At 58.5% G+C, this 54,183-nt stretch carries 50 protein-coding genes; 24 read left to right on the top strand and 26 right to left on the bottom strand.

Translation table 11 applies throughout. The features are described from left to right. Positions 1-501 precede the first annotated feature (501 nt). A complete protein-coding gene (locus BGIM_RS0125570; protein WP_052640002.1) occupies positions 502-1,467 on the top strand; it encodes a DUF1559 domain-containing protein in 966 nt (321 codons plus the stop codon). Between the two features lie 29 nt (positions 1,468-1,496). After that, positions 1,497-1,943, top strand: a complete 447-nt coding sequence (locus tag BGIM_RS52370) for a hypothetical protein (protein ID WP_157369423.1) — start codon at positions 1,497-1,499, stop codon at positions 1,941-1,943. Positions 1,944-1,960: 17 nt separating this feature from the next. On the opposite strand, the gene BGIM_RS0125560 is transcribed toward BGIM_RS52370, so the two are convergent. Both BGIM_RS0125560 and BGIM_RS0125555 read right to left on the bottom strand, forming a co-directional pair. After that, positions 1,961-3,241: a hypothetical protein gene (locus BGIM_RS0125560; RefSeq protein WP_020472547.1), complete on the bottom strand. Its 1,281-nt coding sequence runs from the start codon at positions 3,239-3,241 to the stop codon at positions 1,961-1,963. Positions 3,242-3,300: 59 nt separating this feature from the next. After that, the gene (locus BGIM_RS0125555; RefSeq protein ID WP_020472546.1) at positions 3,301-3,531 is read right to left on the bottom strand and encodes a hypothetical protein; all 231 of its coding nucleotides are present in this window, start codon (positions 3,529-3,531) and stop codon (positions 3,301-3,303) included. A gap of 272 nt (positions 3,532-3,803) precedes the next feature. Between BGIM_RS0125555 and BGIM_RS52365 the strand changes: the two genes are divergently transcribed. Both BGIM_RS52365 and BGIM_RS0125545 read left to right on the top strand, forming a co-directional pair. Next, entirely contained in the window at positions 3,804-4,595 is a 792-nt protein-coding gene (locus BGIM_RS52365; protein WP_157369422.1) for a WecB/TagA/CpsF family glycosyltransferase, read from the top strand. A 134-nt stretch (positions 4,596-4,729) separates the two neighbouring features. Continuing rightward, complete coding sequence (locus tag BGIM_RS0125545) at positions 4,730-6,103, top strand: hypothetical protein (RefSeq protein WP_020472543.1); 1,374 nt, start codon at positions 4,730-4,732, stop codon at positions 6,101-6,103. A gap of 260 nt (positions 6,104-6,363) precedes the next feature. Here the strand turns inward: BGIM_RS0125545 and ftsH are convergent, their stop codons facing one another. From ftsH to BGIM_RS0125530, 3 genes are all read right to left on the bottom strand, one after another. Continuing rightward, on the bottom strand, positions 6,364-8,322 hold the full coding sequence (gene ftsH, locus BGIM_RS0125540) for an ATP-dependent zinc metalloprotease FtsH (RefSeq protein ID WP_020472542.1): 1,959 nt from the start codon (positions 8,320-8,322) through the stop codon (positions 6,364-6,366). 70 nt (positions 8,323-8,392) lie between these two features. Beyond that, positions 8,393-9,280, bottom strand: coding sequence for an RpnC/YadD family protein (locus BGIM_RS0125535; protein ID WP_020472541.1), 888 nt, complete (start codon positions 9,278-9,280; stop codon positions 8,393-8,395). A gap of 27 nt (positions 9,281-9,307) precedes the next feature. Beyond that, a complete protein-coding gene (locus BGIM_RS0125530) occupies positions 9,308-10,312 on the bottom strand; it encodes an aldose 1-epimerase (protein ID WP_020472540.1) in 1,005 nt (334 codons plus the stop codon). Between BGIM_RS0125530 and BGIM_RS0125525 the strand changes: the two genes are divergently transcribed. After that, positions 10,311-11,444, top strand: coding sequence for an Ldh family oxidoreductase (locus tag BGIM_RS0125525; protein ID WP_020472539.1), 1,134 nt, complete (start codon positions 10,311-10,313; stop codon positions 11,442-11,444). The genes BGIM_RS0125530 and BGIM_RS0125525 overlap by 2 nt on opposite strands. Then, the gene (purN, locus tag BGIM_RS0125520) at positions 11,441-12,061 is read left to right on the top strand and encodes a phosphoribosylglycinamide formyltransferase (RefSeq protein WP_020472538.1); all 621 of its coding nucleotides are present in this window, start codon (positions 11,441-11,443) and stop codon (positions 12,059-12,061) included. Before BGIM_RS0125525 ends, purN begins: the two co-directional genes overlap by 4 nt. A gap of 253 nt (positions 12,062-12,314) precedes the next feature. On the opposite strand, the gene BGIM_RS0125515 is transcribed toward purN, so the two are convergent. From BGIM_RS0125515 to BGIM_RS0125500, 4 genes are all read right to left on the bottom strand, one after another. Next, entirely contained in the window at positions 12,315-13,271 is a 957-nt protein-coding gene (locus BGIM_RS0125515; protein WP_020472537.1) for a hypothetical protein, read from the bottom strand. Positions 13,272-13,325: 54 nt separating this feature from the next. Next, positions 13,326-14,147: a hypothetical protein gene (locus BGIM_RS66555; RefSeq protein ID WP_020472536.1), complete on the bottom strand. Its 822-nt coding sequence runs from the start codon at positions 14,145-14,147 to the stop codon at positions 13,326-13,328. Positions 14,148-14,242: 95 nt separating this feature from the next. Next, positions 14,243-15,733 carry a pyridoxal phosphate-dependent decarboxylase family protein gene (locus BGIM_RS52360; RefSeq protein ID WP_084760068.1) on the bottom strand — a complete coding sequence of 497 codons (1,491 nt, stop codon included), beginning with the start codon at positions 15,731-15,733 and terminating at the stop codon, positions 14,243-14,245. Then, positions 15,690-16,115: a hypothetical protein gene (locus BGIM_RS0125500; RefSeq protein WP_020472534.1), complete on the bottom strand. Its 426-nt coding sequence runs from the start codon at positions 16,113-16,115 to the stop codon at positions 15,690-15,692. Before BGIM_RS0125500 ends, BGIM_RS52360 begins: the two co-directional genes overlap by 44 nt. 156 nt (positions 16,116-16,271) lie before the next feature. On the opposite strand from BGIM_RS0125500, the gene BGIM_RS0125495 reads away from it, so the two are divergent. The 4 genes from BGIM_RS0125495 to BGIM_RS0125475 all read left to right on the top strand — a co-directional run bounded on the left by BGIM_RS0125495 (position 16,272) and on the right by BGIM_RS0125475 (position 21,701). Continuing rightward, positions 16,272-17,246, top strand: coding sequence for an alpha/beta hydrolase (locus BGIM_RS0125495; RefSeq protein ID WP_020472533.1), 975 nt, complete (start codon positions 16,272-16,274; stop codon positions 17,244-17,246). 72 nt (positions 17,247-17,318) lie between these two features. Further along, a complete protein-coding gene (locus BGIM_RS0125490) occupies positions 17,319-18,782 on the top strand; it encodes a right-handed parallel beta-helix repeat-containing protein (protein WP_020472532.1) in 1,464 nt (487 codons plus the stop codon). A gap of 496 nt (positions 18,783-19,278) precedes the next feature. After that, on the top strand, positions 19,279-20,286 hold the full coding sequence (locus tag BGIM_RS0125480; protein WP_157369421.1) for a DUF1559 domain-containing protein: 1,008 nt from the start codon (positions 19,279-19,281) through the stop codon (positions 20,284-20,286). 425 nt (positions 20,287-20,711) lie between these two features. Beyond that, positions 20,712-21,701: a DUF1559 domain-containing protein gene (locus BGIM_RS0125475; RefSeq protein WP_238537719.1), complete on the top strand. Its 990-nt coding sequence runs from the start codon at positions 20,712-20,714 to the stop codon at positions 21,699-21,701. Here BGIM_RS0125475 and BGIM_RS58265 read toward each other — a convergent pair. Beyond that, positions 21,698-21,904 carry a hypothetical protein gene (locus BGIM_RS58265; protein ID WP_157369420.1) on the bottom strand — a complete coding sequence of 69 codons (207 nt, stop codon included), beginning with the start codon at positions 21,902-21,904 and terminating at the stop codon, positions 21,698-21,700. The genes BGIM_RS0125475 and BGIM_RS58265 overlap by 4 nt on opposite strands. Positions 21,905-21,944: 40 nt before the next feature. Between BGIM_RS58265 and BGIM_RS58260 the strand changes: the two genes are divergently transcribed. After that, entirely contained in the window at positions 21,945-22,286 is a 342-nt protein-coding gene (locus BGIM_RS58260) for a peptidase associated/transthyretin-like domain-containing protein (protein ID WP_020472528.1), read from the top strand. A 117-nt stretch (positions 22,287-22,403) separates the two neighbouring features. Here BGIM_RS58260 and BGIM_RS0125460 read toward each other — a convergent pair whose 3' ends face one another. Beyond that, on the bottom strand, positions 22,404-22,577 hold the full coding sequence (locus tag BGIM_RS0125460) for a hypothetical protein (RefSeq protein WP_020472527.1): 174 nt from the start codon (positions 22,575-22,577) through the stop codon (positions 22,404-22,406). A gap of 640 nt (positions 22,578-23,217) precedes the next feature. On the opposite strand from BGIM_RS0125460, the gene BGIM_RS58255 reads away from it, so the two are divergent. From BGIM_RS58255 to BGIM_RS0125445, 3 genes are all read left to right on the top strand, one after another. Beyond that, complete coding sequence (locus tag BGIM_RS58255; RefSeq protein WP_157369418.1) at positions 23,218-24,507, top strand: serine/threonine protein kinase; 1,290 nt, start codon at positions 23,218-23,220, stop codon at positions 24,505-24,507. A 90-nt stretch (positions 24,508-24,597) separates the two neighbouring features. Next, the gene (locus BGIM_RS0125450; RefSeq protein ID WP_020472526.1) at positions 24,598-24,822 is read left to right on the top strand and encodes an addiction module protein; all 225 of its coding nucleotides are present in this window, start codon (positions 24,598-24,600) and stop codon (positions 24,820-24,822) included. Beyond that, complete coding sequence (locus BGIM_RS0125445) at positions 24,819-25,124, top strand: type II toxin-antitoxin system RelE/ParE family toxin (protein ID WP_020472525.1); 306 nt, start codon at positions 24,819-24,821, stop codon at positions 25,122-25,124. The genes BGIM_RS0125450 and BGIM_RS0125445 overlap by 4 nt, the downstream gene beginning before the upstream one ends. 103 nt (positions 25,125-25,227) lie before the next feature. Here the strand turns inward: BGIM_RS0125445 and BGIM_RS0125440 are convergent, their stop codons facing one another. The 3 genes from BGIM_RS0125440 to BGIM_RS58250 are packed head-to-tail and all read right to left on the bottom strand — an operon-like array spanning position 25,228 to position 27,782. Beyond that, positions 25,228-25,731, bottom strand: a complete 504-nt coding sequence (locus BGIM_RS0125440; protein WP_020472524.1) for a hypothetical protein — start codon at positions 25,729-25,731, stop codon at positions 25,228-25,230. A gap of 36 nt (positions 25,732-25,767) precedes the next feature. Then, positions 25,768-26,199 (bottom strand): GNAT family N-acetyltransferase, encoded by a 432-nt coding sequence (locus tag BGIM_RS0125435; protein WP_020472523.1) that lies wholly within the window; start codon positions 26,197-26,199, stop codon positions 25,768-25,770. A gap of 14 nt (positions 26,200-26,213) precedes the next feature. Further along, entirely contained in the window at positions 26,214-27,782 is a 1,569-nt protein-coding gene (locus BGIM_RS58250; protein ID WP_020472522.1) for an ArnT family glycosyltransferase, read from the bottom strand. 137 nt (positions 27,783-27,919) lie between these two features. On the opposite strand from BGIM_RS58250, the gene BGIM_RS0125425 reads away from it, so the two are divergent. Continuing rightward, positions 27,920-28,774 (top strand): GNAT family N-acetyltransferase, encoded by an 855-nt coding sequence (locus BGIM_RS0125425; RefSeq protein WP_020472521.1) that lies wholly within the window; start codon positions 27,920-27,922, stop codon positions 28,772-28,774. A 223-nt stretch (positions 28,775-28,997) separates the two neighbouring features. Here the strand turns inward: BGIM_RS0125425 and BGIM_RS0125420 are convergent, their stop codons facing one another. The 3 genes from BGIM_RS0125420 to BGIM_RS0125410 all read right to left on the bottom strand — a co-directional run bounded on the left by BGIM_RS0125420 (position 28,998) and on the right by BGIM_RS0125410 (position 31,882). Next, positions 28,998-29,417, bottom strand: a complete 420-nt coding sequence (locus tag BGIM_RS0125420; protein ID WP_238537718.1) for a hypothetical protein — start codon at positions 29,415-29,417, stop codon at positions 28,998-29,000. Beyond that, positions 29,407-30,537, bottom strand: a complete 1,131-nt coding sequence (locus BGIM_RS0125415; protein ID WP_020472519.1) for a DUF1559 domain-containing protein — start codon at positions 30,535-30,537, stop codon at positions 29,407-29,409. The genes BGIM_RS0125420 and BGIM_RS0125415 overlap by 11 nt, the downstream gene beginning before the upstream one ends. A gap of 172 nt (positions 30,538-30,709) precedes the next feature. Next, positions 30,710-31,882 carry a prenyltransferase/squalene oxidase repeat-containing protein gene (locus BGIM_RS0125410; RefSeq protein WP_020472518.1) on the bottom strand — a complete coding sequence of 391 codons (1,173 nt, stop codon included), beginning with the start codon at positions 31,880-31,882 and terminating at the stop codon, positions 30,710-30,712. Positions 31,883-31,941: 59 nt separating this feature from the next. Here BGIM_RS0125410 and BGIM_RS58245 point away from each other — a divergent pair, with 59 nt between their 5' ends. After that, complete coding sequence (locus BGIM_RS58245) at positions 31,942-32,682, top strand: hypothetical protein (protein WP_157369416.1); 741 nt, start codon at positions 31,942-31,944, stop codon at positions 32,680-32,682. A gap of 131 nt (positions 32,683-32,813) precedes the next feature. Here BGIM_RS58245 and BGIM_RS0125395 read toward each other — a convergent pair whose 3' ends face one another. Then, on the bottom strand, positions 32,814-33,236 hold the full coding sequence (locus BGIM_RS0125395) for a very short patch repair endonuclease (protein WP_020472516.1): 423 nt from the start codon (positions 33,234-33,236) through the stop codon (positions 32,814-32,816). Between the two features lie 299 nt (positions 33,237-33,535). On the opposite strand from BGIM_RS0125395, the gene BGIM_RS0125390 reads away from it, so the two are divergent. From BGIM_RS0125390 to BGIM_RS0125375, 3 genes are all read left to right on the top strand, one after another. Next, on the top strand, positions 33,536-35,776 hold the full coding sequence (locus BGIM_RS0125390) for a M48 family metallopeptidase (RefSeq protein ID WP_020472515.1): 2,241 nt from the start codon (positions 33,536-33,538) through the stop codon (positions 35,774-35,776). Between the two features lie 138 nt (positions 35,777-35,914). Beyond that, entirely contained in the window at positions 35,915-37,174 is a 1,260-nt protein-coding gene (locus tag BGIM_RS0125385) for a Gfo/Idh/MocA family protein (RefSeq protein WP_020472514.1), read from the top strand. Positions 37,175-37,737: 563 nt separating this feature from the next. Further along, complete coding sequence (locus BGIM_RS0125375) at positions 37,738-38,928, top strand: hypothetical protein (protein WP_020472512.1); 1,191 nt, start codon at positions 37,738-37,740, stop codon at positions 38,926-38,928. 8 nt (positions 38,929-38,936) lie between these two features. On the opposite strand, the gene BGIM_RS0125370 is transcribed toward BGIM_RS0125375, so the two are convergent. Further along, complete coding sequence (locus BGIM_RS0125370; RefSeq protein WP_020472511.1) at positions 38,937-39,965, bottom strand: WD40 repeat domain-containing protein; 1,029 nt, start codon at positions 39,963-39,965, stop codon at positions 38,937-38,939. Positions 39,966-40,287: 322 nt separating this feature from the next. Here BGIM_RS0125370 and BGIM_RS58240 point away from each other — a divergent pair, with 322 nt between their 5' ends. The 5 genes from BGIM_RS58240 to BGIM_RS0125340 all read left to right on the top strand — a co-directional run bounded on the left by BGIM_RS58240 (position 40,288) and on the right by BGIM_RS0125340 (position 44,029). Continuing rightward, entirely contained in the window at positions 40,288-41,193 is a 906-nt protein-coding gene (locus BGIM_RS58240) for a DUF1559 family PulG-like putative transporter (protein WP_020472510.1), read from the top strand. A gap of 81 nt (positions 41,194-41,274) precedes the next feature. After that, a complete protein-coding gene (locus BGIM_RS63295; RefSeq protein ID WP_020472509.1) occupies positions 41,275-41,424 on the top strand; it encodes a hypothetical protein in 150 nt (49 codons plus the stop codon). A gap of 161 nt (positions 41,425-41,585) precedes the next feature. After that, positions 41,586-42,641, top strand: a complete 1,056-nt coding sequence (locus BGIM_RS0125350; protein WP_020472508.1) for a DUF1559 family PulG-like putative transporter — start codon at positions 41,586-41,588, stop codon at positions 42,639-42,641. A 20-nt stretch (positions 42,642-42,661) separates the two neighbouring features. Next, the gene (locus BGIM_RS0125345) at positions 42,662-43,120 is read left to right on the top strand and encodes a hypothetical protein (protein WP_020472507.1); all 459 of its coding nucleotides are present in this window, start codon (positions 42,662-42,664) and stop codon (positions 43,118-43,120) included. A gap of 111 nt (positions 43,121-43,231) precedes the next feature. Next, positions 43,232-44,029 (top strand): alpha/beta hydrolase family esterase, encoded by a 798-nt coding sequence (locus BGIM_RS0125340; RefSeq protein ID WP_020472506.1) that lies wholly within the window; start codon positions 43,232-43,234, stop codon positions 44,027-44,029. A 157-nt stretch (positions 44,030-44,186) separates the two neighbouring features. Here BGIM_RS0125340 and BGIM_RS0125335 read toward each other — a convergent pair whose 3' ends face one another. The 7 genes from BGIM_RS0125335 to ilvD all read right to left on the bottom strand — a co-directional run bounded on the left by BGIM_RS0125335 (position 44,187) and on the right by ilvD (position 53,733). Continuing rightward, complete coding sequence (locus tag BGIM_RS0125335; protein ID WP_020472505.1) at positions 44,187-49,289, bottom strand: DUF5724 domain-containing protein; 5,103 nt, start codon at positions 49,287-49,289, stop codon at positions 44,187-44,189. A gap of 3 nt (positions 49,290-49,292) precedes the next feature. Next, positions 49,293-49,715 (bottom strand): hypothetical protein, encoded by a 423-nt coding sequence (locus tag BGIM_RS0125330; protein ID WP_020472504.1) that lies wholly within the window; start codon positions 49,713-49,715, stop codon positions 49,293-49,295. 315 nt (positions 49,716-50,030) lie between these two features. Then, on the bottom strand, positions 50,031-50,261 hold the full coding sequence (locus BGIM_RS0125325; RefSeq protein WP_020472503.1) for an addiction module protein: 231 nt from the start codon (positions 50,259-50,261) through the stop codon (positions 50,031-50,033). A gap of 33 nt (positions 50,262-50,294) precedes the next feature. Further along, the gene (locus tag BGIM_RS0125320) at positions 50,295-50,492 is read right to left on the bottom strand and encodes a DUF433 domain-containing protein (RefSeq protein ID WP_020472502.1); all 198 of its coding nucleotides are present in this window, start codon (positions 50,490-50,492) and stop codon (positions 50,295-50,297) included. A 30-nt stretch (positions 50,493-50,522) separates the two neighbouring features. Next, entirely contained in the window at positions 50,523-51,206 is a 684-nt protein-coding gene (locus BGIM_RS52330; protein ID WP_020472501.1) for a TIGR02466 family protein, read from the bottom strand. A gap of 91 nt (positions 51,207-51,297) precedes the next feature. Further along, complete coding sequence (locus tag BGIM_RS58235; protein ID WP_020472500.1) at positions 51,298-51,939, bottom strand: putative 2OG-Fe(II) oxygenase; 642 nt, start codon at positions 51,937-51,939, stop codon at positions 51,298-51,300. 117 nt (positions 51,940-52,056) lie between these two features. Continuing rightward, on the bottom strand, positions 52,057-53,733 hold the full coding sequence (gene ilvD, locus BGIM_RS0125305; protein WP_020472499.1) for a dihydroxy-acid dehydratase: 1,677 nt from the start codon (positions 53,731-53,733) through the stop codon (positions 52,057-52,059). Positions 53,734-54,183 lie beyond the last annotated feature (450 nt).

Below are 54,183 nucleotides of genomic sequence, written 5' to 3'. Positions count from 1 at the left end.
TTCAATCCTTCGACGAAGCCTCATTTCTCGCCGCGTGAGGTATAAATACGTTAAAGTGGTTCCCGGACCTCAAACGAGGAATGGACAGGGGCCACCTTTCTTTGCAAGAACGCCTTGCCAGAACTTTGGTCGGCATTCGTGTGGAGATCATCAGGATTCATGCTCATCCTCTTGACACGACAACTAGGGGTTGCGAACTAAACGGACATTGGTTCATCACTAAATTGGAGGAGTATGGGGCCGTGAAGGCCGCCGATTCGATTCAATGACTCACCTTCCAAAACGGCCGTGACACTTTCCGGCCCGGCTCTCGAAAGGCACTCGCATTCGCCCGGAAACACATTGCCCACAATCAGAACAAATTTGTAATCAAGTTGCACGCAATTGTGCTTGCATTGACGCATTCGTCCCGGTTAAGCTACCTTTCACCAGCCTGCAATTCTCTCCCGATTCCAGCAAGCCTGAATCCTGCTTTCATTCATTTTTGGCAAAGGGAATTCCGTGTCACGACCCAAGACATTTTCCGTCACCCCAACGCGGGGCGGGTTTACGCTCATTGAATTACTGGTGGTGATTGCGATCATCGCCATCCTCATCGGATTGCTGCTGCCAGCCGTGCAGAAAATCCGCGAGGCCGCCAACCGCATGAAATGCTCGAACAATCTCAAGCAGGTTGGGCTGGCGTTCCACAACTACCACAACGACAACGGCTACTTCACTCCCGGCTACCTCTACGCGGGGAACTATTTTTCCGGCGGCTTCAACGCCACCAGCAATGAGTTCACTTGGATCACGCTCATTCTGCCGTATTTGGAGCAGGATAACCTGTACAAGTTGGTTGTGTTCAACTCCAACATGGGAGCGCTTCCCGACTCCACAACCAACACCACGGTCGGCAAGACGGTCATTCCGACTCTGATATGTCCCTCGGACCCCACCGCTCTTGATTTGTCTTTGGGCGCTTATGCGAGGGGAAACTACGCGGCGAACTTTGGCATCGGGCCTTTTGTGATGATCCACACGAACCCGTCCGCGACGAATTCGATCACCTCCCCCGGCCCGGTGGGGATGAATTCCCAATGGGGCTTTGCGGCCGTCACCGACGGCGCCAGCAACACCGCTTTGTCCAGTGAAATACTTCGGTCAACCGGAAACGACCTGCGATCCGTGTTGCACTATGTCGAGGGGCCGCTCTACATGCACAATTATTCGCCCAACGACATGACCCCCGACGCTGTCCGAAGCCTCTGTGTGTCGTCGCCCGCGAATCCTTGCACCGGGGTGTTCCCGGATTGGTCCACCCGCAACATCATCATGACGAGCCGCAGCCGCCACACGGGCGGGGTCAACACGGTGTTTTGCGATGGCAGTGTTCGCTTCATGAAATCGACGATGAATGTGGCGACGTGGCGGGCCTTGGGAACAATCCAACAGGCGGCCGGCGAAATTATCCCGACTAATTTTTGATTCCCGTCTTCGATCCAAGGAGTTTGATTGTGCTTGGCGGATATCGTTTGCAGATGGTCCGGCTGGGGATGTTTGGATTAATAGCCATCATTGCCGGTTGTGGTTCCAACGGGGCCACGGTTCGCGGGAAAGTCAGTTTGGACGGCACTCCCGTGGCCGATGGTTCGATTAGCTTTGAATCCGCCGATGGGAATGGTCCCTCGGTGGGAACCGGCATCAAAGATGGCCACTATGAGGTTCCCGCGGCCAGTCAGATGACGCCGGGCCGGAAGAAAGTGGTCATTCGCGGGGTTCTGAAAACCGGCCGGCAGATTCCGACCGGCCCGCCCGCTCCCCCCGGCACGATGGTTGACGAGGTCATCACCTATCCGGCCGTTGGCAGTGTTCCCGATGCGATTGATGCCGAGATCAAGCCGGGAGAGAACAACGATGTGAATTTCGAGGTGTTTCTGAAGGCCAAGCCGAAGAACAAGTGAGCATCGGCCGATGGGAGTCACATCCCAAAGAACGGCACCGGCAATAAGAAGGCGTGTTGTTCGTAAAGGCTCAGCACGCCGTTCCAGCTTGTGTATTGGCTGAAGAAGACGATCAGCACATAGAACCCGGCGGCGGGCAACAGCGGCAGTTTTCCGGTGATGCGGAAGAACCAGTGCCGGGGGCGTTGGCGTTTGCCCGCCCGGCCGACGGCCCAGCCCATCAGCAGGCGGGCCGGGAAGATGAACACCATGAACACAAGGGCGGGGAGCCATTCGGCTTCGCTCGGCACCACTTCAATCTTTAACAGATAAAGCGGCAACGCAAAGGCCAGCGAGATCACGAAGGCAAAGCTGATCGCCCAAGGGGCGCGGGCAAAAGTACGCCGGACGGCGCACCACTCGAACACGGCCGAGAAGCGTTTTTCGGTGGCGATGCGAAGTTGCAGCAGTGGCAGGTAAATCAGCACAAGGGCCAGCATCATCCCGCCCAGGAAGCCGACCAACGGGGCCGCCCCGAATTTGGCGTGGCCGAGGGCCAGCAGGCTCACCGGAATCGCCAGCCACATCAACGCGCCGATAAAGCCCCGGAAGCCGATCCAGAAGTAATAGGGCAGCCGGAGGGACATCACCAAATCCCATGTTGCATCGCGGGCCTCGGCATAGGCCCCGCCGCGAATCACCCGCAGCAGGACATTCACGAAGTTGAACGGCCAGAGGAAGTATCGCAGTTTGCCGCCACGGGCGACGGCCATGCTGATGTGGAAGGCCGTGACGGCGGCGAGGAGATACACGCCGAACCGCCACGTGGCGGCATTTTGGCCGTCCGGGTTGATGATCTCGGCCGTGCGGGCGAAATCGGCCGTCAGGCGGATGGGGAGAACCAGCAACCAACTGGCGGCCACGATGCCGCCAAGTCGGCCGACCAACCGGATGCCGATGAAACCATCCCGCAACCGGCCGGACTTGGCCACGCGGGCGGCCGCTTCCAGCATGTAGCCGAGGCTCAGGAATTGGAACACGGGAATGGCCGCCAGCACCGCGAGAAACACCATCAGGGAGGCGAGGCCGAACAGCCAGTTGACGGCCGAGAAACAGACACGAATCAAGTCAAAGAAACCGAAGGGTTTCTTTGGTTCGGACGTTTCCCAGACGGGCAGGGGGGGCGGTTCAACAGGCGGAGCCAGAACAAAGACGGGCAGGGGAGGCGGTTCGGGAAAATTGGCCTCGGGCAACGGCGGCAGGTTGTCCGGAAATCTCCGGGGCAGAGGCGGCGGTTCGGGGGAGATGCCAATTCGCATAAACAGAAATACCCGGCGACTGGCCGGGAGTTTCAGGGCGAACGGGTTGTCACATCAACTCACCGGCCGCTCGGCGTCGGCCGGCTGGAGTATCCGGGGGGGCCGATGTAGCGGTCATCCTCGGGATAGGAATACCGGGACCGGCCATATTTTTGTTGCTCGTCCAAGTCGGGATTCATCAACGGATCGGTCGCGCGTGTCCGGTCTTTTTCCTTGGCCTTGAATGGGCCGGTGATGTTCTGACAGCCAATTGACCCGAAGATCATGGCAAGGAACAGCCATTTTTTCATCGTCCCGCCCTCCCGACCATTCGATATTCTCGCACCTGTATTATCGCCCGCGAGGAAAGAGCTTCCCAAGTGCGAAGCCCGGCGGTTTGGGCATGATTTTCAGCCACGGTTGGCGCGGACGGCACAACCGCTATTTCCACCCGTTGCCGGACTCCTTATCTATTGGTTCCGACCCGCCGGCATTTCAAGACGGTCTCCGTTTTGCACCCGGCTTTCGCTCGCTGGTTTCGTGTTCTTGTAAGATTTCCGGGGTGAAATTTGCGGGGAACAACATGACCGATGCCGAGAAGCCGATCCGCGTTTGGGGCCTGCCTTTGGCCCCCTACACCTACGAGCAAACGCTTGACCGCGTGGGCGAGTTGATCGCGGCCGGGAAGCCGAGTTTCTTCATCACGGCCAACTTGAATTATGCGATGGTCAGCGATGACAACCCGAGGTTGCAGTCCATCAACGAACAGGCCGCGTTCATCGTGGCCGACGGCATGCCCCTCGTCTGGTGGTCCCGCTTGGGCAAACGCCGGTTGCCGGAACGGGTGGCGGGTTCCGACCTCATTTATGGTCTCTGCGAACGGGCGACCAAACACGGCCACCGTTTGTTTCTCCTCGGCGCCGCACCGGGCATTGCGGACAAGGCGGCCGAAAACCTCCGGAGCCGATATCCCGGCATCCAGATCGTCGGCGTGGAATGCCCCCCCTTCCGGGCGCTGACGGATGCCGAGAAGCAGGAACAGGAAGACCGTATCCGGGCCGCGAAGCCAGATTTGCTGTTCCTCGCCTTTGGCCAGCCGAAGGGGGAATTTTGGATGGTCGACCATCTGGAAAAGCTCGGCGTTCCCGTGATGGTCCAAGTCGGCGCCACGCTGGATTTCGTCGCCGGCAAGGTGAGACGCTCCCCCAAGTGGATGCAAAAAACCGGCACAGAATGGATCTACCGCATGGCCCAAGAACCCCGCCGCCTCGCGGGCCGATATTGGTCGAACATCGTGTTTTTGTTGAAAGCAGTGTTCGCAAGCCGGTTCCGAAAGGAAAGAAGAGAAAAGCATGAGAACCTGCGGCAAAAATGAAATCTTCCACCGGTGTTGCCGGGTTGTTTGCACGAGTCGGTTTTTTGGACACCCGGAGTCTTTTTGTCAATGGCCGGATTTTTTGAGGCGAATAAGCAAAATGAATCCATTCAGCCCTCGAAAGTGAGTTTCCCATGCGTTCGTTTTTCGTTGGTTTCCTCTTGGCGCTGGCGACCGCCCTCCCGGCGGTTGCCGCGGACGAGGAGCATGTCATCAAGATCAAACTGTATCCGTCACCGGGGATGACGGTTGAGCGCCAAACCAAGAAAACCGAGTCCGGTTCGGCCAAATTCATTCTTCCGGACGGCAGTGTTATCTCCTCGAAACCGGGGCCGGCTGAGGATGTGTCGCGGTTCACGGTTTTGGAAGCAGACAAGGATGGCACGCCCGTCAAGTATTTGCGGTATTACTCGGTGGCATGGGAAACCGATGAAGACAAAGTCGTAACGGCCGGGTTTCAGAAGCGTCACCTCCTGTATGAGAAGAAGGACGGCCAATTCCGCGTCGGCATCTCCGGCACGGGCGACCTGACCGCAAAGGACATCGACAAACTCCTACGGCGGGCCGGGCAGCCGGGATCATCGACGATTGTCATGAGCCAACTGAACGGCCTCGCATTCCGCGTTGGCCAGGCACGTGACCTTGATCCCAAACCGCTCGCAGAGGAGGCGGCGGAGTCAAAGATCAAACTGGACCTGACCAAGGCCAAACTCACCGCCAAACTTGTGTCGACCGCCCGGAAGGGCGCGACACTCAACGGCGTCTTTGAAATCAAAGGGAATTTGTTGTGCGTTGAAATGGAGGGGGTCGTTCTGTCACCGCCGCTCGCCAGCCACTTTACGAACATGGTGACCGTGGCCATTGATGGCAGTTCGACTGCTTGCGAAGAAAAAGGGAGCGGGGGATTGACGGGCAATGCGGACGGGACAGTGGCCGGAGCCAAGGTCAAAATTGAGATGGCGACGCGCGTGGAGGGTGTCACGACAATCTCTGCGGAGAAGAATGTGGCGGAATACGGGAAGATTCCCAAAGTTGAATGGCTGAGCCGGGACAAGAAGTGGGTCGAGTTCAGCCCGGAGGAAAAGAGTTTTCAGGCGAAATTTCCCAGTCGTCCGGAAAAGGAGTTGAAGAAAGACGGTACTTTTGGGGCCGAGACTCGATGGTCGGTGAAAACAGACGACGGGCGGGTGGCTTACACCGTGGGCAAGACGGTTCTCGCCGACAAAGTGTTGGGCGACTCCAAAGAGGTGTTAAAACTGTCGAAATTGGGCCGGCCAAAAGAGACAGTGATCCGTGACATCACAGAAGACGGAATGACCGGATTGGAACTTCAGTTTGAACAGAAGGCGAACAATGGCCTGATTTTCATTGTGCATCAGAAAATATTCGCCGCGACGGATGACACCCTTTGGATGATCTACACGATGGCAGACAAAGATTCGGTCGGCAAAGTCGAAACAAAAAAGTTTTTTGAAAGCTTCAAGGTTCTTGAGAAGCCCAAAAAGTGAGGATTGGTCCGGCGCCTGCCATCCGGAGGCAGGCAAGATTTATGCTTTGATGCCAACATGGGCCGGGGCATCGACTTTTCTAGTGCCCGCCCCCTCAAGGCTCACCTGGTGATCCCTTGAACAATGCGAGGGAATCCGTCAGCGGAATTCGCCCGGTGTTCTTCTTTCTTTGCTTGTCGTTGTTGATCCGGGTTGTTGTTTTTTTGTGAAACTTTGTGTCTTTGTGGTTAATGTCTTTCCTTGCTGTCCTCCTGCTTTTCTCAGCCCCCCAGCCGTTTGATCATATCGCCTGTTTCTTCGAGTCTGCGGTGTTGTGACAGGCTTTCCCTTGCGGCGGGGCTGATGGCGAAGTCGTTGTCTTCCAGCAGTTCCAGGAGTTCGCGGTCCTCCAGCACTTCTTTGTCGATCAGGCGTTTGGCCACGGCCTCCAAGGAGAGTTTTCCTTTCTCCAGCACTGTGCGCACTTCAAACAAACAGGCCGAGATAATCGCCCGGATTTCCAAGTCGATCTCACGCGCAGTTTGCTCGCTACATGCTCGCGCGCCTTCGCCGGGGGCGCCGTTCGGCAGGAAGGCCGATCCGGCTTCGCCCAGGTAAATACGGCCAAGTCGGCTCATGCCGTATTCCCGCACCATCTGGGCGGCGAGGTTGTTCGCCAGATTCAGGTCGCTGGTCGCCCCTGTGGAAATTTCGTGCAGACACACTTCCTCGGCGATCGTTCCCCCCAAGGCCACTTTGATGCGTGCCTCCAACTCAAGGCGGGTCATGAGCAGACGGTCGGAATCGGGACGTTGCAGCACATAGCCGCCGGCCAGGCCGCGAGGGATGATGGAGACTTTGTGAACCGGGTCGCTGTGCTCGACCGCGCAGGCCACCAAGGCGTGCCCCGCTTCGTGGACGGCGATGCGGGTCTTTTCCTCCGGCCGCATGATCCGGCTCTTCCGCTCCAAGCCCACGGCGCCGCGTTCGATGGCTTCCACGAAATCCCGCATATCCACCCGGTCGGCGTCCCGCCGGGCGGCCAACAGTACTGCTTCGTTGACGATGTTGGCCAGATCGGCCCCGACGCAACCAGGGGTGAGGCGGGCGATCTTCTTCAGGTCGATGTGGCCGAGTTCTTTCACTTTGGTCAGGTGAACCCGCATGATGGCTTCGCGGCCGTCCATGTCCGGCCGGTCCACGACGACGGTGCGGTCAAAGCGGCCGGGGCGCAGCAACGCGGCATCCAAGACCTCGGGCCGATTCGTCGCCGCCATCAAGATCACGCCGGCGTTGGAGTCGAACCCGTCCATCTCCACAAGCAGTTGATTCAGCGTTTGCTCGCGTTCCTCATGGCTGCCAAACCCCTGCCCGGACCGGCTGCGGCCCATCGCATCAAGTTCATCGATGAAGATAATGCACGGAGCCTTGGCCGTCGCTTCGCGGAAGAGATCCCGTACTCGCGACGCTCCGACGCCGACGAACATTTCCACGAAGTCACTGCCGGACATGTTGAGGAACGGCACCCCCGCCTCCCCGGCGACAGACTTGGCGAGCAATGTCTTCCCAGTTCCCGGCGGGCCGACCAGCAGCACGCCCTTGGGAATGCGCCCGCCGAACTTGGTGTACCGCTGCGGGTTTTGCAGGAAGTCCACCACTTCCTGAAGCTCAGCCTTGGCTTCGTCGATCCCGGCGACATCCTTGAAGGTCGCGGTTTTGTCAGTGACCTCATACAACCGGTGTCGGCCGCGGCCGAAGCCGAGGCCACCCGCTCCATTGTTCGTGTACCAGCGCACGAGGAACACGAGGGCGAGCGCCGCCACTCCGAACATCACCGTGGCGTATACCCAACTGACAGCGACCGCCACCGGTGATTTCTCCGGCTCAGCCTCGAAATGCGGCACAAACTGGTTCAGCAGCGGGAAGAACGTGGTGTCTTGTTCGACGCCCTGCCGGTTGGTGCGCAGATGGGCAACCCCCTCGGGCAGTTCGTCCAAACCCTTCACGGCCAGCGTGCGGTCGTTGAAAACAATTTCTGACTGGATTTCATGCGGGCCGACTTTGAGGGACTTCACCTCAACGCCTGGCAATTGGATCAGCCGTTTGAGTTCACCATAAGGGACGGCATGCCGATGCGGCTCCCGCACGTAGAGCAGGTTGAACACCAGCACAATGAGGACGGCCGCGACAATCCCGTATCGCCGGGTGTATCGAAACAGGGGTGGGCGCTTCTTTTCCATGAATCTTGACTGTGTGTCCTTTAAACGACGGCCGGTTCCAAACGGTAAGCCACGCCCGAAGGCGGGTCAATCACTCCCCAATGAGATCATCCCAACTGACGGCCTCCAAGAGACGATCTGCCAATCGTTCAAGCCGATCCGAGTCGGTGACCGCCTCCAACGCTGCCAAGGTTGTTTGATTGGGCGAGCCAAAACGCTTCGTACCCAATCTCAAGAGCAGATGGTGCTGCGCTTCCCGCAACCCGACTGTCCGGCCCTGGCTAAAGCCTTGCGTCAGCCCTTTCCCGAGGATTTCTTGGTAGGTAGTTGAATCTTCCATCAACATGCTGATTCTCCGGTACATGGACGCAATCCGGTCTTGGTCGTAACGCAGTCCGCACAGCACATACGACGATCCCAACAAAGATTTGGCCGTTTTCTCATCGGCCCCTTGTTCCCGCAGACTGTTCTGGAGACGGGTGAGGGCGGTTTCCAGATCGGCCCCGGCTTCGTCCGTCAGCATGGCTAGCGGGGCGAGGCCGATCCCGGCGTCCAGCCAGAAACTCACCGGCAGTTCCCAAACTCGCACCACGTGGTGGTGAAACTCGTGGATCAGATTCCCACTAGCTCCGTGTTGGCGATACACCCCGGTCATGTCGCTGGCGACCGCCTTGGGCCGCAGGAGGATCAGCACGGTTTCAACCGGCAACTGATGCTGATGGGAGATCAAGGTATTATAACGCATCAACTCGGCCGGAATACCAAGCCGGGAACCGGCCTGCAATTCGAGATGCAACAGCGATGGACGCAGGCCGTTGATGCGAAAAACCTTGTCGGCCGTCAGCGTGGTGGCCAAATCCGTGTCCACAGGGACGCTCGGGCCGGGCGGTATCCCGGCCAATCGCGCGAAACAAGCCGCCCATCCTTCGGGCTGCAAGTCGATCATCGAATTTAGCGTCGCGTCGAACGGTTTCGCCATGACTTTCCTTGCCGTGTTCGTTTCTGCTTACACTTGGCCCCAAACAAATTCCACAATCCCGGTCCAGTCGCCGCCGGGGGGCAACACCACCCAACCGGTGTCTTCACCCTTGGTTTGGAGGTTGGCGGCATCCGTCACGCAAGTATATGGTTCGATGCACAGGGCCTTGCGGTGAACCGGGGTGAACAGCACGCTTTCGCGGAAGTTCTCCGTCGTCCACACTTCCAGTTGCTCCCCGGCCTCTGGCAATTTCAACTCGGCCCGCAACAACAGGCCTTCCGGCTTGGAACGAATCACGCCGAGATTGCCGTATACCGTGTCGAGATTCGTGCTCGCGATTCGTCTCGGGCGTTGCCAGTTCAATTCATCCGGCACGGGCTGGCGCGGCCCGCTTGGCAGGCTGTCCTTCAGCGGCCAGATGCTCCGGGCCGGGGCGTGCAACTCGGCGTCGTTGATGGTTTCGGCTCCGGGGATTTGAAAATAGGGATGCAGCCCGATGCCGAAGGGAAAACTCGTCTCTCCTTTGTTTGTCACTTGGAATGTCATGCGAATGGCGTGCCCGGTGAACCGGCAAATGACATTGAGTTCGGCATCTCCCGGCCATTGGCCGACCGATTCCGGGGCGTTCACGGCGATGCGAAAATTCCCATGCAGCCAAGCCCCTTGGGTGTCGGTGCCGTACCCGCTGATGGTCCAGCCATTTCGCGGGGCGAAGCCGTGGATGGCGTTGGCCTTCGTGGAATCGTTCTTCGGCAATTGGAATGTTCGGCCATCGTGGGTGAATTGGCCGTCCCGGATGCGGTTGGGAAACGGGTACAAGATGGGAATGCCGCTTCGCGTGGGAACGGGGTTGGTTTCCCAATCGGGGGCGACGTACAGCAACTCTTGTCCGCGATGTTTCCATCGCAGGCAGTTGAAGCCGTGGGCCGGCCAGACCTCAATGGAGGAGTCGTTTCCGGCGTGGGAAAGCTGGTAGACCGTGCCGGAGACGCCCCCGGCGCTCCGCTCTTCCGTGTCGATGTGATACAACATGGCGAACCCAGTTAGCGGGCGGATCAAACTCCCGAAATTGTATCCCGAGGGACCTGACGTGCCGACATTCTCTCCCGAAGCATTGGAACAATTCGCCGCGAGCGTCTTCGTGGCGGCCGGTGTTCCCGCCGAACACGCGGCCATCGTGAGCCGGTCGCTCGTCGATTCCAACCTGTGCGGGCACGATTCCCACGGGGTGATTCGCGTGACGCAATACGTCGGCTTCCTCAAAGACGGGAAACTCACCAAGGATTCCAAATTCGCGGTGGTGACCGAGACCCCGGCGATGCTCTCCGTGGATGGCCAATGGGGATTGGGACAGGTACAGGCGTTCACGGTGCTGGAAAAGCTTTGGGAAAAGGCCCGGACACTTGGAGTCGCCAGCGGCACCTTGCGGCGCACCGGTCACATCGGCCGGCTGGGGGAATACGCCGAGTGGGCGGCAGCCAAAGGGTGTGCATTGTTCGCCACGGTGAACTCGCATGGCTCCGGTCGTCGCGTGGCTCCCCCCGGCGGGGTGCAGGGGCGCATCAGCACCAACCCGATTTGCTTTGGCTCGCCGACGCCGGCTGCTCCGCTCGTGTTGGATTTCAGCACGAGTGTTTGCGCGGAGGGGAAGGTTCGCGTCGCTCATCAGAAGGGTGGAACCGTCCCCGCCGGGTGGATTCAGAACTCGAAGGGGGAACCGACCACCAACCCGGCCGATTTGTACGGCGACCCGCCCGGCACGATTCTCCCGTTTGGTGGCGAACAAACCTACAAGGGTTTCGGCCTCGGTCTGATGCTTGATGCTTTGGCCGGGGGCCTTTCCGGCGGTGATTGCTCCCGGCCGGATCGTCCGATGCCGGGGATGGCCAATTGCGTTGTCTTTGTGTTGTGGAACACGGCCCTCTTCGGCGGTTCGGAAAACTTCCTGCAAACCGTCGGCGGTCTTTCCGAATTCGTGCGGAACACGCCGCTGGCCCCCGGCGTCAACGAGATCACGTTGCCCGGCGACCCGGAACGCCGCAGCAAGGCCGCCCGCCGGGCGAATGGCATCCCGATCCCTGATGGCACCTGGAACCCGCTCGTCAAACTGGCGACCGAACTGAACGTGCCCCTTCCCCAAGAATCAACAGGCGGTGCGGCATGAGTTTCCCGGTGGTCGTGCTGTTGAGCGGTGGCGGAACCACGTTGCAAAACCTGTTGGACAAGATCGCCGCGAAGACACTTGACATCGACATTGTCCATGTGATTTCCAGTCGGAAAGATGCTTATGGCATCGAACGGGCGAAGAAAGCCGGTATCCCGGCGACGGTGATCGAACGGAAGGGATTTGCAAACGCCGAAGAGTTCGGCCGGGCAAATTTCGACATCTGCCGACAGGCCGGGGCGAAACTGGCAGTCCTCGCCGGTTATCTGCAATTGCTCCGCATCCCCGAGGACTTCACGCACAAGGTGATGAACATCCATCCCTCGCTTCTCCCGGCTTTCGGCGGCAAGGGAATGTACGGCCATCACGTCCATGAGGCGGTGACGAAATTCGGGGCCAAAGTCACCGGCTGCACCGTCCACTTCGCGGACAACGAATTCGACCACGGCCCGATCATCTCCCAAAGCGTGGTGACGGTGTTCCCGACCGACACGCCGGAGATCGTCGCCGACCGCGTCTTCGTGGCCGAATGCGAGGCGTATCCCAAGGCCATCGCGGCCTTCGCCGCAGGGAAAATGGAAGTGGTCGGCCGGTTGGTGAGGTGGACAGGCGGGTGATTGAGAGGGAAAGAGGAAAGACACTAACCACAAAGACGCAAAGATCACACAAAGTTTCACAAAGAAAACCAAAACAACAAGCAAAGTTCAATTAAGAAATCAAAGGACAAACCGGGCTGATCTGGCCTTCGCTCTTGGTTGGATTTCTTCTGTTTTCTTGATTAAACTTTGCTTGTTGTCTTGGTTTTCTTTGTGAAACTTTGTGTGATCTTTGCGTCTTTGTGGTTAGTGCCTTTCCTCTTTTCTTATCTCTTTACTTCCGGCGCCATACCTTCCGCATCGGGATCGCCCGTTGTTCCATGACATCCCGGATGTCGTTCAAAAACCTCGCGGCGTCCACCGGATAACCGGCGGTGGGTTTCACGCCCGGCACATGCGTTGACCAGTGGGCGTTGAACTGGGTCATGAAGACTTCACGCAGGTATTTGGCCAGCATGGAAGCCAGGGCGACGTTCATGTGTTCGCCGTCGGCCCGTGGTTGGAAACTGAAGTGAATCTCGCGGCTGAGGCCGTAAATCGTGTATTCGCACATCTCGGCCGATTCCTGAACGATCCGCACATAACCGTCCTTGAAAACCTCCTGAAGCAGCGGGGCATAAAACGTGCGGCCCCCGAGCCGGTCCACGGCCACCCGCACGGGATCGGTTCCCGGCAATGTCAACACCGTGGCGAACAGGCGTTTGATGCCGTCGATCAGGACTTCGGATTTGAGGTCGAGTTGGTCCAGCAGGTTGTTGAAGCGGGGGGTGGGAATCACCATCATTCGCGGGGCAAACCACGTCACATTCGCAGCCCGGCAAACTTCGCCGAAGGCGTTCACGGCGGTTGTGATCTTGGCGGCCTCATCGAACACGCCAATCGGCATCGTTGATTGATACCACGGTTCTTCCAGCAATTCGATGATGGAATCCCCGACCGCCCGGTGATCGAGTAATTCCGCGAGAGTGGTCGGCAGGGCGCCCGTCTGGCCGATCATCGCCAGCACGCCGCGTTCGAGCTTGGCGTTGCCGGTGACTCCCTGATGAACCTTTTTGGAATCGTCGATCAGCAAACGGCCATCGTCCCGCCCGACTTTCTTGCGGACAGCGGCGGCCAGAACCCCCCATAAATCGGCCGGGGTGTCGTCGGGGACATGGCAGGCCGTGCAGGCCAGCACCAACGGCCCCAAATTGGGGCCGTAACCCGCCTCGTCGATGCCGACACGCCACATCAGGAGATATCTTTGGAAATGATTTTGCGGGTTCTCGAAAAGCGGCCGATCACATCATTCGTCTTTCTTCGGTTCTTCCTTTTTCGGCTCTTCTTTGGGCTCATCCTTCTTCGGAGCGGCTTTCGGCTCTTCCCTCGGTTCGCCGATGTTGGCTCGCTTCTTCACCGGGCCGAGTAATTTGGCCACCTCGCCGGTCAGTTCGGTGAGGAGAGCTTCCGATGGCGGGGCGTCGGCCTTGAACTTCCATCGTTTCACCACGATGAAGCGTTGATACAGCACGATCACCAAGTCATCGTCGGCGCCGATGCCCATACTGGTCACTTGGGCCGGGATGGCGGCTTGGTTCGTGCCGTCGGGCGTCTCGGTGGCTTCTGCCAGGCCGATCGTGGTCCGTTTGGGTGTTGCTTCCTTGACGAAGCGTTGGATCTCGCTGATGCGGGCGTCTCGTGTTTCGTCCTTGCGGTATTCGTCTTTCAGGGCTAGGAACACGAGATAGGTGCCGAGACGCCGGTTGACGTAGTTATCTCCGAGGGCGTCCAGTTTGGCGACAAGCACATTCAGCGGATGGCTGGCATCAGCCGGGATGGTGCGGGAGAAGACGGCGATCACCGGGTTGAGGCCGTGATCGCAAACGAGATCCTCCATCTTCCCGGTGCGGTTGCGGAGTTCGTTCGGGGCGTATCGCGGTTCGTTGACGACGTAGGCCCGGAAGCCTTCCAGAATTTCGTCCCGCTTCGGGGCGTCGCTTGCGCCCTTCTCCTGCGCGACCTCCGGGCCTTTTTCCTTCGCGGCACCCGTGTCTTTTTCCTGCGCGATGCCTGTCAGGGCAGACGCCAGCGTCACAACGCCCAACCCGAACCAGCGATACCGCTTCATGATCGTGCTTCCCGAATGGTTCCAATCCTTAGCGTGACAGGCAATCGGCATGCCGTCAAGGGGGCGGCGGGAATCGCCCCGGCTCGCCGATCTGCTCAACCGGCATCGTCGGCACGTTCGGCTTGTTCGCCCGCGAGGGCCAGAAAGTCGATCAGCCGGTCGATATCTGTGGCGGTGGTCCGGCCGTTGACGAAACACATGCGAATGGCCAGCGTGCCGGACAATCGTGTGGAGGAAAGGAAGCCCAGCCCGGAGTTTCGCAGATCCGCGAGGATTCGCCGGTTGAGGGTATCCCAATCGTGTTCGACCCCGGATCGATGATACCGGAAACAAACGATGCCCAATTGCCGGGGGCAGAGAATTTCAAATTCTGGCCGGGAGCGCAGCACGTTTTCGGCATAGGCCGCCAGCCGGCAACAGCGGGTGACGAGTTGCCGGTGCCAGCCGACGCCGAGTGACTGAACCGCAAACCAGATTTTGAACGCCCGAAACCGGCGGCTTAGCGACAGGCCGTGATCGGCATAGTTGGTTTCCCCTTCGGCCGGGGCGGCATCATCGAGATAATCCGGCCGGTCGGCAAAGGTCGCCGGAAGGCGATGGCCTTCTCGCGCCAGCAGGCAGCCGCTCTCATAGGGTTGGGCAAACCATTTGTGGGGATCGAGCGTAACCGAGCCGGCCTTTTCAATTCCCGCAAAGGCCGGTCGTTCGTCCGGGTCGAGCATCCCACTCCAGCCATAGGCGGCATCGACGTGGAACCACAAGCCAAATTCGCGGGCGACTTCCGCAAGTTCATTCAATGGATCGACGGTTCCGGTGTTCGTCGCCCCGGCGTTGCCGACCACCACCCACGGGCGAAGTCCCGCCTGTTGATCTTTTTGGATCGCGCGTGCAAGGGCGGGGACATTAAAACGAAACTGCCCGTCGGTCGGCACATGCCGGATCCGTTCCGGCGGATGGCCGATGACCATCAGGGCCTTGTCCACGGACCAATGCCGTTCGGCCGACAGGTAAATCACCGAGCGGTTTCGTTCGTCGGAGGTCAATGATTCTCTCGCCACGACCAGCGCTGTCAGATTCGCCTCGGACCCGCCCGCTGTCAGCACGCCCTTGGTTGTCTCCGGCAGGCCGAGCCAGTCGCGGAACCAGCCAATCACCGTGTTCTCGATGTGGGCGGGGCCGGAACCTTCGAGCCAGATGCCGCCGTAGAAATTGGTGGCGGCCGTCAGCCATTCGCCTTGGATGCTTTCGGCGGAGGGCCAGGCGGGGATAAACGCCAGAAACCGGGGATGGTTGTTGCGAAAAGCATGGGGGAAGAGTTTTTCCCGCACGTCGGCAAAGAGGCCGACGAAGCCCCGGCCGGTCTCCGGGGCATTCGTCGGGAGAAGTTGCCGTAATTCCTCGGGCGTGCCAGTAAGGCCGATATGTTGTTCGGGGAGTGTGGCGAGATGCCGGGCCGTCCAGCGGACGATTTCGTCGGCCATTTGCCGGAACTCGGCCTCGGTCGGCTGGCTTAACGGCTCGTCGAGAGATTCCCGCAACGGGTCAATGGGTGTGGGCCTTGCGGAAGTGATCGGCGATGCCGTCATGCGGGATGTGCCATTCGCAGTCGTCGCACGCGGGGATTTCCGGGAAACACTTGGCGCAGAACAGCGGGCCGCCATGGTAATACTGTTCGAGCCGCTTGCGATCCTTTTCGCTAACCCCTTCCAGGCTGAGCGGCAGCACGACCGGGGTTTTGCACCGGCTGCACGGATGATGGTTTTGCTCGGCGATCACCGGTTTGTAATGGTCGTGTATCCCGCGGGCGACCACGCCGCTTCCGGCGCACAGCGGGCAGGCCATTGAGAATTGAGCCAGAATGGCCTTGCGGATAAAGTCGCTCTTGTTGTTCAACTTGTCCAGAAATTCCGCGAGATCTTCTTCCACCTTGAAGGCCACGATTTTCGTCTTTTGCGCTTTGCGGGCCACGGCAACGATCCCCGAGTCTGCGGTTTTACTTTATTGTAGCCGATCATCGAGCCTCCGCCAACAACGGGTGATCCGGGGAACTCTTCCCTTGCTTCTGATGACCCGCCCGGCCACAATCAATCTCACTCACCCATCACACCCTTGGGAATTTCCTCCATGCGTGGATCACTCGCCGCCTTGTTGCTGTTGGCCGTCGGGATGGCGAATGCGGAGCCTGGCTCGGTTGAAAAGGGGCGGGTCACCTTCAAACCCCTCGACGATCAGGCCGCCATTCCGGAGCGTTATCGGCTGGCGGAGTACACGTTCGATTACATCATGACGCCGAAGCGGGAACTCCCGGTCAGCGGCATCACCATCGCGGACCTGACCTTCCCTTCGCCGGTCAAATCCCCGCATGAATCGAACAACACCGTTCACGCGGAATATTACCGGCCGGCGGGCAAGGGGCCGTTCCCCGGTGTCATCCTGCTGGACATTCTTGATGGCAGCCAGGTCGTCTCGCGCGGGCTGGCCAGCATGTTCGCCCAAAACGACATCGCCGCCCTCATCATTCAGATGCCTTATTACGGCCCGCGCCGGCCGGCCGGGGAGAAGATTCGCCTGCTCTCCCCAAACATCAACCAGACGATGGATAACATCCGGCAAACCGTGCTGGACAATCGTTGCGGCGTGGCCTGGCTGGAAAGCCGCCCGGAAGTGAACAAAAAGAAACTTGGCATCCACGGCACCAGTTTGGGGAGCTTCATGGGGGCGCTGACCGCCGAATCCGAACCCCGGCTCACGCGGGTGTCGTTGTTGCTCGGCGGCGGTGGTCTGGTCGATGCCTATTGGGAACACCCGCAAGCCAAGCCGCTGCTCGCGGCCCTTTCGACGATTGGGATCACCCGCGATGTGATGAAAGCCGCCATTGCCCCGGCTGACCCGATCACCAACGCCGCCGTGTTGAAGGATAAACGGCTGTTGATGATCGCCGCCAGCCGGGACGACGTGGTTCCCCCGGCGGCCGCGAAGACTTTGTGGGAAGCCACCGGCAAGCAAAAGATCATCTGGCTGAACGCCACGCATGTCGGGGCCGCGTTGTTTTTGTTCGAGGCCACCAATCAAATCGTGAAGTTTTTCAAAGAAGACTGACCGGCGAAACGTCCGAACTGGGTGATTATTTTGCCCGTCTAGAAACCCGACGCTTTGCGTGACGGAGAACTCATGAACTGGAAATGGAATGGGTTGCTGCTGGTCGCCATCACGGGATCGCTCGGCTGGATCATCGCCACCCGCAGCCAGAGCCAGGACCCGCCGAAGCCGGTGGAAAAGACCGCTTTCGGGGCCGTTGGCGATGGCAAAGCCGACGACACGGCCGCCATTCAGCGAGCGATTGACGAAGGCCGGGGCACGATCAGTCTGCCTCGCGGAATCTATCGGCTCACCAAGCCTCTGCTGGTCGATCTCGACAAGACCGGGTTCACATCCATCGAAGGCCACGGGACGGCCCGGCTTCTGATGGACGGTCCCGGCGCGGCGATTCGGTTCGTCGGCACGCATGCCGGTACGGCAGATCCGGTCACGATCAAGGCTCCCGTGTGGGACCGGCAACGCGCCCCGATGGTCGAGGGATTGGAGATTGTCGGCAATCATCCCGAGGCCTGCGGTATCGAGGCCGAGGGGACGATGCAAATCACCCTGTCCCGGCTGGTTGTTCGCAAGACGTTGAATGCCGTGCGGCTTTACAAACGCAACCGCAACGTCATCATCTCCGATTGTCACCTCTACGAAAATCGGGGCATCGGCGTGTTTCTGGACGACGTGGACCTTCACCAAATCAATGTCATCGGCAGCCATGTCAGTTACAACGCCGGGGGAGGGATCGTCTCCATCAAGGGGAACGTGCGGAATCTGCAAATCACCGGGTGTGATATCGAAGCCAACATGGCCCTGCCGACCGGGCCGGCGACAGCCAACATCTTCATTGATGCCACCGGAAGCGATTTCGGCACCGGCGAAGTGGCCATCACCGGCTGCACGGTTCAGCACACCGGGAAGGCCGCCGGTTGCGCGAATGTGCATATCCGGGGACTGTCGAATCCGGGGAAGGACATGCCCGTGGTCCGGCAGGGGCATGTGACAATCACCGGCAACGTGTTCAGCGATGTGCGGGTGAACGTGCATCTGGAAAGCTGCCGGGGCGTCGTCATCTCCGGGAACACCTTTTGGGAAGGTTTCGATCACAACCTGCTGGTCGAGGATTCTCATAGCGTCGTCGTCGGCCCAAACAGCATGGACCGGAACCCGCATTACGACCGGTTCGGCAATTCGCGCGACGCGAAAAACGATGTGGTGTTCAAGAACTGTGAAGACTGCAATGTGAGCGGACTGCACCTCACCAACGTGCGAAAGACCGAAGCCAGTATGACGGTCGGGAACAGCAAGCGCTTCAACATCACCGGTTGCACGATCTTGGACGGCGATGCCATCGGCGTGATGCTGACGGAAACGTCAGACAGCAAAGTATCCGGCTGCGTGATCCTCGACGCCCGGCCTGGCGACAAGAAGACGCCGTCAATCCGCGTGACCGGCGGCCGAGGCAACATGGTCACGGACAATCTGCTCGGCGGAGCCGTTGAAGCTGATCCTGCCTCGGGCTTGGTCGAGCGAAATCAGGTGAAAAAATAAGCGGTTTGTCATCTCGCCGCATAATGTGCGGCTTTCCTCAATCAAATCATCTCTGCCTGAAGCTGTTCTTGGGCAATTGAATTCACTGTGATTTGCTCCACGCCAAATCTCCATGCAAGTGATGCTCGCATGGGATTCGTGGAAATCCTCTCGTTCGCAGGAACGCGGCCACGGGGCTTGTTGAGCTTGATTCTTATGATCGAGCGATTTTTGATAACGCGAATTGAACAGGCATCGTGGGTGATTTTTGAGCAATCTAACAGGATTTTGGGCATATGAGCGTTTGGTGGTGGTGATATGATGGTTGTCGCAAATGTCTGTGGCTAAGTGGTTTGCGGTAATCGGGAAGGATGAATTGGCGCTCGCGGGATCTCACGGCACGTTGATTGCTTAACTTCTTGCACCCTGCCGCCGAAAAACGGGATCAACACTCGTTTTCCTCTCCAAGAAACGGCCTGTGATTCGGTCTTTTACTTCTTTTTCACATGGAGCGTCTTTGTCAATCTCACGTTGTCCGCAAATGGCGGTGTATCGCCGTATTTCCGGTCGGTCGGCTTTTACGCTGATTGAATTGCTGGTGGTCATTGCGATCATCGCTATTTTGATCGGCTTGTTGTTGCCAGCGGTTCAAAAAATCCGCGAAGCCGCCAACCGTATGAAGTGTTCAAACAACCTGAAGCAAATCGCCTTGGGCGTGCATAACTACGAAGGCACATACCAGGCCCTGCCGCCGATGGAAGGCAACGTCAACACGGTGACCCCGGCCAATGGCCGCGTCAGCATCATGGTCACGCTGCTGCCGTACATCGAACAAGCCAATTTGTACACCAGCTTCCAAAGCGCCGGTGGATTGAATCCCACGAACTGCGCCCAAGTGATCAACACGTTCCTTTGTCCCTCCGATCCCAAGGGAAGCGCTTCGACGGTCAACAGCGCTGTGGCTGTTAACACGCTGACCACCACCAGCCCGACCGCCGTTTCTTGTTATGTTGCCAACGCCGGGGTCTTTGCAAACATCTCTGGGGCGACGGCCACCACCGCCCCGACGAGTTGCGTCTGGACGACGACCAAGGCCACGACCATCGCCACCATTCAAGACGGTTCCTCGAACACGATTGGCTTTTCAGAACGGATGATCGGAATCGGCGGCATCTACGCTTACCGAGACTTGTCGCCGGGCAGTTTCTCTTCCGGCCCCACCACTTATGGTCCGGTGTTCAACGTGTACCAGGCCCAGTTCGGATCGATCGCCTCGTCGCCCCCGTCGGGTGGCGCTCTCCTTGATGTCGGGATGGTTCCGCTGGCTTCTCCCTCGGCGGCGGTTTACAGCAACTCCTCCACCCAACCTACTGGGGACCGGACGATTAGCTCGGCTCACACGGGTTCGGTTCTGTGCGGCCTGATGGACGGTAGCGTCAAGACGGTTCGCACCTCGATCACAGCCACCACGCTCTGGCTTGCCGCCAATCCGAGCGACGGCACCGTCAACGGAACAGACTGGTAATTGATTTTCACCCAACTGATCGGTTGAAGTCGAAAAACCGACGAGGTTTCCTCGTCGGTTTTTTATTGGCGCCAGTCTGCGAACGAAGTTCCAAAGACAATTCTTGTTTCAGACCAATTTGCCACTGTTCGGTGTCGTTATAAACGAGTGACTTTATTTTAGTAATGCACATTATTTAAGCATTTTATGTTCACATTCAGCCATCAGACAATCTTATATATTGGTGATATGTCAGATTGTTGAATTGTTGCAAGTGCCTGTTTTCACGTCATTTGTGGAGAACAAGGTCTTGGATGATTCGCGTTGACTTTTGCGGCATGATGATTGCTTTAATCAATTTATCCCGCCGTCGATTAACGAGACCTGTCTCGTTCCTGCCCGCACGGCTTTTGATTTTTCGTACCTCATCTTGTCAGGGAGTCTTCTTGTCAAACTCACGCTGTCCGCAAATGGCGGCCTATCGCCGCGTTTCCGGACGATCAGCCTTTACGCTGATCGAACTGTTGGTGGTGATCGCGATTATCGCCATCCTCATCGGGTTGTTGTTGCCGGCGGTCCAAAAGATCCGCGAAGCAGCGAACCGGATGAAATGCTCCAACAACCTGAAACAACTCGGTTTGGCGCTTCATAATTACGAAAGCGCCAATGGTGAATTCCCGGCGGGTGGAAAAAACTACGCTTGGGCCAGCCCGGCGAACAGCCCCGGCTACAACCTCAACGGCATCGTCCTCATGTTGCCGTACATGGAGCAAGACAATCTGTTCAAACAGTATGACAACACGTCAGCGTCCCATTCTCAACAGAACGGGCAGACTGGCACTCTGGCCGGCGGCGGCGTGAGCGCGGCGAATCTGGCGCTTTGTCAGCAGCGAATTGGCACGATCATGTGCCCGTCGGACAATGGGCCGGATACCATCACCGGCACGTTCTATGGCCCGTCAACCGGTGTGGCCTACAAGACCAATTACGACTTCATGGCTTATCCGACGAGCGGCGCCAACTATTGGACCAATGGAACAGGCGCCACGAGATACATGTTTGGCGAAAATAGCAAATGCAGAATGGCCGACATCGTTGACGGCACGAGCAACACGTTCGCCATGGCCGAGGGAACCTTGGCTGTGTACGACGGTTCGCGGGCCGCTTGGGCCTATCGGTCGTGGGTGATGACCGGCTTGGATCCGACCAACGGCATCAACGTGTGGGTATACCCCTCGTGGACGGGCGCCAACGCAGGCAAACCCCTGCCTCGCGGACAAAGCTCCGAATGGTGGAATCCGGGCAGCCTGCACACTGGCGGCGCCAACTTCCTCAAGGGGGACGGCTCTGTTTCCTTCGTCCGTGACACTGTGGACACCACCACCCTCACGAACATGACCAAAATCGGCGACGGCAACGTGGTCACGCTCCCCTAGGACGCCCTCGGTTTGGCAGGCAGGCGATTCATCTTCGGAATGGTCCGGGGGAGAATCGCCTGTTGTTGTTTTGTCACCCGCCCCATCTCACCTTCATCAGATTTTTTTGAGGAACCCATGCGCAGTTTTGTCTTGTTGATTGGCGGATTGATCTGCCTGTCCGGTTGTTCAAATTCTTCCTCTGGTCCGCCGGTGGCGATCACCGGAAAGGTTTCCTTGAAGGGCAAACCGATCAGTGGCGCCATGATTCAATTCATCCCGACGGACAAAAAAGGAGCGCCGGGAAGCGCCCGCACCGATGCCGACGGAAAATACGCCTTGATGTCTACCAAGGGGGACGCTGGCGTGCCGCCGGGAGAATACAAAGTGGTCATCTCGCGGATTTTGGGAACTGATGGCAAGGAAATCCCGGCGGATGCCAGCCCGTTTTCCACTGGAGGAAAAGAAACTCTTCCTCCGTTTTACAGCAAAATGGAAGACACCATTTTAACGGCGACGGTGCCCGGCGCGAGTCCCTCCACCATCGACTTTCCACTCACCGGCCAGGGGGGGGCGATGGGAGGCGCGATGGGGGGGATTCGTTGAGGACGCCTGGCTTTTGGCCAAATGATTGAGAGTTGAAACAAAAAAAGCCGACCGGATTGCCCGGTCGGCTTTTTCAATTTTTTGTTGTGCGGGGCCGACAAGGGGCGGGACGGTTGGTTACTTGTACTGAGTCGTGGAACTGCCATTCGCGGCCCGGTGCGGGAACTGATCTTGCTGGGTCCCGTAGCGGTTCGTCAGGGAGCGGAAGAGAATTTCCAGCACCATGAAAACGGCGACGATCCCAACGGCCAGCCCAACCCAACTGAGGGAACGAAACACTTCGTCGCTCATGTTCTTCTCCTCCACCTAAGAAACCACAATTTCGCCTGCCGAAACGAATCGGCCGAGGGGGAATAGCTAAATTGGGCTTCAAGGAAGATATTCTAAAGATTCTGTCAAGATCTGTCTAGTACAGCTCTTGAAAATTTTACAAGGGCAAAAGTTCCTTAAAATACTCTTGCGAATGGTTCGCATGCCGCTGGCCACCAACTGTAAACCACGCCAACCGGGCATCATTCAGCGGCAGATTTCATGTCCGGTTGTTAGTCAAATTGAATTGCAATTTATGTTCCATGTTCGTCTAAAACTGAAAAGATGGAGTATTTGACCACGTTTTGGTCAAAATCATTCTACCCCAAATCGCCAAATTTGAAATTTTGAAGTTGCGATTGTGCGGATTGTAACGATTGTTTCCTCGCGATGCGCAGTTGAATGCCGATGGTGTCGGCTCAATTTTCGGCCAGAACAAAATCTGGACCAAATCCCGACTCCGGCCGCACTTGTCCGCTATTCTTGAGATGTCCTTCCACGGACGAACGACCGGCGGTTCTCGTTTCGAGGGTCGCATGGTTGCTTCGTCAAATTCGCACTACGATAATCACATGGGCTTTTCCTGGCAGCCTTGCTGCCGCCCGCGCAACATGGGCAGGGCATGATTGGCCGTATTTTCCTCGGCCGGTACGAAGCGGTCCGTCTCCTCGGCGAGGGGGGGATGGGCAAGGTGTACTTGGCCCGGCAACTCGATCTTGGCCGGCAGGTCGTCGTCAAGGTGATGCACGACGACGTGGCCGCCGACCCGAAATTCCGCGACCGCTTCCAGCGTGAGACGCTGTTGATGGCCCGGTTCGCGCATCCTTACGCCGTCTCGCTTTTCGATGCGTCCATCTCGGATGGCCCGTGCATCGTGATGGAATACATCCGGGGCGTGAACCTCGAAACTCTCCTCGCCAAAAATGGCCGCCTCTCCTACACCCGCGTCGGCCGGCTCATCACTCAACTCTGTGAAGTGCTGCAAGTCGCCCACGAACAGGGCCTGATCCACCGCGACTTGAAACCGGCCAATCTCATGGTGGTGGATCACGACACCCCGCGCGAGAAGGTCAAGGTGATGGACTTTGGCCTCGCCAAATTGCTCGATGCCACCGCCCTGACGGATTACCGGGCCAGCAGTGCCGAGTTCGCGGTCGGCACGCCTGGCTACATCAACCCGGAGCAGGTGAAGGGGGACGATGTCGATCATCGCGGCGACTTGTACAGCGTCGGCGTGATGATGTACGAACTCCTCACCGGGCGGTTGCCGTTCATCGGGCCGTCCAGCATGGACCTGATGCTCGCCCACGCCACGGAGATGCCGCCTCGTTTCGGTGACTTGGGTTTGAACATCGACATTCCCGAGCCGATCGAAGCCTGCGTGTTCACCTGTCTGGAGAAGAACCCCGCCGACCGGCCGCAGAGCGCCGCCGAACTGGGCGAGATGTACGAAATGGCCATCTCGATGTCGCATTCCGGCTTCGGGGAAACCACCAAACCCCTGCCCGTGCGGCCGACCGGCCCGGTGTTGGTCAACGACCCGAACACGCTGGCCTTCACGATGGAGGCCTGGATGCCAGAATCTATCGCCATCATGAAACTCCGGGGTTATGCCTCCGATCACGCCGGTCAGATTTTGGAGAGCATCCCCGGCATGGTGACGATGAAAATCGCGCCGGCCATGAACCAAACCCGCGGCGGCTCGCTCTCCTGGCTCGGCTTTGGCCGCAAGCCGGACCCATTAATGTTGGAACTTCACCTGCATCAAGTGGACCCGCAACGAGGCAACAAGCTGCTGATTCAAGCGGTGTTCCGCCCCCTGTCCATCAGCCAACTCGCCGACGCCGCCTGGCGGGAACGCTGCACCCAGTCTTATGTGGATTTGCGGGGTTATCTGATGGGGACGGGGTGAGTATGGGAAGCGGAATGGATATCTGGGCTCGCCGTGTTTCAAAGAGCGTCAGCCATTGGTAGAATCAAATCACCAATTGGGGGACAAACGATGAACACACCAGAAATTCTCAAAGAAGTAGGCGAGTGGTCTGTTCAGGATAAGCTCGAATTGGTTCAAGCGATATGGGACCAGCTCGCGGTCGAAAACCTTGCGCCAGTCATTGATGATGATTTGAACGAGGAACTTGATCGCCGATGGACGGAGCATCAAGCCAATCCATCAAAGACCTATTCGCTGGATGAAGTGCTGGCCCATGTGCGCAGGGCAAAATGAACCCCTTGCGATTCATCGTGGAAGCCCGCGAGGAAATTGATGCGATTTATGATGATTATGAATCCCGTTCCGCCGGACTCGGCGATCGCTTCCTCGATCAATTGACCATTCAAGCCAATCGAATCACGCATAATCCGCATCTGTACGGCATTGTTCGCGGAGCAGTTCGGGCGGCGATGATTCCGCGGTTTCCGCACATTATCTATTATCGGATCGACACGAACGAAACCATTGTCCTTGCCGTCCTTCATTACCGCCAAAGTTCCCGGACATGGTGGGTGAGGCGAAGCCGTCTCTTTTGATCGAGAGACTGTCCCGGCGGCGATTGCCCGCCGGAAGTCCACGCTCCGCTGCGAAGACTTCGCGTCGCGGCTTCACGGGGTTCTTCTCGTGTCATTTTCTTCTTTACCCCCGGTAATCCTCGTCGAAATCCCGCTCATCTGCCGTGCGATGGGCAACGCCTTTGCCGTTCAGATGCTGCCAGTGGGCGTGCATCACGTAGCCGTATTCCAACGCCATGCCCAAGGCGAAAAGTCCGGGTAAGTAGGAGACCGAGACGATGATGTCACTCTGAGCAAGAACGCCCAGCGCCACGAAGACCATCGAGCCGCCCAGCCATCGGCACCAAGCCTCGCCCGGTTTTTGTCCGAAGCTTTCGCCGGTCAGATCGTATTTCCGAAAGACGAATTCCTCTTTCAATGAATTGGAGGCCAAATTGACGAGAAACACGCTCCAGATTTGACCAATCACAGGCAGCAGCCCGAACCAGACGAAGAGCGGGGAAACCTCGCGACGCTCGGGGGCGATGGCGTTGATCACCCGTTGAAGGTTGAACAGAACCCATGCGCCCGACACGAGATACGGGCCGGTGTAAATCATCAGGGACAAAAGTAGGAAATTGTCAATCAATCGGCTGCCTCAAAGAGCCGGCGAAGCCAGGCGGTCTCACGCCATCTCTCCGCCCCGGCTGACGGACATGAGCGTCAGCATCGGGCGTTCGGCCCAGCCGAGGCGGCGCCAGAAGACTTTGCCGTCTTCGTTGTCATGATTCACGTAGATATGACTTTTCAAAATGCCCTGGGCTTCGAGCGCGTCCAGGCAGGTTTCCACCAGTCGGCGGCCCAGACCGCGGCGGCGGTGACCTTCGACAATCAGCACATGATGCAGGAAACCCCGGCGGCCATCGTGGCCCGAGAGGGCGGCCCCGATCACCCGGCCGTTCTCACGCACGATGAAACTGGTGCCGGGGTTGCGTTTCAGGTACGCCGTCAGGGCCTCCGGGGTGTCCGCTTCCCGCAGGACGATGCCCGGTTGGTCGGCCCACACGGCCAGCGCGTCGGGAATGTCGGCCGGGGTCATCGGTTCGATAGAAATCATCCGCGCTCTGCCGTTTAGCGTTTGGGTACTTTTTGAATCACGGCCACGTCGCACAGGCCCCACGGACCATCCCCCACAATCTTATCCAGAAAGTTCGCCCCGGTGCCGCGATGCCGCACCGGGGTGGCCTCGGCCACCATCAATTGCGGGGGCAACACCGCCTTGAAACTCTCCAGCGAGTGCCGGTGCGTGAACAGCACCACGGCGTGATCTTGCGTCATCAGCGTTTCGATTAGTTCTTGCGATTGCTTGCTTCTCATGCTCTTGAGATCGTCCCGCCCGGTGTAGAACGCCACGGAATCGACATTCCGGGGGAAGCAGTAAATCGTCTCGTTGTTCGACGCCAGCAGTTTGTCAGCCACGGCGGGCGGTCCCATCGGCGAACGCAGATCCGCATACCACGGGATGGCCACATAAAACGCGAACACCATCAAGGCCGCTGAACAGGTCACTCCGGTGCGGGTTTGCCACGCGGATTGCCAACGGGTCTTGGCCACGAAATCGCCGAGGGCGAGCAACAGACACGGGAACGCCGGAAGAACATACGTCGGCAATTTGCACCCGGAGAGCGAGAAGAACAACACGCACCACCCCCCGGCGAGGAGCCAGAAGCCGAGTTCCGGCGTGCGGGTGCGGGCCAGCGATTCGTCCCCGCTCATCAGATGGCGGGCGAAGGCCAGCAACAGCAGTGTTCCGGGAAGCAACCCAGCGAGCATCACCGGCATGTAGAACCAGACGGGTTCCAAGTGGTCGAATGGTTTGATGAATCTCATGATGTTGTGTTCCCAGAAAAAGTATCGGAGGAACACGGGCTGTCGCAGGAAAATCCCGGCATACCACGGCAGGTTGACGAGGAGAACGACCGACAGAAAGCCGACAACGTGTTTCCAACCGATGGCCGCTCGCTGGCCGGTGAGCCAGCCGTGCATCAGCATGGGCGGCGCCAGCAGGATCAGCGGAATCGGCCCCTTGGTCAACACGCCAAACCCGCAGGCGACAGCCGCCAGATACCACCAGCCCCGGCGCAGCGTCGGCCCGCGAACGGCCTCGAAACCGGCGAGCAGGGCCAGCGTGACCCACATGGTCAGCAGGCCATCCATGATGAGCAATCGGCCCATGCCGACAAACCCCGGCGTAATGCCCAGCAGCAACGCCCCCCAGAATGCGGAGCGTTCCCCGAGGCTTCGCCGGCCGATCAGATAAACCAGCAAAATGGTGAGATGCGTGGCGATGGCCGGAATCAACCGGGCCGCCGCCTCGCTGACGCCGAACACGGAATAGCTGGCCATCACCAGCCAGTAGAGCAGGGGTGGCTTGTCGAGATACGGCTGGCCTTGCAGCGTCGGCACCACCCATTCGCCCCGCGCCAGCATTTCGCGCGGAATCTGGGCGTAACGTCCCTCGTCCGGTTCCAGCAGCCGGAAGTTGAGCGTCGGGTATAGCAGCAGGGCCGGAAGGAACAGCAGGATCAGGATGGCTGATCTTCGCGTGGCCGTGGGTTCCGCGCTCCGGCCCGGAAAGAGGACCGTCGTCCAGAGATACGCCGCCCAAGAGCCGAGATGCCGAGGCCGATCCGTCGTCATGATCGCCCATCCTCCCTGATGTGCAAGGGGGGCATTTTCGCACGGAAGGGGGGAATCGGTCAACCCGAAGCGGAAGACCCTTTGCGTTCTTTGGGGGAAAGGCAGAATACCTCAAACAATCACCTTGGGAGAGCGACATGACCCGCCGCGATGACGAGTTCACCATTCACCGACTGACGGCGGCCGAGGTTCCCTTGCTCCGCGATTGGGCCGATGGGGAAAAGTGGAATCCCGGTACTCATGATGCCCCGGCGTTTTTCGCCACCGATCCGGATGGTTTTTTCGTCGGATGCCTGGGCGATCTGCCGGTCGCCAGTGTCTCTTGTGTGCGGTATGGCGAGAATGCCGCGTTCCTCGGCATCTATATTGTCCGGCCGGAACATCGCGGCAAAGGGTTCGGTCTGCGAGTCTGGCAGGCGGGGATGGCTCACGTGGCCGGCCGGGTGGTCGGGTTGGACGGGGTGTTGGCTCAAGTGCCGAACTATGAGGCCAGCGGGTTTCGCTTCGCCCACCATCAGCTCCGGTTCGCCGGAACGGGCGGGGGCGAGACGCCCGCCGGGTTGACGCCGCTGGCAGATGTTCCCTTCCCCAAACTGGCCGACTACGACGAACGATGCTTTTTCGCCCGGCGGGAAGTCTTCCTGCGTCAGTGGTTGAAACTGCCGGAATCAGTCGGCCGGGCGATTGTCAATGATGGTGAAATTCGCGGGTACGGTTTGTTGAGAAGATCAGCCGATGGTCACAAGATCGGCCCTTTGTTTGCCGACGACGAAACCATTGCCGCCGAGTTGCTGGCCGGATTGGTGGCGACGATCCCCGGTCAGCCGTTCTGCATCGACATCCCCGAGGCCACCGTCCAACCCGGCGCCGACCACCTCATCCGGCGGTTCTCCATGACGGAGGTGTTCCGCACCGCCCGGATGTACAACGGGCCAATACCGACGTTTGACATCAAACGGGTTTACGGAGTCACCACATTGGAGTTGGGATAATGCAAAATCAACAGATATTTTGTGTGAGATTATCAAGAGCCCCACTGCGTGAGCGGTGGGGGTGGTTTTCTGCGTGTGATGGCCACCCCCACCGCTCACGCAGTGGGGCTCTTGAAATCATTTGCAAATGTTGTTGCTTGATTTTGCAATAAGAAGTCAGGTGGTCTACGAAGACCGCCGCCTCCTTGGCCAACAAGATGAAATCGGGAGAGCCGGACACCGATCAATCAAGTTTGAACGGTTCGAGGGTGTTGTCACCGTTTTTGATGGTGATTTTCCACGAACTCTTGGCCGGGTCGGAGTATTTCCCCTTCCAGACGTCCACTTCGATGTCCCGCCCGGCCTTGTCCGCTCCTCCACGGAGCAACTCGAACGTCACCACGTAGTCGCCCGGCGGCGCCCCGTCGTTTGGGGCCGCGGTGTTCAGGGTGAATCGGCCGTCTTTGCCAGTCTCTCCGATCGGAGTAAACTTGATGGCCCCGATGTCGAACTGCGGGTGGAACGTCACCTTGACCCCGGTTGCCGGTTTGTCCTTGAACAGAACGGTGCCAGACACCGGGACGGTGCGGGGGCCTGAACTGCCCCCGCACCCGGCGGCCATTGCGCACACCAGAGCGACGAGGATGATTCGGTTAGTAATCACCGACCACCTCGCCACCGTTGCGGCTTCCGAGCGCCATGTAGGTGGGCATGCTGATGGTCTGGCGGAGGAACTTCACCGAGCCGTCGCAGAACAGGAAGTTACACCCGCCGGTGTGCCGGCTGCGGAACGAATAGACCGGACTCTTGAAGAGGATGTCGTGCAGGCCGGGGGCGTCCACGATGGTCCGGGCGTAGTAGGGGCCGGAGAGGGTGTTCATCGGCACGGTGGTGCGGCCCTCGCTGTAGTAGTCGCCGCCGCTGCTTGCCCAGGCGATCGGACCGCCCGACGCCGTCGCCGTGCCGACCGTCACACTGCCAATCGTGGTGCTGGTGTACCCTTGCAGGATGTTGCTCATGTCGCCGGCGGCGATCGTGCTGGAAAGCCCGTCAGTGATGGCCGCGAAATTGATCCGGTACGAGGTGTCCGGCTGCCACCAAGTCGGGTCGGCGGTGTGCTTGGCCGCCAGCGTCACGCCGGTGGCGTAATCCAAGCCGGCGTCCATCCGCGAGATGAACACTCCGTCCGAGGGGGAGAAACCATACGTCTGCCCCGTCTTGTAGATGTCGCCCGCAAGAGGCGGCGAGTGGACATCGCTGTTGCCGCGGTTCCACCCGTAGCTCGCATAGTCGTTAAACACCGGGCTGACCGGAACTCCTTCCGAGGGGCAGAGGAAGATGCTCAGGGGCTTGGAAGCCAGTTGGAAGTTGGTCAGGCCGCCGGTGATGCCGGGGGCGCCGGTGGAAGTCGCGACGAGGTTGAGGTTGAACTGCTTGTAGAGGTTGTCCTGCTCAATGTACGGCAGCAACTCGAAGGCCACCGGGTAGTGGCGAAAACGGTAAAAGATGTTCTGCATGCCGGGGTTGGTGTCCTCGCAACCGCCGCCGCAATAGCTCATGTTCGGCAGGCTTTGCTGGGCGTCGTGGAACCCGTGGATGGCGAGACCGCTCTGCTTGAGATTGTTCGTGCATTTCATCCGATTGGCGGCTTCGCGGATCTTTTGCACGGCGGGCAGCAACAAGCCAATCAGAATCGCAATAATGGCGATCACAACGAGTAATTCGATGAGCGTAAAGCCCCTTCGTTTGTGAAGTCGCATGAGGGGTTGTTTGCGAAGTCGCATGAGGGTGTCTCCTGTCTGCAAAAACATAGTGAATAGACAATTAAAACATCGAGTCAAAAAAACGGCGAGGACGCGGCATTCTGCCGCGTCCTCGCCGTGACGCTTCGGCACCGTCCTTTCGGAGGGAGGCGAAACGCGGTCGGGCGCCGCGACTGCGAAGGAGTCGTTTGCCTTACTTCGCCTTCGGCTTCGCGTGGCTCAGCGCGATCAGCGCGTAAGCCGTGTCGAGGTTGGGATCGCCTTCCATCCAAGTGGCGAAATCATTGCTCCAACTGCCGTCTTTCTTTTGACGATTCGCCAGCGCGCGGGTGATGTCCGCTCGCCAATCGTGGGCTTTGCCGTTCACGTCGGTGATTTCATCGATCCCCATGGCTTCAAAGCACCTGGCCATCGCCACCAGATAGTAGTAAAAACCTTGTCCGCCCGCGCCTTCTTGACGTCCGGGATTGATGTCCACAGAGTAGTTCTTGCTGACCCATTCCATCGCTTTCTTGTAACGCGGATCATCTTTGCCCACGCCGCAGTAGACAAGCGATTTCAAGCCCGCATAGGTCATGCTGCCGTAGCCGGGGCGTGCCGCCACTTCATCCGTGGCGCCGCCTTTGTTTCCGGCAGCCAGCACATAGATAAAGCTGCCATCGTTGATCTTGCCGGCCCACGGTTGGGTGTTTGCTTCGCTCTTGAAGTTCTGCATCCGGCCGACAAAGACGAGGGCGTGTTTGAAAATCACATCATCCCTGGCAACGCCCGCGGCAACCGAGGCATCCAACGCGAAGTGTGTGTTGGACAAATCGCCGCGTGTGTTGGGGCCGTAACCAAAGCCGCCATAATTCATGTCGTCATCTTTCTTGCCATCAACTCCCCCGACCTGACCTTTGCGCAAGTAACTGATAGCGTTCTCGACCACCGGGTCGTATTTCTTCAAACCAGAAGATTTCAATGCCTGAATATTCACGCTGGTCGTGTAGAACTTATGGCGAAAATCATCCCCCTGGCCGGCGATATGGCCTTCCTTGGAGTTGACGTAGCCTTCAATGAACTTCAGCCCTTTGGTCGCAACGGGATCATCGGCGGTGATGACTCCGGATTTGAGCATGCCGTTCAAAACCACTGCCGTAATGCCCGGATGAGCCGTCTTGCTCAACGAACCATCATCAGCTTGGGTGGATTTCAAATAAGCCGCCGCCGCCGTAGTCAATTGTTCCCAAGACTTTCCTTTGGGACCGTCTTTCTTTTGCTTCGTTTCATCTTTCTTTTCTTGAGCCGTCATCGATTCCGGTGATGATGAGGCCAGCACGGCAATCATGGCAAAAGCACCAGTGATGGCGATGCAAAATCGTTTCATGGAAACTCCCTGAGCTATATGTGCTTTGTTGCGACGGTCGGCAAACATAGGCATTTCACATGCCAACAATCATTTTGCATGCCAGGGCTGAAAAGGCAGACCGAATAAGCGGGTTCCAAGAAGCAGAGGCAGAATCGCTGGATAAAAAATGTCCGGGCTTGTTCATTTTTAATCCTCCTTCAATGACGGGAAGTCGCCTCTCACCGCTATTTGAACAACGGTACGAAACTTGCCTGATGATTCGGACCCAACAAGAGATTGATGGTTTGAGGAAGACTCGAATGTGCCGGCCATTTTCGCATGTGTGTCTATTATTCATTGTGATGTGCGGCACCACCGGCTGTGCCAAACCTGATCGAGTCAACGTTTATCCGGTTGAAGGCGTGCTCACGGTTAGCGGGTTGCCTGGGGCGGAAGCACATATCAGTTTTCACCCGGTCAATGCCGGTGCCAAAGGGATGATTTCGGTGGCGGTGGCGATGGCGGGGCCCGACGGGCGTTATCGTTTATCGACATACGCGAGTGGAGACGGCGCGCCTGCGGGCGAATACGCGGTTGTTGTGATTTGGCCAAATAACTCGATTCCGCGTGATGAATGCGTTGATCCCATCCATGATCGGCTCAAAGGCGAATATGGCGATATCACCAAGACGCCTTTGCGGGCAACAATTGAGCCTCGTTCCAATGAAGTCAATCTCCAGATTGAAATTCGCACCGGAGGCGGCTGGTCGTTGCCAAAGCGAAGTGAATTAGACAGGCAATTCAATAATAATGACAAAACAAATTCAACAACAAGATAGGTATCAGGCGAATCAGGTCATCCGCTGGCATATACGGCAATGGGGGCGACTCCCGCTTCGCCCCCGCCACATCGTCTAATCAATCAGCATCAAGTGATCCGCCAAGCTGGTGCAAAGACGCGACAAAGGTGTCAGGCGGCCCGGCGCGTCTCCAGTGCTTTCGTCACCCGGTTGGCGACGGTGTGGCCGTCCCCCTTCAGGGCGTGTTCCCAAATGCGGATGACCTTCCAGCCCATCTTGGTGAGCGTTCGGGTCACCAGTCGGTCTCGCTTGCGGTTTCTCTGAAGTTTGCCGATCCAGAATTCGCCGTTTTGAGCCGGCGCCCGGTAATGCTTTGGGCAGCCGTGCCAGAAACACCCGTCCACGAAGATCGCCACTTTCTCGGCCGGGAAGATAAAGTCTGGATGGCCGAACACGGGCCGGTGCCGTCGCCAGCCGGTGACGCTGTGACGCTTGAAAATGGCCATGACCTTTAACTCGGTGTCCTTGTTTCCCTTTGATCGCACCTTGGCCATCAACTTGGATCGCTCGGCCTGGCTATAAACATCGGCCACCGTTCGCCCTCCGAAGGGGGAATATTCTCCACCAGATTAACCGGCTCGATGAACTGGGGATATGTCAGAAACCTCAAGCAAAAGCAACTTTTAGCCACAAATCGAACGCGGATTCGGACAAAGCAAAGGCAGGATGAAAGCCGGATAGAACAATCATCAGCCAACGTTCTGATTTCAAATCAGGTTTTGGTTTTGCCCGAATCCGTGGCTAAAAATTGCCTTTGTCCGTTCATTTCGTGTCGTGTATCCTTAATCTTTCAAAATCTTCATACTCTCTTCTCGTTCGCCGGAGGCAAACGATGGCCCGGATTGCCTTTCCCTATCCGCCGTCGCCGACAGATATTCCCGATGACCTGACCGACCCGCCGGCCGAATCGACGGCGGCCATTCTCGCGGTTTTCTCGGGGCTGTTCCTATTCCTGCTCGCGTATGTCGGCCTTATTCTCGCCAGTTTTGGCGTGATCGCTTTGGCGGCCACCCGGCATCTCACGGGCTTCGTCATTGCCGATGTCGTTTTGTGCGTCTTCGCGGGTGTGGTCTCGCTGGTGTTGTTGCTCGGCATTTTTAACAAAGATGAGGTGAACCCGGAAATCACCTTTGAACTGGAACCGGAGAACCAGCCGAAGTTCTTTGCCTTCCTCCGGCGCATCACCAATGAGATCGGCGCCCCGATGCCGGATCAGGTGTTCCTTGTTCCAGATGTGAACGCCGCGATGTCCCAACCGGTGTCCCTCATCAACTTGTTTGTGCCTCCCAAGAAAAATCTGATCGTTGGGTTGGGCTTGGTAAACGCCCTTAATCTCAGCGAGTTCAAGGCGGTGATCGGCCACGAGTTCGGCCACTTTTCCCAGAAGACCAGCCGGATGACTTCCTATGTGGCCCTCGCCCGGCGCATCATGGTCAATCTGGTGGTGGGAAAGGACTGGCTGGAGCGGTCGCTGCAAAGCGCCAAACATAACACCAAGCACGCCCAAGACGCGACGGCTTTGTTCTCATGGAGTTACATCGTCATCGTCGGCGTGCCGGTTTGGGGCATTCGCTTCCTGATGAACCAAGTGTTGAAGTTGATGACGCTCGCCTATCTCTCGATGTCGCGGGCGAACGAGTTTCACGCGGACCGGATTGCCGTCAGTGTCGCGGGGAGCAACGCGATAGTTCATGCCCTTGCCCGGTTGGATTTTGCCTCCGAATCGCTTGGTCAAGCCGTCAACGAACTGCACACGGCCACCGAGCATAAGCTCTACACGGACGACCTGTACCATCACCAATCAGCCGCGATGGGCTATTTGCGGAAGACCAAGAAGAAGCCCCGGCTCGGGTTGCCGCCGGAACTTGACCACCCCGACGAGGGGGAAGAAATTCGCGTCTTCAAAGACGAAGACGACGAACTGGACAATACGCCGGAAATGTGGAAATCCCATCCCTCGAACTATGACCGCGAGGCCAACGCCAAGGAGCAATTCGTCACGGCCGAGATCGACGAGCGTTCCCCGTGGACGTTATTCAACGAAGTGGACGTGATCCGGGAGCGGATGACTTATCGCTTCTACCGAGTGGTGTTCCGGGTCAAGAAAACGGTGAACCTCTCCCCGGCCGCCAAGGTGCAGGGCTTCATCGACGACGATCATGCCGAAATGACCTACGACCCGAAATACGCGGGCTGTTACGATCAACGGCCAATTTACCTCGGCGATATCGAAGAACTGGAAAAGATGGTGGCCGAGGAGGATTGGGACGCCGAGCGGATCACCCGCGTGCATTCTCGGTTGTACTCCAAACTGGAACGCAAGGTGGAGGATTTCGACGACATCCGCCAAGACATTCGCCGCTTGATGCGGAAATGCTTCGGCAAGCCAAAGGGCCGCGACCGGCGGGAACTGGAAGACCTGGAGGATCAGTTCAAGGGGGTGATCGACTGGTTCACGTCGTTCGACCGCCGGGTGTATCTGGTATATGCCCAGATGGCCAAGCAACTCGGCATCCCGCAGCAGAAGGAAATCATCCACCGATATGACTTCCACCTTCGGCTTCAGGAAATTCACCGGAAGATTGCGTTCACGAAAGAGCGGGTGGAGGACATCCTCGAAGGGATGAAGCACTTCGGTGACGGTGGCTTGCCGCAATGGTACATCGAAGAGTTGATGGACATTTTGAAGGAAGGCCGCCGCAATTTGAAGAAGTGTCTGCAACAGGCCGAGGAAATGTACACCCCGGCAATGGCCAACGTGGAGAAGGGGACAAAGTTCGACGAACTGATTTTTGAAGGCGAATTGCTGCGGGAAATCCCCGAAACGTTCGTGACCTCCAAATGGATCGACAAACTGCTGAAGCAACTCACGATGACCCGGCAACGAGTCCACCGGATGGATTACAAGAGCCTCGGGGCCATCCTGCTCATGCAGGACAAACTCCACACCGCGTGGCTGGCCAAGGTGACCCCCACGACAGTTTCCGGCGACTCCAGCAATCCAATGTTTGAAATCATGGATGATTCGCCGGCCGCGAAGGTGGCGCCGCCGTTGCCGAAACGGTCGGCGTGAGCGCTTGGCGGGGAGGCGGGATGCTTTCCCCGCTTCAAATCCATTTTCTGAATTCCACTTGGCCTGTCGTCGCGGTAAACTTGTCTCACGGTGACAAAACCTTTCAACCAACCATTCTGCCCGAAACCGGAGCCGGTGATGGAAACCCCGAATCGTCGCACTTTTCTCGCGTCGGCCGCCGTGGCCGCCGCGTTTGCCAACCCCGCGCGGGCCATTGAGCCGGACGTGGTGACGCTGGGCATCATCGGGTCCGGCGGCCGGGGGAACGAACTCCTTCGGGCGTTCGGCAAAGTCAAGACGCGAATCGTGTTCGTCGCCGATCCCGATGTCGCCCGTCGGGAGAAACTGGCCGATGCGTCCGCAAAGGAGTTGAAGCAGGAAACGAAGGCGGTCAACGATTTCCGCACGATGCTCGACAGCAAGGATGTGCAGGCCGTCGTCGTCGCCACGCCGAACCACTGGCATGCCCCGGCCGCCATCCTCGGCTGTTCGGCCGGCAAGCATGTGTATGTGGAAAAGCCTTGCAGCTTCGACCCGAACGAAGGAGAACTGCTGGTGGCGGCCGCCCGCAAGAACAAACGGCATGTGCAAATGGGCAACCAGCGCCGCAGCTTCGATGTGTACATGGAAGCGGTGAAACTGCTGAAGGCGGGCGAGATTGGCCGCACCTATCTCGCCAAGTCGTGGTATTTCAACAACCGGCCCACCATTGGGGCCGCGAAGCCGGGCGATGTGCCGAAGGGGTTGGACTACGCCCTCTGGCAAGGCCCGGCCCCGGCCAAGCCGTTTCAGCCGAACTTTCTCCATTACAACTGGCATTGGTTCTGGAACTGGGGCAACGGCGAACTCGGCAACAACGGCATCCACAGCATCGACGTTTGCCGCTGGGGTCTCGGCGTCGAATACCCGATCCGCGTGAGTTCCACCGGCGGCCGTTATCAGTTCGCCGACGATCAGGAAACGCCGGACACCAACAACGTGACTTACGACTTCCCCGACCGCAAGACGATCACTTGGGAAGGCATCAGTTGCATGACGGCCCCCGGCTATTCCGGCTATGAGATCGTCTTCTACGGGGACAAAGGCACGATGGCCGTGCGCGACAACCTTATCAAGATTTGTAACCCGAAGGGAGCCGAGGTGAAGCGGATTGAGAAAGCCGGCAATCTCGGGATGCACCTGAACAACTTCCTCTCGGCCGTGATGTCGGACCAACCGTTGAACAGCGAAATCGAGGAAGGGCACAAGAGCACGCTGCTGTGTCATCTCGGCAACATCTCCTACCGCACCGGCCGCACGCTGAATATCGACCCGAAGACCGGCAAGATCGTGAACGATAAGGAAGCCAGCGCGTTCTGGTCCCGTGAGTATGCCAAGGGTTTCGAGCCGAAGGTGTGAGGTCTGATTAACTCAAGAGCCCTGTTGCGTATGCGGCAGGGCTCTTGAGTTGATAATTTTCTTTGTTGGCCATCTGTTCTGGAGATTCAGCCTTCCCAACGACAAATGATGACATTCTTCAAACGCATCTCACGCATTCAGGTGTCGAGTGGCAACTGCTTGACGAACCTGCGCAACTCGCCGCAGAAACGGAATGGCGGGTTGTCTTTGGTAACGCATTCCGGGGATCGCCTCGTTTGCGCCACGGAGCCAAGGCGGAACATGAGTATCTTCTGCAGCCTTGTGCTCACTATTTGATCGTCCCGTTCACATCAGATGTCGAAGGGACTTGGATGGACTTGCGGCATCGAGCCGTCATAGGCGCTTATGAGTGCCGTGGCGAACTTGTCTCTCTGGGTCAATTCTGCAACGCCGAGTTTTTCGTCTCTCCGCTGGACTTTGAATGGACTCTTGTTCATACTCATGAAGATCACGCCATTGGTGGCCCGTATTTCATCCGGCGTAAGTGGCTTCGTTGACGCTGGCGAAGAAATCGGGCCGCTGTCTTCTTCCGACAAACTTCCATGCCAGATCCCAAACCCATTGCGGCCGTCGTCACTGTGTATCGCCGACATTCCCATGCGGATGTGATTGTCGGCAAAATCCTGGAGGGGCCGACTTACGATGGCACGAATCGGTTCCCGCTGAAACTGGTGTCGATGTATGTCGATCAGTTTCCGAAGAACGACATGAGCCGGGATCTCGCCAAGAAGCACGGCTTCAAACTTTGTGACAGCATCGACGAGGCCCTGACGTTGGGCACGGGGAAGCTCGCCGTCGCCGGGGTGTTAAACATCGGCGAGCATGGCGATTACCCGACGAACAAGATCGGCCAGACGCTCTATCCCCGGCGGCGATTCTTTGAGGAAGAGTGCAAGACATTTGAACGCTTGAAGCAAACCGTGCCGGTGTTTAGCGACAAACATCTGGCGGCGACGTGGGCCGATGCCAAGTGGATGTACGACCGCTCGCGGGAGTTAATGGTTCCGTTTCAAGCGGGGTCATCCGTTCCGTTGACGTGGCGAAAGCCCGATTTGATGTTGCCGAAAAACACCGAACTCACGGATGCCGTCATGGTCGGGTACGGCCCAGCCGAGGCATACGGCTTCCATACCCTCGAAGGGTTACAGTGCATGGTCGAACGCCGCAAGGGGGGCGAAACCGGCGTGGCGGCCGTGCAAATCCTCTCCGGCGAGGCGATGTGGAAAGCCTGCGATGACGGGAAGTTTTCCAAGGAACTGGTCGAGGAGGCCGTGCGAATCATCCCCACGCACGCCAAGGGCGATTACCGGGAGATCACGGCCAAAAACAAGGAAGCGACCGTTTGGCTCATCGAATACCGCGACGGCTTCCGGGCGGCGATCGCCATGCTGAACGGCTATGTCCATGAACGAGCCGAGGACGGCGGGGCGTTCATCTTCGCCGGGAAAATCAAGGGGTCGGCGAAGCCGGTCAGTTGCCAATTCTACCTGCAACACGACGATCCATACGGCCACTTCACGGCCATCCTCAAAGGCTTCGAGTTCATGGTGCGAACCAATCATCCCCCGTATCCGCTGGAGCGCACCTTGCTGACCACGGGCGTTCTGGATGCGATCATGTCCAGCCGGGACGAGGGAGGCAAACGAGTCGAAACCCCGCACCTGAAAATCGCCTACACCCCGACCGACTGGCCGGCCGCGACGGGGGAGATTCCGAAGACCATCAAGAGATAGAAAATGCTTTATTTCCCCAACCCGGCCCACCAGCGGATGGCGGTTTTGCTGATGGTGCCCATGTATTTGCCGTCGGGGGAGTTCATCAGGCCACGCAGGGGTTCGGCGTGGTCGTCGGCGTATTTTTGAGTTTTGTCCGCGAGGTTCCAGACGCGGATTTTCAGGTCGTAACCGCCGCTGGCCAGCAGGTCTCCTTTCAGTGAGAACAGCACGGCGGTGACGTTGTCCTCGGGGCCTTCCAGTTTGTATTCCACTTTGCCCGTCTCAGTGTCCCAGATACGGATGCTGCCCGATTTTTTCACCACGCCGCTGCCGGTGGCCAGGTGTTTGCCGTCCGGGCTGAAGCTGATGGCGTTGACCGCCCCTTCGTGGCCGTCGAGCTTGAACAGCATCTTCGGCCCGGCTTCCTGAAGTTCCCACAACTTCGCCGACTTGTCCCCCCCGGCCGTGGCGAAATGTTTGCCGTCCGGGGCGAACAACACTGCTTTGATGCCGCCGACGCCGTGAACATCTTTCACGGTGTTCACGAGTTTCCCTTCCTCCACTTCCCAGACTTTCAGCGTGTTGTCCGAACCGGTGGTGAGTAACGTTTTGCCGTCGGGTGACAGGCTCATGGAAGTGACTGAGCCGCCGAGGTGGGCGTTGATCGTCTTCACCGGGGTCGGGTTCGTTGGCTTGGAATCACTGGATTTTTCCATTTCCATGTGGTGCTTGCGGGCGGCGAGGACATCCCAGTATTTCACCGTGCCATCCGCCGAGGACATGATGAATGTTTTGCCGTCCGGCGCGAAGGCCGCCCCGGTGACCGCCTTTTTGTTGGAGCTGAAGCAATGCAGGGCCACGGTTTTCTGGTCCATCGGGAACACGACCACCATCCCGGAATCGAACGCGGCCAGCACATACTTGCAGGAGTTGTCCACCGTCAGCACGGAGGGGGCGCCTCCTTGAATGCTGAACCGGCCCCGCTCCCGGCTGGCTTGTTGGCCGAAGGCTGTAAGCGATAACGTCAGAACCACCAGCAGAGAGAGCGGTTTCATGGGAGTCCGTCCGGGATGATGAAATTGAAGCGACCGGCCAAATCACGGAGGCATCTTAGCCCGGCCTTCTCTTGTGTCCATCGGCCGGCCGGGGCGGTTCTTTCGGCAGCATACGGGAATTTGCGCCGCGGGTGAAATCCAATGAGAACAATCACTTGTCCGGTGTTTGACCGCCCGGCGGACCGGCTTTAAGCTTCTTTCACAAGTCGATGTGGCATCGGGTCTTCCGAATTCACGGCGATTTCCCCGCTGATTTGGATTCGCAATCCTGTCATGCCAATTTGAATTTCCCCAACACACGATGATTTCGTGGAGGAAGCCCATGGTGCGCACACACCGGAAGTGTCGACGTTCCGCGTTTACACTCATTGAACTGCTCGTGGTGATTGCAATTTTGGCCATCTTGGTCGGCTTGCTATTGCCGGCCGTGCAGAAGATCCGCGAAGCCGCCAACCGCATGGCGAGCGGCAATAACCTGAAACAATTGACGCTGGCGATGCACAACTTTGAAACCACCAACGGCCGCGTGCCCCCGTTGCTCGGCGGTTGGGGAAGCACGACCTATTCGACCACTTATGGCCCGCCGCATGTGTTCTTGCTCAATTATCTGGAGCAGGACAACCTCTATAAGACGATGAACGCCGGGGGCTTGTGGTATGCGTGGTGGTCCGGCATTCCGGCGGGGACGAACCCATACGCCAAGCCGGTGAAGACGTTCTTCAGCCCGGCCGATCCTTCGCACATCCTCGGGATGAATGTGGCGATGGGCTACGCGGCCACCAGCTACGCGGCCAACGGCCAGTTTTTCGCCAGCACCAACAACACCGGAATCATGACCGCTTGGGATCGCGGTCTCTCCGTCGCCAAAATTCCGGACGGAAGCTCGAACACGATTGTCTTCACGGAGAAATATGCCTCCTGCAATGCCGGCGGCTCCTTGTGGGGAGTGCAGTGGAGCCCGTGGTATCCCATCGTGGCCTCCGACCAGACCGGCGGCGGGGCCGCTTATGCCTCGCCAGCCGGGGGCAAGCTGATGTTCCAAGTGCAGCCGACGTTCAAGACCGGGGGAACCTGCGACCCCTACCGGGCCTCCACCCCGCATGCCTCCGGTATGTTGGTCAGCCTCGCCGATGGCAGCATCCGAACCCTTCGGCCGACGATGTCGGCCCAGACGTATTGGAACGCCCTGAAACCGGACGACGGGGCGATCCTCGACAGTGATTGGTAATGACTTTGATGATGTATGGTTCCGCCCGTGGCGGATGGGGCGGGCCGTTTTTGACGCTCACGTTTTATTAGGAGAAGGCTCATGAAAACGATCATTCGACTGGCGCTGGTGTGCGGAATTCCGAGCTTGTTGATCGGTTGCGGCGGTTCCAAGGACGCGGCCAAGTACGCCGCTAGTTCCCCAACCGAAAAGATGGAAATGCCAGCCTTCGCCCGGCAAATGGTGAAGTAAGCCGGGCATGGGGATGGAGAAATGTGAAGAAAAGCCTCAAAAATGATAGCTCGATGAAGAATTGACGAGCAATCTTCACGTTCATATCAACGCCATACTCGTCGGATAGAGATACGGGGCAGGTCTAATCTCCCGTACATCTTTCCCAGAGGAGTGTTGGAATGACATTTCCGAAACGTCGTGATCGGGGTTTCACCCTGATCGAACTCTTGGTGGTGATTGCGATCATCGCCATCCTGATCGGCCTGCTTCTGCCGGCCGTCCAGAAGATTCGCGAAGCCGCCAACCGGATGGCTTGCAGCAACAACATGAAGCAGCTTGGCCTCGCCGCCATGAACTACGAGGGCACCAACGGCTACATCCCGCCGAGCCTTTATTTGGAACTGAGCACCTCGGCGACGTTTCAGGGCAACAACACCGCCATTCCCGGCGTCAAGGGAACGTATCACTCGTTCGTGCCGTTCCTGTTGCCGTACATCGAGCAGGACAATCTGGCCAAAGCCTACAACATGAACGCGGTGTTCTGTGACCCCGCCGGCAACGCGGCGCTAATCAAGACGCCGATCAAAACCCTGATTTGCCCCTCGACCCCCCGGTCGTCCTCAACGCTGAACAACTCGACGCTCACCACCACCAGCCCAGCCATCCCGTTCGCGGCCGCTCCGACCGACTATGCCTGCAACGGGGTTAACACGGGGTTCATCCCGTTGGCCGGTTATCCTGTGCCGTCCACCACTTCGGACACCCTGTCGGGTCCGATGCGTCCTTGGATCATCGGGCCGTCCGCGTATTTGAGCCTGTTGGGGGCGGGGCCGTCCGAACGGTCCACGATGGCCAGTGTGACGGACGGGACCTCGAACACGATCCTGCTTTGCGAAGACGCCGGCCGCCCCGACCGTTGGATCGGTGGCAAATTGGTGAGCAGCGGCACGAAGAACGATGGCGGCTGGGCCGACCCGGAAAACGCCTACGGCGTCGATGGTATCACGGTGAACAATAGCACCAATCCCCCCACCAGCTCCAACGGGGGCAATTGCATGATCAATTGCGACAACGATAACGAAACCTACGGGTTCCATACCGGCGGCGCCATGCACGCCTTCACGGATGGTTCGGTTCGCTTCATCAAGGCCACGATCACTCCGCAGAATTATTGCGCCCTCATCTCCAAGGCCGGCGGCGGCCTGACCGGCGCCGAAACCAGTCCCGCCGAGTAATCCCGACCGAGGAAAGACAAATGACACGCACAGCCATCAGGTCGCTGGCCTTTGCCTTGCTGGCCGGGATTACCCTGCCGGGGTGTTCGGACAGCAAGAGGCCGCCGACTTTTCCCGTCACCGGCAAGGTGATGTACAACAAGACCACCGTGCCAGCCGGGGCGATGGTGTACTTTCACCCACTGGACCCGGAGGTGGAAAAGAAGAATGGCGGCAAGCCGTTCGGCAAGGTGAAGGAAGACGGAACCTACTTGCTGACGATGTATGGCCCGGATGACGGGGCCCCGGAGGGGGAATACGGCGTGACGTTCGACTGGCGCGGAAAACCGAAGGACGCCCCCAAGTTCCAACTGACCGAAGAAGGAGGCCCGGTCGGCAAACCCCTCTTGAATCCGAAATACGGCAACCCCCAGCAGCCGGTTTTTAAGGTGACAGTCAAAAAAGGCGAGAAGAACGAGTTCAATTTCGACGTTGACTGACTCCCATCCGCGAACTCGGCTCTTAACCGGCGTTCGCGGAGATTTTGTAACTTTCTCTCCGCTTTCGGGTTGACCCTTCCAAGATCGCCCCTTGGAAGCGGAAGACATCCCATGCGTTTTCTGATCATCACGCTCATCACATCACTGTTCGCCATTTCCAGCCTCCGCGCGGCCAATCCGTTGGCGGAAAAAGAATGGATGGTCGAGGGAGTTGTCCGGAAAGCCTTGCTGTATGTGCCGACCACCGGGAAAGCGGATGCCCCCGTGATCTTCGCCTTTCATGGCCACGGCGGGACGATGGGACATGCCGCCCGCACCTTTGCTTATCAAACGCAATGGCCGGAGGCGGTGGTGGTGTACATGCAGGGCTTGAACACCCCCGGAAAACTGACCGATCCGGAGGGGAAGAAATCCGGCTGGCAAGCCAACGCGGGCGATCTCAAGGACCGGGATTTGAAGTTCTTCGATGCCGTGCTGGCGACGTTGAAGAAAGATCACAAAATCGACGAGAAGCGAATCTATTGCACCGGCCACTCCAACGGCGGGGCCTTCACCTATCTGTTATGGGCGCAACGTGGGGATGTGTTCGCCGCCGTCGCCCCGTCGGCGGCCATCTTTGTCCAAGGGATGAAAGACCTCAAGCCGAAACCGGCGCTGCATGTCGCCGGGGAAAGCGACCCGTTGGTGAAATACGACTGGCAGAAACGCATGATGGACGTGGTGAAAAAGCTGGATGGTTGCGACACCGAAGGAAAAGAATGGGCCAAACTCGGCGATCTGGTGGGAACGAAATACGAGTCGAAGACGGGAACGCCGTTCATCACTTTGATTTCGCCGGGAACGCACACGTTCCCGGAAAAAGCGCCGGAATTGATTGTGAAGTTTTTTAAGGAGCAGGTGAAGAAGTGACAGTATGGTCTTTGAAGGACAGTCTGATCCCTTGAACCCACCTCGAATTTGCTCGTTTCAAGAGCCCCACTGCGTCAGCGGTGGGGGTGGCTTTCAGTGTGCTGCGGCCACCCCCACTGCTGACGCAGTGGGGCTCTTGAAAATGAAAACTCCATCCTCACCGTCCTGCGATCTGGCTCAAGATCGTCGGGTCTTGGATCTCTTGATCCCTCGCCAACATCAGCACTTTTGACACCACCTCGGCCGTTCGTGGGTCGTCATCCGCAAAGGGTAAGAACAGCCTCCCGCGATGCTGGCTGTGAACCGGAACCACACACAGCGAACCGCCCGGTTGTTTGTGGACGGTGCCGCTGCCCAAGTGAACTGAGTAATTCCCGAGTTCCCCCTTGATGAAAGCGTGTTTGCTCTCGTATCTCACGTTGGCGATCTTCAAGAGCGAACACGTTTCCTTGAGCAAAGTTTGCCGCATCTCCACAGTGGACTGACTGGCTTCCGGATCGATCCCGCCGACGTGGGCCACGCTGACCACCAAGTCCAGGTCACGCATGACTTCGCTGAAAATCTTCGCCGGGATTTCCGCGAGCGGAAGTTTCTTCCAATCACCGCGACGGTGGAATTCGACGCTGGAGAACGTCAGTCCTTCGACTTCGGCCGGGGTGGTGTAGCCGTGGTCGAAGTTGACGCTAGCCACCAAATTGTCCCGCCGGAAGAGTTTGTCCGTTCCCTCGCGGGTGGACCAGCCTCGGGAAGAGAACAACGCGGTCGATTGTTGCGGGTTCAATTGTTGACCGGCGAACCGGGTCGATTGATGCCCTTCTTCCTTCTCCGATGGAGTAAGGGTGTAGACTTCGCGGAACACCTGTTTGAACGGCTGCACCCGCTCGCTCTTAAAGCACTCGGCCTGCCACTCCGGCCAATCTCCGGCGGCCAGCAAATCAAGCGGATGGGCGATCATCCAAGTTTGGTCAGCCTTGAGCGGCACGTTCTTGCCGGTGTGATCCCGCAAGGCTTTGCCGCCGTTCACCGGGTAGCCGCGAACATCCCCGGACTGCAACACCAACCGAGTGAGCAACGGTTTGACGAGGGCATGCCCCATCAGTTGCCGCAACTCGACGGTTGTGAATTCGTCCCCGGCGCACATGGCCTGTTCCAGCGACCGCTTGGTGCTGGAGGACATCCGTTTCAGCCCTTTGGCCCGCTCCACCAAGTCAGTAACCTTGGGAAGTTTCTTCACATCCGGCGGGATGGACTTGAGCGGCTTGCCATCCCGAGTTTGTGAAATCTCGGGGATGGCCTCGCCCGTCAGTGTGAGCGTGACAGCCACGTTCTTCACATTGAGGGTCACCGGTCCCTCCAGCAAGTCGGAAACCTGCTTCGCCCCGACGGCCCATTCCAACCGCATCGGATCGCCGTATCCGGCCGTCACGGATAGATTTTCCAATCCGAGCCGGGCGGCCGCCATCGCCGGTTCCTTGCTCAAGGAACTGAGGCCACGGGCATAGCGTTCGTAATCCATCAGCACTTTGTGCCGGTCGAGCAGTTCGGCTTCTCGCTTGACCTCATCTGTCGGCAGTGGCAACAACCCGAGGAGTTTCACGAATTCCTTGAGGTTCTTCTTGCGGATGCCGTCCACCAATTCCTTCTTCTTCGTCTTGCCAAGCAGCACATCCGCAAGGCGTTCAGCTTTCTTGTGTCCCTGCCCGTAGCCAAGGAACTTGGCCGCCTCTTCGATAGCGTCCCAGCGTTTGGCGCTGCCAACGGCCGCGTAAGCCAGATGGAACCATTGCACATCGATCACGCCATCGGCCCGTTGCTCGGCCGTCAGGTTGGTGCGGGCTTTCAGGATTTCAGCCCATGCGCTCTTAGGCTTTTCCTTTGGGGTTTCGCTGGCGGGCGAATCATCGTCGTCTTCATCCATGTCATCATCGTCGTCGTTCTCAAATGCGTTGCTCCACGAGTTGGCGGTGTGGGCAATGAACCACCAAACCGCCTCGCTGAAGCCGGGCCATTTCAGCGTGTGTTCGACGAAACTCAGCCAGCGCGGGTTGAGCATCGCCAGATTGAGGATGCGCTCGTCTGTCACTTCCCCGGCGGCGATGCCCGCCTTCGCCAAGGCGGCAAAGCTCTCGGGCGTGTCCGTCGGCAATGGATAACTGCGGCGAATCAGATTGGTGAGGATGGCGGGCTTGGAATCGGCGACGCCGTAGCTCGTCTTGGCGAACGGCTGTTTGCCCAGTGCCCGGATGATGCGGAACAACAACTCGGCCCCGTGAACGCTGACGATTTCCTTGGCAGGGGTGGTGGCTGCCGTTGGTGTTTCGCCACGGGTGAGTTCAATTTCCAAGATGCGATCCCGCACCTTGGCGGCCATGTCCCGCAGTTCGGGATGGGCTTCAATGATCGGGGGAAGCTTGCCGTCCGCAGGGGTGACCTCTCGCAGGAGATCGAAACTTTCATCCCCCCATCCCCGGCTCAGGCCGCGCTTGCCGATCAGGTGATCGACAAAGTCCGCGACACTGGCCGCCCCGGCTTCGTAACCGGCAAGCAATTCATCGGGTTCGCACCGGCAATGTTTGGCTTCCGAGTGGGGCTGATCCATCCAGCGGAGCAACTTGTACAGGCGGGCGTCGTGATCCTTCGTCCAATCGGCGGATTTCTTGCTCCGAAATTCACGGGTCAGCGAGAGCCAGCGGGTGAAGGACGATCCCGAACGCCAGTCACGGTCCTGCCAGTCATGTTCCTTGGGAATGTGCGCCAGCACTTCCGGAGGGACGATGGCGAGCGAATGTTCCACGGCTTGCAGGTAAAAATCCGCCGTCTTGGGCGCGGGGTGCAGTTTCACCATCCATTCGAGAATCCGGCGGATGATCTCATAGTGAACCTTCACGGGGGGCAGCGGCCGCAATTCCTTCGCGGCCTTCTCGATTGCCGCCGCCATGCCCTTGTTTGAGTCCAGCAAATCTTCGTCATTGTCGTCGTCATCGAACATGAAATCGTCCGGTTCCGCTTCTTCTTCTCCCTCCCGAATGAAAGCCAGCTCCATCGCCACGGCCCGGATCAACTCCAATCCATCCTCGTCCCGGCATTTCGACGACAGACCGGCCCACCATTCATCCCACATCTCCGCGAGCGGCAAATTGGCCCGATCATCGGCAGGCGATTTCTTGATGTCCGGCGTCGGGAACGAGTAATGATTCACGCTCCCGATGACGGCTTCGATCTTGTCTTTTCGCCAAGTCTCGTAAGTGAAAGTCTTGTCTTTATTGGCGTGAATAAACGCATCGAGACTTTTGATAAGTTCGACGGCGGCCGGTGTGGCCAGTTTGATCTTCTGGCGTTTGGGCGTCGTGCCCGTTGTCAGTTCGTCCTGATTCATCAACCCCAAGCCGTCTTCCAGCGAGGCGGGGGCTGACGCTGGGTTCAGCAGGTGTTCGATGGTCTCGGCCTCGGCCTTGGGAAGCCGTTTGCCCTTTTCGTCCCGATAGGCAATGAGCTTGTCGCGGGCGGCATCGGCCTGCCGTTTCTTGCCGATCATCTGCCGGGCCAGTTCGATGCCCGCCACTCGCTGGTTGGCGTCCTTTCCGGCCAACAGGCGGTCAATGGAGGAAAGCACCGGCTTGTCCGGTCGGCCGAGCAGCAGGCCGAGAACTCCTTGCCGGAAGTCGGCGGTTTTGCGGGTGAGGTAGCCTTCGAGTGTTTGGGCCTCGTCCTCCGCGAGTTTGCATTTTTCGAGGGCCTTCAAGGCGGCCCCGCGAATGCCGCCGGAGGGATGTCCGGCGATGGCAAGCAGCAATTCTTGAACTTGCGAAGTGATCGTCCGCTTTTCCGTCAGCAGGGCAATGGCCCGGATGTGTTCAAATTCATCCATCTGCTTCATGTAAGGGATCAGTCGTTCCGGCGGTCGTTTGCCGAGACAAACCGATAGCAGGTTGGCGGCGTTCTCCTGGCTGATGGCGTGTTCTTCCCAACCGGCGGCGACGGGCTTCAGTTCCTTTTCCTTTTCCGGCAGCTTGGGGATCAGTTTTTCCAGTCGCTCGAACAATTCGTCCGGCCGTCCCGGATGGTTGGGTTTGTCCTCTGAATCATCATCGGCGCCGACCACCGTGGGATAATGGTAATAGTCCAACGTGATCGACACGATGGGAAGTTCTTTATCCTCCAGCAACGGCAGGAACAATTCGCCAACACCCGGCATTCCCGTTTGCTTGAGGAACCGGGCGGCGGCATATCGACGGCCGAGCGTCTTGTCCTTCAGAATCGGTGCCGCCGCTTTGACGGCCTCTTGCACATCCGTAAGGGCCATCGCCCAAAGGCCGCGATAAGTGGCATGGGCATCTCCTTTGGCGATGGCTTGCTGAACCGATTTTGGGTCGGTGAGGAACTCCTGAAGCTGGGTCAGGTCGTCCTTGAGTTTCTTGGGGGCGAGGGACGATTCCTCTTCGCCCAGCCACACGGCGGCCGCCCGCGCGACGGATGAAAACCGGATCAGGTTTTCGCGGAGCAGCAGGTTGACCATCCGGGGAAACGCCTGCGGATGGGCCTCGTCCACGGCCTCCAGAATGCTTTGCCGCAAGCCTTCCTGCCGTTGGGCGGCGAGCAGGAGTTTTTCCATGAATTCCCAAGCGGCCGGTTTCGAACAGCACAGCAACGCCCGAGGGATATGGCCCCCCATGCCGCCGATGTCGTGCTGGCCGCCGGCCGAGTCCTTGAGGATTTCGAACACGCTCTCGCCGACCGATTTGCCCTTGTCGATGGCTCCGGCAAGCAGATACCCGAGATCATCGGTGTCGTCCAAATGGATCGCCCAAGCCGCGACCCACTCGATGCTGACAGCATCTTCGGGGAAGGTATCGAGAGAGTTGATAACCGCCAGCAGAAAATCCTTGCGGCGGGAGACATACGCCCCCGGCAGATTGGGGGCGCGGAAGGCCCGGCGTTCGTAGCCGAAGGTGTAGGGCAACCGGGCGAACAATTGCCACGCGGCTTCAATTTCATCGGCCAGCGTGGGAAAGAACGCCTTCAAGACTTGGGCGCGCACCTTTGGCTTGTCGTGCAGCGTCTTGCCCGCTTTTTCGCGGAGGGCCATGTTGATCCGGTAATCACCAGTCAACGGTTTGCCGTCGGCCTGCCGACTGACGAGGTTCATGGCGACCGTGCAGACGGCCGGGGGAAGTTTCTTCACCCGGTTGAACCGGGCTTCCTGATGCTTGGCGGACCGGATTTTCCCGAGTTCTTCGCGGGCTTTGACAGGGTTCAACATGGTTCAGCCCCCCGCCAGCATGGCCAGGCGAACAAACGTGATCCGGCTTTCCGGGGTCACGCTGATGCGCTGGTCGATTTGTTTGATTTCCTCGCCGTCAAGCACCACCAGAAACAAGCCGTCCGTGAAGGCTTCGATGGCCGTGGCGATGGCAACGGGTTCGTCAACCGTTTGCTCCAGATCCCAGCCTCCCATGTCCACTTTCCCCTTGGCCACCCCGTCGGCAATTTGCGCCGCGCTGAGGGCTTTGAGAAGTTTGCGTTCCTCCTGCCGGTCGCGGAACGCGGCGACCTCGGAAGAGACGACATGCGCGAGCAAATCGCGGAGAGTAAACGACCCGGAGTTGGCGGTTGCCGGCAACGGCACGGCATAATCCGCAAACAACGGCTTCCTGCGGCCAAGGGCCTGCCCGGAGATGGTTGGCATGGCTAAATCCCGTGAGAAAGGATGTTGGTTTGGGGATGTTATAACACGGCGATGTGAAGAGATGCCATGTCCGAAGTAAGAGAAATTGAATGACCAATCGTGAAGCCGCGACGCGGAGTCTTCGGAGCGGAGCGCGACCTTTCTGCCACAATTGTCTAAACTACCGCCAATCGCTTAAACTGACAAAGCTTGACGTATTCCGGGCGCTCATGCCACCCGGCTTGCCTGTTGCCTTTGGTTGAGTTGATCGAAGTCCGGTCAGTCAAACGTCGTCGAATTCCTTCTCAGCTTCTGCTCGAAAGACGACCGGAAGGCTCATTTTCTCGCCCTCGCCAACGCCCTCGCCTTGATGATTTCCCACGGAGTGACCGCCTCCGGCCGGGCGATGCTGTCGGCCAGTCGGCGTTCCAATTCCACACGATGTGCGTCGGGAAGCGACATGGCATCAGCCTCGCGGGCGACGCTTTCCCAGATCGCCTCGGCAACAGCGAGTCGGTCTTCCATGTTAAGACGATCAAGACCAAGTTCTTGAATGGTCGGCGCCATGACAACCCCTTGGGAACAGTTCGTCGAATAATCTTATTTTGCGGCAAACGCCGGGACGACCAGCAGGTTGTCCCGTTCCATTTCTTCGTAATCAGACAGAATCTCGTCGGGAGTCATGTCCGAACTGAGCAGTTCCAACAATATTTCGACCGGATGGCGTAGCCCACGGACACATGGTTTGCCGTGGCACACCATTGGATCGATGGTGATCCGAAATAGATTTGTGCTCATATGTATAGTTTGCCAGGACGGAGGATAGCTTCATGGTCGCAAAGAGTTGGGCACGCCCTTGTGGAAGATCCGGGCGTTGAACGCGATCACAATCCGGTCCCGTTCTCCTTTGTAGGGCAGACCGCTGTGGCGAAGGTAGGACGGGAACAGCACCAGCATTCCGTCCTGAAGCGGGGCGTCGAGTTCGTCGGCGAAGTAATAGTTCCCCGGATCGCGGTAGCCGAGCGTCATGGGGGAATAAAACCGGCTGCCGCCGTTGGGGGCGCCTCCTTCTTGCGGGGGGCCGCTGTCTCCGATTTGAACGTAATAGATTCCGCACCATGAACAGTTGGGGTGCAGGTGGGCATCGTGGAAGCCGCCGTCGTTGGTGATGTGGAACCAACTTTCCGTGATCACCATGTCCAGTTGCGACGGCTGAATCCGCCCTCCCTCGACATGACTGATCGCGGCGGAGAGAGTCTGGCTGATGAAGCCCAGCAGTTTTTTCAGGCCGGAGTGTTCCTTGGTAAACAGGTCGAAGTGGCTCTCGTAAATTCCCGTATTCGATTTGGACCGAATGGCGGCCGTGAGCGGGGCCTTTTGCTCTTCCCTCAATTGACAGAGATAATCCACAATCCCCGGCGCCTCCCGGTCGTGGTCCTGCCAGCGCCGATGGAAGATAATCGTCGGCCAGCACATTTCGGCGGAGAGATCGAACGGCGAGGGGGCAGACATGGTTCCAAACTCCCAAAATGAGACGCAGCCAGTTGTTTTTGGCCGACACTGACGCGGCTCTGGCTTGCCGCGCCATGCGTGTCCGACCGGTTCAGAGGTTTCGCGCAAACAAATTGAATGAAAAACTGATTCGCTCGCCCTCGCCTTCAAACGGGTAAACCAGGTGCATGAGCCAGGCCGGGAAAATGTAGAGGTCGCCGACCGCCGGAATTACCCGCCGCATGCCCAGAAAGTCGATGTTTTCCTGCTTGAGCTGGCCGAAGACGAATTGCAATTTTCCGTCCATGTTGGCGGGATCGGCCACTTGGGGCGGCACATGCGTGTAAGCGATTCCCGACAGTTGCCCGGTGTGCTTGTGAGCCGGGTTATAATCCCCCGCCCGTGATTTGACGATCCATGATTCGCCGAATGAAACCAGCGATTCCGGATTGACGGGGCATTCATTGGCTTCGGACAGTCGAAAGAGGTATTGTCGCCCGAGATGGGTGAACAGCACTTTTAACTTTTCGGGCAGCGTCTTGGTGGATTCGATTTGCTCGCCCGAGCGAATTCGACCCGCGAGTTTGTGGTCATAAGGCTGTCTCTCCGGGTTGGCGCATTCCGTCTCGACATGCGCCCGCAACTCTTCTTGAATTTCAAAAGGAAGTTTGATGTGGAGAGGGGCGACCAGAAACATGTGCCGAAAACTTCCCTCCATGTCCGGAAACACATACTCAGCGGGCGAGGTCGGCATCGGACAATCTCCGGGAGATGAGAAGGGTGTCGCCTTTTCAGTCAATTTTGGCAGGCGACGCGCGTTTGAAGAACCGGCGTCGCGATGTCATGGTTTTATGATCACATCAACTTGTCCTCAACTGGTGACCGCCCCCTCCGATGCGCTCTTCACCGTGCGGGCGAACTTGGCGAGGACGCCGCGTTCCACCCGCAGCGGCGGTTTTGTCCATGTTTCCCGGCGTTTGGCCAGTTCTTCGTCCGTTAGATGGACATTGAGGGTTTTGGAGTCGCCGTCGATGGTGATGGTGTCCCCGTCCTTCAGGAGGGCGATGTTTCCGCCGACCCAGGCTTCCGGGGCGACGTGGCCGACCACTAGACCATGCGTGCCGCCGGAGAAGCGGCCGTCCGTGATGAGGCCGACGCTGTCGCCGAGGCCCTGGCCCATCAACGCGCCGGTGATGGAGAGCATCTCCCGCATCCCCGGCCCGCCGACCGGGCCTTCGCCGCGAATCACCACCACGTCGCCCGGCACGATTTTCCGGGCGTTGATCGCCTCGAAGCAGGCTTCCTCGCCGTCGAACACTTTCGCCGGGCCGGTGATCTTGTGGCTCTTCAATCCGGCCAGTTTGGCGACCGCTCCCTCGGTGGCGATGTTCCCCTTCATGATGGCAATGTGCCCTTTGGCCGCCAGCGGCTTGTCAAGCGGCATCACGATCTTTTGAGTCTTGGAGTACACACTCGGGATGTCTTTGAGGTTTTCCGCAAGCGTTTTGCCGGTCACGGTGATGCAATCACCGTGCAGGAAGCCCGCGTCCAGGAGGGCCTTCAACACCGGCGGGGTGCCGCCGGCGCGGTGGAGGTCGAACATCACATACTTGCCGCCCGGCTTCAGGTCGGCGAGGTGCGGCACTTTGTCGCCGAGGCGGTCAAAGTCTTCAAGCGTCCAATCCACCCCGGCTTCGCGGGCAATCGCCATGAGATGGAGGACGGCGTTCGTCGAACCGCCGAGGGCCAGCACGAAGGTGTAGGCGTTCTCCAGCGACTTCCGCGTGATGATGTCTCGCGGCCGAATGTTCAATTTCACCAAGTTGACGACGGCTTCCCCGGCGAGGAACGACTCCCGCTCCTTGGCGGCGGTGACGGCCGGATACGAGGCGTCGTAGGGCAGTGACATCCCCATCGCCTCGATGGCGCTGGACATCGTGTTCGCGGTGTACATCCCCCCGCAGGCCCCGGCGCCGGGACAGGTTTCACATTCGATCTTGTGCAACTTCTTTTGGTCGATCAGCCCTGCCTGGAATTTGCCGACGGCCTCGAAGCTGGAGACGATGTCCACGTCCTCCCCGTCGGGGCCGACGCCGGGCAGGATGCTGCCGCCATAGACAAACACGCTCGGCATGTTGAGGCGGGCCATCCCCATGATGCAACCGGGCATGTTCTTGTCGCAACCGCCGAAGGCGATCACGGCGTCATGATTCATCCCGCCGGAAACTACTTCGATGCAATCGGCGATCACTTCGCGCGAAACGAGCGAATATCGCATCCCTTGGTGGCCCATCATGATGCCGTCCGACGCCGTGGGGGCGCCGAAAATCTGCGGAACGCCCCCGGCCGCCCGAATTCCCTCGATGCCCCGGCGCGCGAGCCGGTCCAGATGGGAGTTGCACGGCGTGATTTCGCTGTACAAGGAGGCGACGCCGACCATCGGCCGCTCGAAATCGTCGTCGTGAAAGCCGACGCCGCGGAGCATCGCCCGGTTGGGGGCTCGTTTCGGTCCGCCGGTGGTGGTCAGGCTCTTTCGTTCCGCAGGCATGTCAAATCAACCTTTCCTGATGGGTGGATGAAACGCCCGGCGCTTCATCGGGGAGAGTAAATATCCTATCGAACTTTCACTTTCGTTCAGGTGGGGCCGGATATTCATGTCGTGCGGGAAACACCGAAAAAAACAGTGAAAACGATTGCTCCGAAAGTTGCAAGCGCGCGGGATGTAACCTACATACCTGTTGTCGCGGTGGCAACGATCGTGACGAAGAGAACGACAAGAGGGCGGCACGTCGGCGAGCCACCAACCAAACATCAAACAGGAGAGACAGATGCGTCAGTTGACCAAGAAGTTCGTTTCGTTCATGAAGAAGGAAGACGGCCCGACGGCTGTTGAGTACGCCGTGATGCTGGCAACAGGATTGTTGGGCGGCCAACACACCGGGAGTTCCCATGCGTCAGTTGACCAAGAAGTTCGTTTCGTTCATGAAGAAGGAAGACG

It is taken from the genome of Zavarzinella formosa DSM 19928 (assembly GCF_000255705.1).
GTDB classification, from domain to species: domain Bacteria; phylum Planctomycetota; class Planctomycetia; order Gemmatales; family Gemmataceae; genus Zavarzinella; species Zavarzinella formosa.
The sequence above is the reverse complement of the archived record's forward strand: the minus strand, read 5'-3'. Positions and strand labels throughout refer to the sequence as shown.

Bases quoted from the DNA above. Each gene is read 5' to 3' on its own strand.
- BGIM_RS0125340 (WP_020472506.1), top strand. From the start codon at position 43,232: ATGCGTTTTCTGATCATCACGCTCATCACATCACTGTTCGCCATTTCC.
- BGIM_RS0125450 (WP_020472526.1), top strand. From the start codon at position 24,598: ATGAACACACCAGAAATTCTCAAAGAAGTAGGCGAGTGGTCTGTTCAG.
- ilvD (WP_020472499.1), bottom strand. From the start codon at position 53,733: ATGCCTGCGGAACGAAAGAGCCTGACCACCACCGGCGGACCGAAACGA.
- BGIM_RS0125495 (WP_020472533.1), top strand. From the start codon at position 16,272: ATGCGTGGATCACTCGCCGCCTTGTTGCTGTTGGCCGTCGGGATGGCG.
- BGIM_RS0125385 (WP_020472514.1), top strand. From the start codon at position 35,915: ATGGAAACCCCGAATCGTCGCACTTTTCTCGCGTCGGCCGCCGTGGCC.
- BGIM_RS0125515 (WP_020472537.1), bottom strand. From the start codon at position 13,271: ATGTGGCGTGTCGGCATCGACGAGGCGGGTTACGGCCCCAATTTGGGG.
- BGIM_RS58235 (WP_020472500.1), bottom strand. From the start codon at position 51,939: ATGCCGACCTCGCCCGCTGAGTATGTGTTTCCGGACATGGAGGGAAGT.
- BGIM_RS0125325 (WP_020472503.1), bottom strand. From the start codon at position 50,261: ATGGCGCCGACCATTCAAGAACTTGGTCTTGATCGTCTTAACATGGAA.
- BGIM_RS58240 (WP_020472510.1), top strand. From the start codon at position 40,288: ATGGTGCGCACACACCGGAAGTGTCGACGTTCCGCGTTTACACTCATT.
- BGIM_RS0125490 (WP_020472532.1), top strand. From the start codon at position 17,319: ATGAACTGGAAATGGAATGGGTTGCTGCTGGTCGCCATCACGGGATCG.
- BGIM_RS63295 (WP_020472509.1), top strand. From the start codon at position 41,275: ATGAAAACGATCATTCGACTGGCGCTGGTGTGCGGAATTCCGAGCTTG.
- BGIM_RS0125350 (WP_020472508.1), top strand. From the start codon at position 41,586: ATGACATTTCCGAAACGTCGTGATCGGGGTTTCACCCTGATCGAACTC.
- BGIM_RS0125390 (WP_020472515.1), top strand. From the start codon at position 33,536: ATGGCCCGGATTGCCTTTCCCTATCCGCCGTCGCCGACAGATATTCCC.
- BGIM_RS58260 (WP_020472528.1), top strand. From the start codon at position 21,945: ATGATTCAATTCATCCCGACGGACAAAAAAGGAGCGCCGGGAAGCGCC.
- ftsH (WP_020472542.1), bottom strand. From the start codon at position 8,322: ATGGAAAAGAAGCGCCCACCCCTGTTTCGATACACCCGGCGATACGGG.
- BGIM_RS52365 (WP_157369422.1), top strand. From the start codon at position 3,804: ATGACCGATGCCGAGAAGCCGATCCGCGTTTGGGGCCTGCCTTTGGCC.
- BGIM_RS0125320 (WP_020472502.1), bottom strand. From the start codon at position 50,492: ATGAGCACAAATCTATTTCGGATCACCATCGATCCAATGGTGTGCCAC.
- BGIM_RS0125555 (WP_020472546.1), bottom strand. From the start codon at position 3,531: ATGAAAAAATGGCTGTTCCTTGCCATGATCTTCGGGTCAATTGGCTGT.
- BGIM_RS52330 (WP_020472501.1), bottom strand. From the start codon at position 51,206: ATGTCTGCCCCCTCGCCGTTCGATCTCTCCGCCGAAATGTGCTGGCCG.
- BGIM_RS58255 (WP_157369418.1), top strand. From the start codon at position 23,218: ATGATTGGCCGTATTTTCCTCGGCCGGTACGAAGCGGTCCGTCTCCTC.
- BGIM_RS0125560 (WP_020472547.1), bottom strand. From the start codon at position 3,241: ATGCGAATTGGCATCTCCCCCGAACCGCCGCCTCTGCCCCGGAGATTT.
- BGIM_RS58250 (WP_020472522.1), bottom strand. From the start codon at position 27,782: ATGACGACGGATCGGCCTCGGCATCTCGGCTCTTGGGCGGCGTATCTC.
- BGIM_RS52360 (WP_084760068.1), bottom strand. From the start codon at position 15,733: ATGACGGCATCGCCGATCACTTCCGCAAGGCCCACACCCATTGACCCG.
- BGIM_RS0125330 (WP_020472504.1), bottom strand. From the start codon at position 49,715: ATGCCAACCATCTCCGGGCAGGCCCTTGGCCGCAGGAAGCCGTTGTTT.
- BGIM_RS0125415 (WP_020472519.1), bottom strand. From the start codon at position 30,537: ATGCGACTTCGCAAACAACCCCTCATGCGACTTCACAAACGAAGGGGC.
- BGIM_RS0125370 (WP_020472511.1), bottom strand. From the start codon at position 39,965: ATGAAACCGCTCTCTCTGCTGGTGGTTCTGACGTTATCGCTTACAGCC.
- BGIM_RS0125545 (WP_020472543.1), top strand. From the start codon at position 4,730: ATGCGTTCGTTTTTCGTTGGTTTCCTCTTGGCGCTGGCGACCGCCCTC.
- BGIM_RS0125375 (WP_020472512.1), top strand. From the start codon at position 37,738: ATGCCAGATCCCAAACCCATTGCGGCCGTCGTCACTGTGTATCGCCGA.
- BGIM_RS0125410 (WP_020472518.1), bottom strand. From the start codon at position 31,882: ATGAAACGATTTTGCATCGCCATCACTGGTGCTTTTGCCATGATTGCC.
- BGIM_RS0125445 (WP_020472525.1), top strand. From the start codon at position 24,819: ATGAACCCCTTGCGATTCATCGTGGAAGCCCGCGAGGAAATTGATGCG.
- BGIM_RS0125535 (WP_020472541.1), bottom strand. From the start codon at position 9,280: ATGGCGAAACCGTTCGACGCGACGCTAAATTCGATGATCGACTTGCAG.
- BGIM_RS0125525 (WP_020472539.1), top strand. From the start codon at position 10,311: ATGGCGAACCCAGTTAGCGGGCGGATCAAACTCCCGAAATTGTATCCC.
- purN (WP_020472538.1), top strand. From the start codon at position 11,441: ATGAGTTTCCCGGTGGTCGTGCTGTTGAGCGGTGGCGGAACCACGTTG.
- BGIM_RS0125435 (WP_020472523.1), bottom strand. From the start codon at position 26,199: ATGATTTCTATCGAACCGATGACCCCGGCCGACATTCCCGACGCGCTG.
- BGIM_RS58245 (WP_157369416.1), top strand. From the start codon at position 31,942: ATGCCAACAATCATTTTGCATGCCAGGGCTGAAAAGGCAGACCGAATA.
- BGIM_RS0125335 (WP_020472505.1), bottom strand. From the start codon at position 49,289: ATGTTGAACCCTGTCAAAGCCCGCGAAGAACTCGGGAAAATCCGGTCC.
- BGIM_RS0125530 (WP_020472540.1), bottom strand. From the start codon at position 10,312: ATGTTGTATCACATCGACACGGAAGAGCGGAGCGCCGGGGGCGTCTCC.
- BGIM_RS0125345 (WP_020472507.1), top strand. From the start codon at position 42,662: ATGACACGCACAGCCATCAGGTCGCTGGCCTTTGCCTTGCTGGCCGGG.
- BGIM_RS0125460 (WP_020472527.1), bottom strand. From the start codon at position 22,577: ATGAGCGACGAAGTGTTTCGTTCCCTCAGTTGGGTTGGGCTGGCCGTT.
- BGIM_RS66555 (WP_020472536.1), bottom strand. From the start codon at position 14,147: ATGAAGCGGTATCGCTGGTTCGGGTTGGGCGTTGTGACGCTGGCGTCT.
- BGIM_RS0125425 (WP_020472521.1), top strand. From the start codon at position 27,920: ATGACCCGCCGCGATGACGAGTTCACCATTCACCGACTGACGGCGGCC.